Annotated in this window: 61 protein-coding genes; 31 read left to right on the top strand and 30 right to left on the bottom strand. The window is 59.0% G+C overall.

The genetic code is table 11. From position 1 onward, the window contains the following. The coding region (locus B2P82_RS10425; protein ID WP_290496971.1) for a cell division ATP-binding protein FtsE at positions 1-468 on the bottom strand (468 nt) is incomplete at its 3' end. Between the two features lie 62 nt (positions 469-530). On the opposite strand from B2P82_RS10425, the gene B2P82_RS10430 reads away from it, so the two are divergent. Together B2P82_RS10430 and B2P82_RS10435 are read left to right on the top strand one after the other, a co-directional pair. After that, positions 531-1,247: an MJ0042-type zinc finger domain-containing protein gene (locus tag B2P82_RS10430; RefSeq protein WP_290496972.1), complete on the top strand. Its 717-nt coding sequence runs from the start codon at positions 531-533 to the stop codon at positions 1,245-1,247. Continuing rightward, positions 1,244-1,774 carry a phosphoribosyltransferase gene (locus B2P82_RS10435; RefSeq protein WP_290496973.1) on the top strand — a complete coding sequence of 177 codons (531 nt, stop codon included), beginning with the start codon at positions 1,244-1,246 and terminating at the stop codon, positions 1,772-1,774. Before B2P82_RS10430 ends, B2P82_RS10435 begins: the two co-directional genes overlap by 4 nt. A gap of 7 nt (positions 1,775-1,781) precedes the next feature. On the opposite strand, the gene B2P82_RS10440 is transcribed toward B2P82_RS10435, so the two are convergent. Then, a complete protein-coding gene (locus B2P82_RS10440; protein WP_034814504.1) occupies positions 1,782-2,768 on the bottom strand; it encodes a 2-hydroxyacid dehydrogenase in 987 nt (328 codons plus the stop codon). Between the two features lie 133 nt (positions 2,769-2,901). On the opposite strand from B2P82_RS10440, the gene B2P82_RS10445 reads away from it, so the two are divergent. The 7 genes from B2P82_RS10445 to B2P82_RS10475 all read left to right on the top strand — a co-directional run bounded on the left by B2P82_RS10445 (position 2,902) and on the right by B2P82_RS10475 (position 7,611). Continuing rightward, the gene (locus tag B2P82_RS10445; RefSeq protein ID WP_290496974.1) at positions 2,902-3,405 is read left to right on the top strand and encodes an SH3 domain-containing protein; all 504 of its coding nucleotides are present in this window, start codon (positions 2,902-2,904) and stop codon (positions 3,403-3,405) included. A 91-nt stretch (positions 3,406-3,496) separates the two neighbouring features. After that, positions 3,497-4,024 (top strand): bifunctional 3-hydroxydecanoyl-ACP dehydratase/trans-2-decenoyl-ACP isomerase, encoded by a 528-nt coding sequence (gene fabA, locus B2P82_RS10450; protein WP_206991689.1) that lies wholly within the window; start codon positions 3,497-3,499, stop codon positions 4,022-4,024. Positions 4,025-4,103: 79 nt separating this feature from the next. Further along, entirely contained in the window at positions 4,104-4,919 is an 816-nt protein-coding gene (locus B2P82_RS10455) for an enoyl-ACP reductase FabI (protein ID WP_034814497.1), read from the top strand. Positions 4,920-5,006: 87 nt separating this feature from the next. Continuing rightward, complete coding sequence (locus B2P82_RS10460; protein WP_156947876.1) at positions 5,007-5,447, top strand: hypothetical protein; 441 nt, start codon at positions 5,007-5,009, stop codon at positions 5,445-5,447. Positions 5,448-5,528: 81 nt separating this feature from the next. Next, the gene (locus B2P82_RS10465) at positions 5,529-6,185 is read left to right on the top strand and encodes an SDR family oxidoreductase (RefSeq protein WP_290496975.1); all 657 of its coding nucleotides are present in this window, start codon (positions 5,529-5,531) and stop codon (positions 6,183-6,185) included. Positions 6,186-6,295: 110 nt separating this feature from the next. Continuing rightward, a complete protein-coding gene (locus B2P82_RS10470; RefSeq protein ID WP_290496976.1) occupies positions 6,296-6,889 on the top strand; it encodes an NAD(P)H-dependent oxidoreductase in 594 nt (197 codons plus the stop codon). A gap of 41 nt (positions 6,890-6,930) precedes the next feature. Next, positions 6,931-7,611 carry a nitroreductase family protein gene (locus B2P82_RS10475; RefSeq protein ID WP_290496977.1) on the top strand — a complete coding sequence of 227 codons (681 nt, stop codon included), beginning with the start codon at positions 6,931-6,933 and terminating at the stop codon, positions 7,609-7,611. 15 nt (positions 7,612-7,626) lie between these two features. On the opposite strand, the gene B2P82_RS10480 is transcribed toward B2P82_RS10475, so the two are convergent. The 6 genes from B2P82_RS10480 to udk form a co-directional block, all read right to left on the bottom strand. Beyond that, positions 7,627-7,854, bottom strand: coding sequence for a hypothetical protein (locus B2P82_RS10480; protein WP_206991694.1), 228 nt, complete (start codon positions 7,852-7,854; stop codon positions 7,627-7,629). Positions 7,855-7,919: 65 nt separating this feature from the next. Next, positions 7,920-8,405: a hypothetical protein gene (locus tag B2P82_RS10485; RefSeq protein ID WP_290496978.1), complete on the bottom strand. Its 486-nt coding sequence runs from the start codon at positions 8,403-8,405 to the stop codon at positions 7,920-7,922. Between the two features lie 4 nt (positions 8,406-8,409). Beyond that, positions 8,410-8,721, bottom strand: coding sequence for a hypothetical protein (locus B2P82_RS10490; RefSeq protein WP_206991696.1), 312 nt, complete (start codon positions 8,719-8,721; stop codon positions 8,410-8,412). 74 nt (positions 8,722-8,795) lie between these two features. After that, positions 8,796-9,632: a CAP domain-containing protein gene (locus B2P82_RS10495; protein ID WP_290496979.1), complete on the bottom strand. Its 837-nt coding sequence runs from the start codon at positions 9,630-9,632 to the stop codon at positions 8,796-8,798. A 39-nt stretch (positions 9,633-9,671) separates the two neighbouring features. Then, positions 9,672-10,580, bottom strand: a complete 909-nt coding sequence (locus B2P82_RS10500) for an HAD family acid phosphatase (RefSeq protein ID WP_290496980.1) — start codon at positions 10,578-10,580, stop codon at positions 9,672-9,674. Between the two features lie 60 nt (positions 10,581-10,640). Further along, entirely contained in the window at positions 10,641-11,330 is a 690-nt protein-coding gene (gene udk, locus B2P82_RS10505) for a uridine kinase (protein WP_290480250.1), read from the bottom strand. A 108-nt stretch (positions 11,331-11,438) separates the two neighbouring features. Here udk and B2P82_RS10510 point away from each other — a divergent pair, with 108 nt between their 5' ends. Further along, positions 11,439-12,830 (top strand): pyridoxal phosphate-dependent decarboxylase family protein, encoded by a 1,392-nt coding sequence (locus B2P82_RS10510; RefSeq protein ID WP_290496981.1) that lies wholly within the window; start codon positions 11,439-11,441, stop codon positions 12,828-12,830. Positions 12,831-12,841: 11 nt separating this feature from the next. Here B2P82_RS10510 and B2P82_RS10515 read toward each other — a convergent pair whose 3' ends face one another. Continuing rightward, positions 12,842-13,519 (bottom strand): TetR/AcrR family transcriptional regulator, encoded by a 678-nt coding sequence (locus B2P82_RS10515; RefSeq protein ID WP_290496982.1) that lies wholly within the window; start codon positions 13,517-13,519, stop codon positions 12,842-12,844. 115 nt (positions 13,520-13,634) lie between these two features. Here B2P82_RS10515 and B2P82_RS10520 point away from each other — a divergent pair, with 115 nt between their 5' ends. After that, positions 13,635-14,321, top strand: a complete 687-nt coding sequence (locus B2P82_RS10520; protein ID WP_290496983.1) for a DUF4386 domain-containing protein — start codon at positions 13,635-13,637, stop codon at positions 14,319-14,321. A gap of 54 nt (positions 14,322-14,375) precedes the next feature. On the opposite strand, the gene pnp is transcribed toward B2P82_RS10520, so the two are convergent. From pnp to B2P82_RS10550, 6 genes are all read right to left on the bottom strand, one after another. Then, entirely contained in the window at positions 14,376-16,511 is a 2,136-nt protein-coding gene (pnp, locus tag B2P82_RS10525; RefSeq protein WP_034814482.1) for a polyribonucleotide nucleotidyltransferase, read from the bottom strand. A gap of 71 nt (positions 16,512-16,582) precedes the next feature. Further along, complete coding sequence (rpsO, locus tag B2P82_RS10530) at positions 16,583-16,852, bottom strand: 30S ribosomal protein S15 (RefSeq protein WP_034814480.1); 270 nt, start codon at positions 16,850-16,852, stop codon at positions 16,583-16,585. A 213-nt stretch (positions 16,853-17,065) separates the two neighbouring features. Next, the gene (locus B2P82_RS10535; protein WP_290496984.1) at positions 17,066-19,318 is read right to left on the bottom strand and encodes a TonB-dependent receptor family protein; all 2,253 of its coding nucleotides are present in this window, start codon (positions 19,316-19,318) and stop codon (positions 17,066-17,068) included. A 1,174-nt stretch (positions 19,319-20,492) separates the two neighbouring features. Further along, positions 20,493-21,056: a Smr/MutS family protein gene (locus tag B2P82_RS10540; RefSeq protein ID WP_290496985.1), complete on the bottom strand. Its 564-nt coding sequence runs from the start codon at positions 21,054-21,056 to the stop codon at positions 20,493-20,495. 10 nt (positions 21,057-21,066) lie between these two features. Next, complete coding sequence (gene mltA / locus B2P82_RS10545; protein ID WP_290496986.1) at positions 21,067-22,290, bottom strand: murein transglycosylase A; 1,224 nt, start codon at positions 22,288-22,290, stop codon at positions 21,067-21,069. Positions 22,291-22,360: 70 nt separating this feature from the next. Further along, on the bottom strand, positions 22,361-22,972 hold the full coding sequence (locus B2P82_RS10550) for a Tim44/TimA family putative adaptor protein (RefSeq protein ID WP_290496987.1): 612 nt from the start codon (positions 22,970-22,972) through the stop codon (positions 22,361-22,363). A 131-nt stretch (positions 22,973-23,103) separates the two neighbouring features. On the opposite strand from B2P82_RS10550, the gene secB reads away from it, so the two are divergent. Continuing rightward, positions 23,104-23,616 (top strand): protein-export chaperone SecB, encoded by a 513-nt coding sequence (gene secB, locus B2P82_RS10555; RefSeq protein ID WP_034813037.1) that lies wholly within the window; start codon positions 23,104-23,106, stop codon positions 23,614-23,616. Here secB and dnaQ read toward each other — a convergent pair whose 3' ends face one another. The 5 genes from dnaQ to B2P82_RS10580 are packed head-to-tail and all read right to left on the bottom strand — an operon-like array spanning position 23,617 to position 27,170. Next, a complete protein-coding gene (gene dnaQ, locus B2P82_RS10560) occupies positions 23,617-24,318 on the bottom strand; it encodes a DNA polymerase III subunit epsilon (RefSeq protein ID WP_290496988.1) in 702 nt (233 codons plus the stop codon). Next, complete coding sequence (coaE, locus tag B2P82_RS10565; RefSeq protein ID WP_206991708.1) at positions 24,315-24,923, bottom strand: dephospho-CoA kinase; 609 nt, start codon at positions 24,921-24,923, stop codon at positions 24,315-24,317. Before coaE ends, dnaQ begins: the two co-directional genes overlap by 4 nt. Beyond that, positions 24,920-25,735 carry a shikimate dehydrogenase gene (gene aroE, locus B2P82_RS10570; protein WP_290496989.1) on the bottom strand — a complete coding sequence of 272 codons (816 nt, stop codon included), beginning with the start codon at positions 25,733-25,735 and terminating at the stop codon, positions 24,920-24,922. The genes coaE and aroE overlap by 4 nt, the downstream gene beginning before the upstream one ends. Next, positions 25,732-26,328: a Maf family protein gene (locus B2P82_RS10575; protein ID WP_290496990.1), complete on the bottom strand. Its 597-nt coding sequence runs from the start codon at positions 26,326-26,328 to the stop codon at positions 25,732-25,734. The genes aroE and B2P82_RS10575 overlap by 4 nt, the downstream gene beginning before the upstream one ends. After that, the gene (locus tag B2P82_RS10580) at positions 26,325-27,170 is read right to left on the bottom strand and encodes a pyruvate, water dikinase regulatory protein (RefSeq protein WP_034813100.1); all 846 of its coding nucleotides are present in this window, start codon (positions 27,168-27,170) and stop codon (positions 26,325-26,327) included. Before B2P82_RS10580 ends, B2P82_RS10575 begins: the two co-directional genes overlap by 4 nt. Before the next feature lie 348 nt (positions 27,171-27,518). On the opposite strand from B2P82_RS10580, the gene hemE reads away from it, so the two are divergent. The 9 genes from hemE to B2P82_RS10625 all read left to right on the top strand — a co-directional run bounded on the left by hemE (position 27,519) and on the right by B2P82_RS10625 (position 37,146). Further along, positions 27,519-28,550, top strand: a complete 1,032-nt coding sequence (gene hemE / locus B2P82_RS10585) for a uroporphyrinogen decarboxylase (RefSeq protein ID WP_290496991.1) — start codon at positions 27,519-27,521, stop codon at positions 28,548-28,550. Between the two features lie 6 nt (positions 28,551-28,556). Continuing rightward, complete coding sequence (hemH, locus tag B2P82_RS10590) at positions 28,557-29,639, top strand: ferrochelatase (RefSeq protein ID WP_290496992.1); 1,083 nt, start codon at positions 28,557-28,559, stop codon at positions 29,637-29,639. Further along, positions 29,639-30,067, top strand: coding sequence for a CopD family protein (locus tag B2P82_RS10595; protein WP_290496993.1), 429 nt, complete (start codon positions 29,639-29,641; stop codon positions 30,065-30,067). The genes hemH and B2P82_RS10595 overlap by 1 nt, the downstream gene beginning before the upstream one ends. Positions 30,068-30,221: 154 nt before the next feature. After that, positions 30,222-31,511, top strand: a complete 1,290-nt coding sequence (rho, locus tag B2P82_RS10600; RefSeq protein ID WP_369794153.1) for a transcription termination factor Rho — start codon at positions 30,222-30,224, stop codon at positions 31,509-31,511. A gap of 16 nt (positions 31,512-31,527) precedes the next feature. Beyond that, complete coding sequence (gene mnmE, locus B2P82_RS10605; protein ID WP_290496994.1) at positions 31,528-32,862, top strand: tRNA uridine-5-carboxymethylaminomethyl(34) synthesis GTPase MnmE; 1,335 nt, start codon at positions 31,528-31,530, stop codon at positions 32,860-32,862. Between the two features lie 67 nt (positions 32,863-32,929). Next, positions 32,930-34,795, top strand: coding sequence for a tRNA uridine-5-carboxymethylaminomethyl(34) synthesis enzyme MnmG (gene mnmG, locus B2P82_RS10610; RefSeq protein ID WP_290496995.1), 1,866 nt, complete (start codon positions 32,930-32,932; stop codon positions 34,793-34,795). Between the two features lie 5 nt (positions 34,796-34,800). After that, positions 34,801-35,424 (top strand): 16S rRNA (guanine(527)-N(7))-methyltransferase RsmG, encoded by a 624-nt coding sequence (rsmG, locus tag B2P82_RS10615; protein ID WP_290496996.1) that lies wholly within the window; start codon positions 34,801-34,803, stop codon positions 35,422-35,424. Beyond that, entirely contained in the window at positions 35,411-36,223 is an 813-nt protein-coding gene (locus B2P82_RS10620) for a ParA family protein (protein ID WP_034813061.1), read from the top strand. Before rsmG ends, B2P82_RS10620 begins: the two co-directional genes overlap by 14 nt. Positions 36,224-36,228: 5 nt before the next feature. Further along, positions 36,229-37,146 (top strand): ParB/RepB/Spo0J family partition protein, encoded by a 918-nt coding sequence (locus B2P82_RS10625; protein WP_206991718.1) that lies wholly within the window; start codon positions 36,229-36,231, stop codon positions 37,144-37,146. 3 nt (positions 37,147-37,149) lie between these two features. Here B2P82_RS10625 and holA read toward each other — a convergent pair whose 3' ends face one another. From holA to B2P82_RS10645, 4 genes are read right to left on the bottom strand one after another with little or no spacing between them, the layout of a single operon-like run. Continuing rightward, a complete protein-coding gene (gene holA, locus B2P82_RS10630) occupies positions 37,150-38,184 on the bottom strand; it encodes a DNA polymerase III subunit delta (protein ID WP_290496997.1) in 1,035 nt (344 codons plus the stop codon). Further along, on the bottom strand, positions 38,184-38,657 hold the full coding sequence (gene lptE / locus B2P82_RS10635; RefSeq protein ID WP_290496998.1) for an LPS assembly lipoprotein LptE: 474 nt from the start codon (positions 38,655-38,657) through the stop codon (positions 38,184-38,186). Before lptE ends, holA begins: the two co-directional genes overlap by 1 nt. Further along, positions 38,654-41,221, bottom strand: a complete 2,568-nt coding sequence (leuS, locus tag B2P82_RS10640) for a leucine--tRNA ligase (RefSeq protein ID WP_290496999.1) — start codon at positions 41,219-41,221, stop codon at positions 38,654-38,656. The genes lptE and leuS overlap by 4 nt, the downstream gene beginning before the upstream one ends. Positions 41,222-41,258: 37 nt before the next feature. After that, positions 41,259-41,687 (bottom strand): DUF3576 domain-containing protein, encoded by a 429-nt coding sequence (locus B2P82_RS10645; protein WP_034813069.1) that lies wholly within the window; start codon positions 41,685-41,687, stop codon positions 41,259-41,261. 105 nt (positions 41,688-41,792) lie between these two features. Between B2P82_RS10645 and B2P82_RS10650 the strand changes: the two genes are divergently transcribed. Together B2P82_RS10650 and B2P82_RS10655 are read left to right on the top strand one after the other, a co-directional pair. Then, positions 41,793-42,974, top strand: coding sequence for a porin (locus tag B2P82_RS10650; RefSeq protein WP_290497000.1), 1,182 nt, complete (start codon positions 41,793-41,795; stop codon positions 42,972-42,974). Between the two features lie 76 nt (positions 42,975-43,050). Further along, positions 43,051-43,500 carry an NtrZ family periplasmic regulatory protein gene (locus B2P82_RS10655; protein WP_206991723.1) on the top strand — a complete coding sequence of 150 codons (450 nt, stop codon included), beginning with the start codon at positions 43,051-43,053 and terminating at the stop codon, positions 43,498-43,500. Here B2P82_RS10655 and B2P82_RS10660 read toward each other — a convergent pair. Beyond that, positions 43,497-44,120, bottom strand: coding sequence for a thiamine phosphate synthase (locus tag B2P82_RS10660; RefSeq protein ID WP_206991724.1), 624 nt, complete (start codon positions 44,118-44,120; stop codon positions 43,497-43,499). The genes B2P82_RS10655 and B2P82_RS10660 overlap by 4 nt on opposite strands. A 4-nt stretch (positions 44,121-44,124) precedes the next feature. Here B2P82_RS10660 and B2P82_RS10665 point away from each other — a divergent pair, with 4 nt between their 5' ends. Next, the gene (locus B2P82_RS10665; protein WP_290497001.1) at positions 44,125-44,793 is read left to right on the top strand and encodes a YggS family pyridoxal phosphate-dependent enzyme; all 669 of its coding nucleotides are present in this window, start codon (positions 44,125-44,127) and stop codon (positions 44,791-44,793) included. On the opposite strand, the gene B2P82_RS10670 is transcribed toward B2P82_RS10665, so the two are convergent. Beyond that, positions 44,790-45,293 (bottom strand): L,D-transpeptidase family protein, encoded by a 504-nt coding sequence (locus B2P82_RS10670; protein WP_290497021.1) that lies wholly within the window; start codon positions 45,291-45,293, stop codon positions 44,790-44,792. The genes B2P82_RS10665 and B2P82_RS10670 overlap by 4 nt on opposite strands. Before the next feature lie 103 nt (positions 45,294-45,396). Here B2P82_RS10670 and B2P82_RS10675 point away from each other — a divergent pair, with 103 nt between their 5' ends. Next, positions 45,397-46,083, top strand: a complete 687-nt coding sequence (locus B2P82_RS10675; protein WP_290497002.1) for a response regulator transcription factor — start codon at positions 45,397-45,399, stop codon at positions 46,081-46,083. On the opposite strand, the gene B2P82_RS10680 is transcribed toward B2P82_RS10675, so the two are convergent. Continuing rightward, positions 46,080-46,883 (bottom strand): exodeoxyribonuclease III, encoded by an 804-nt coding sequence (locus tag B2P82_RS10680; RefSeq protein WP_290497003.1) that lies wholly within the window; start codon positions 46,881-46,883, stop codon positions 46,080-46,082. The two genes, B2P82_RS10675 and B2P82_RS10680, sit on opposite strands and share 4 nt — an antisense overlap. Before the next feature lie 281 nt (positions 46,884-47,164). Continuing rightward, positions 47,165-47,824 (bottom strand): LolA family protein, encoded by a 660-nt coding sequence (locus B2P82_RS10685; protein ID WP_290497004.1) that lies wholly within the window; start codon positions 47,822-47,824, stop codon positions 47,165-47,167. 242 nt (positions 47,825-48,066) lie between these two features. On the opposite strand from B2P82_RS10685, the gene trxA reads away from it, so the two are divergent. The 5 genes from trxA to B2P82_RS10710 are packed head-to-tail and all read left to right on the top strand — an operon-like array spanning position 48,067 to position 50,211. Further along, the gene (gene trxA, locus B2P82_RS10690) at positions 48,067-48,624 is read left to right on the top strand and encodes a thioredoxin (RefSeq protein WP_290497005.1); all 558 of its coding nucleotides are present in this window, start codon (positions 48,067-48,069) and stop codon (positions 48,622-48,624) included. Next, the gene (locus tag B2P82_RS10695; RefSeq protein WP_290497006.1) at positions 48,599-48,946 is read left to right on the top strand and encodes a tetratricopeptide repeat protein; all 348 of its coding nucleotides are present in this window, start codon (positions 48,599-48,601) and stop codon (positions 48,944-48,946) included. The genes trxA and B2P82_RS10695 overlap by 26 nt, the downstream gene beginning before the upstream one ends. A 55-nt stretch (positions 48,947-49,001) precedes the next feature. Next, the gene (locus tag B2P82_RS10700) at positions 49,002-49,652 is read left to right on the top strand and encodes an LON peptidase substrate-binding domain-containing protein (RefSeq protein WP_034813092.1); all 651 of its coding nucleotides are present in this window, start codon (positions 49,002-49,004) and stop codon (positions 49,650-49,652) included. An 8-nt stretch (positions 49,653-49,660) separates the two neighbouring features. After that, positions 49,661-49,909 carry a Trm112 family protein gene (locus B2P82_RS10705; protein ID WP_206991730.1) on the top strand — a complete coding sequence of 83 codons (249 nt, stop codon included), beginning with the start codon at positions 49,661-49,663 and terminating at the stop codon, positions 49,907-49,909. Next, a complete protein-coding gene (locus tag B2P82_RS10710; RefSeq protein ID WP_290497007.1) occupies positions 49,906-50,211 on the top strand; it encodes a gamma-butyrobetaine hydroxylase family protein in 306 nt (101 codons plus the stop codon). Before B2P82_RS10705 ends, B2P82_RS10710 begins: the two co-directional genes overlap by 4 nt. Here the strand turns inward: B2P82_RS10710 and B2P82_RS10715 are convergent. Then, entirely contained in the window at positions 50,208-51,446 is a 1,239-nt protein-coding gene (locus tag B2P82_RS10715; RefSeq protein ID WP_290497008.1) for an FAD-dependent monooxygenase, read from the bottom strand. The genes B2P82_RS10710 and B2P82_RS10715 overlap by 4 nt on opposite strands. 214 nt (positions 51,447-51,660) lie before the next feature. On the opposite strand from B2P82_RS10715, the gene amtB reads away from it, so the two are divergent. Further along, entirely contained in the window at positions 51,661-53,040 is a 1,380-nt protein-coding gene (amtB, locus tag B2P82_RS10720) for an ammonium transporter AmtB (protein ID WP_290480276.1), read from the top strand. Between the two features lie 83 nt (positions 53,041-53,123). Here the strand turns inward: amtB and B2P82_RS10725 are convergent, their stop codons facing one another. After that, the gene (locus B2P82_RS10725) at positions 53,124-54,131 is read right to left on the bottom strand and encodes a fasciclin domain-containing protein (protein ID WP_290497009.1); all 1,008 of its coding nucleotides are present in this window, start codon (positions 54,129-54,131) and stop codon (positions 53,124-53,126) included. Positions 54,132-54,370: the final 239 nt, after the last annotated feature.

Consider the following 54,370-nt stretch of genomic DNA (forward strand, 5'->3'; position numbering starts at 1 on the left):
CTGCTGTTCGCCGCCCGAAAGCGTGGTTGGGCGCGCATGCATCCGCTCACCTAGCCCGACCCAGGCCAGCAATTCTTCGACATCGCTGCGATAGGTCGACTCTTTCCGGCCCAATACCCGCAGTGGCAATGCAACATTCTCATATGCGGTCAAATGGTCCAGCAGGCGAAACTCCTGGAAGACAACACCAACCCGGCGACGCAATGCCGACAGCTGGTCCCGCGTCAAACGGCTCGTCGGTCGGCCAAACAGGGAAACTTCTCCCCGGGACGGTTTCAGGGCCAGATAAAGCAACTTCAGCAAGCTGGTCTTGCCTGCGCCAGAGGCGCCCGTCAGAAAGCTGAATGATCCGGGTTTCAGGACCAGATCAATCCCGCTAAGGATATCCTCTGACGTGTCATAGCGCAGCGAAACACCATCGAGGCGTACGGCAACATCGTCAAACAGATCGTGGCGGGAAAGAGTCATAGGCTCCTGTCCTGTGCGCGGGCGAATGGATTATTGGGGCGAATTGCGGGAAACACCAAGACATGATCCTCACCTGTCCCAATTGTGAAACCCAGTATTTCGCCGATGACTCAACAATCGGTGAAAGCGGACGCACTGTTAAGTGCGCGGCCTGTGGCGGATCCTGGTTTGTTGAACCAAAATATCTGGACGAAACGGTCCGGCGCACCCCCGCCGCGGCCCACGAGATTTATCGCGAAAAAGTCCGCGAGCAACGCCGTCGCAAGAGCCGTACGGCCGCCTTGCTCTCCTGGTTGGTCACCGCAGGCCTGTTCTTCTCCCTCGGTGTTGGGGCCATCATGTACCGCAACGAAGTGGTGAAGCTCTGGCCGCAGGCGGGCAGCATCTACAAACAGATCGGGTTCAATGTGAACCGGTTCGGGCTCGACTTCGAAGATATCCAGCGCAGCCGCACCTTCAATGACACGGTCCCGGTCGTCACAGTGGCAGGCAAGGCCCTCAACATTTCGCGCTCTACCGTCGACACGCCAGCGGTGCGCGTCGACCTGAAAGACGAAATCGGCGCCGTGGTTGCCACCAAGTACGGCCGCATCCGGCCTGACCAACTGGCGGCAGGCGAATCGGGAACGTTTCAGGTTGTCGTCGAACAGGCGCCGATGGAAAGCTTCGAGATCGAACTCAAATTCGTCGATCTTTCCGATATGCCCCCGCGGGACGATACCCCGGATCCTACCACTGAAGACCTCATGGCCACCGAAACGGAAACGCCTGCCGAATGACCGACCTGCCCAAAATCGAAGTAATCGTGCCTGAAGACGAACTGTTGGCCGAGATCGACAAGCTGGCCGACACGCTGGCCCCTCGCCTGACGGGAGAATGGACCATCGTGTCCATTCTGATCGGTGCGACGCCCTTCACGACAGACCTGATGAAGGCGCTCGCCCGGCGCGACATCCACCCGACCCTCGACGTGATCTGGCTGGAATCCTATCGCGACGCGCGCGAAAGCTCGGGCCGCGTTGTCGTGCGTGCAGACCTTGCCCGGTCCGTGAAGGACAAGGGCGTGATCATTCTGGATGATGTCTACGATACGGGCCGCACGCTCGCCTTTGCCAAGACTCATTTGCTGTCCAAGGGTGCGCGGGAAGTCATCACCTGCGCCCTAACCCAAAAGCCCTGGGCCCCACGCGGCGCAGACGGTGTCGACTATTGCGCCATCGATGCACCGGGCCGCTACCTGGTCGGCTATGGCATGGACGATGCCGGCAAATATCGCGGCCTGCCCTATATCGGCGCGCTGGACTGAGCCCGCTTTACAGAATTGCGGGAATTACGCGGTCTGGTGGGCGGTGGCCGTCGGCGAAGGTCTTGATGTTGATGATGACCTTCTCGCCCATCTCGGTACGGCCCTCGATCGTGGCCGAGCCCATATGCGGCAGCAGAACGACATTCGGCAGGCCGAACAATTCCTCATTCACCGTAGGCTCCCGCTCGAACACGTCGAGCCCCGCCCCGGCAATCTTGCCCGCCTTCAACGCGCGGGCCAGTGCAGCTTCGTCGATCACCTCGCCGCGGGCCGTATTCACGATATAGGATTCCGGCTTCATCAGCTCGATCCGGCGGGCATTCATCAGGTGGAATGTTGCGGGCGTGTGCGGGCAGTTTACCGAGACGATGTCCATGCGCGCGAGCATCTGGTCGAGGCTGTCCCAATAGGTCGCCTCCAGCAATTCCTCGATGCGCGGGCTGACCGGTTTGCGGTTATGATAATGGATCTGCAAGCCGAAGGCTTTCGCACGGCGCGCAACCGCCTGGCCGATACGACCCATGCCGATGATGCCCAGCCGCTTGCCGGCGAGTCGGCGGCCCATCATCCAGGTCGGCGTCCAGCCGTCAAAGCCGCCCGTATTCATGATCTGCGCACCTTCGAACAGGCGGCGCGGCACTGACAGGATCAGTGCCATGGCGACATCCGCCGTATCATCGGTGAGCACGCCGGGCGTGTTGGTCACGGTGATGCCGCGCTGTACGGCACTCTGCACGTCAATATTGTCCACACCCGCGCCGAACTGGGCAATCAGGCGCAACTGGTCCCCTGCCCGGGCCATGATCCGGCCATCCAATTTGTCAGTTACCGTGGGTACCAGCACGTCGGCGGTCTGCATCGCCTCGACCAGTTCCTCCTGCGTGAAGGGGTGATCATCATTGTTCAGCCTCGCATCGAACAATTCCTTGAGGCGCAATTCGACCGGCGCCGGGAGTTTTCGGGTGACAACGACTTTCAACTTCTTCGCGGACATAGGAACTCTTTTTGCAAATATTCTCATTCGGGCCTTAGCAGAGGGATTAGACCACGCCAACGCTTCATATTTTACACAAGATTCATTCGGCTATGGAATTCTATCCCCTCGCAGACATGGGAAAAGACTGCACATGAAGTGGGCAGCCATTATTTTAACCGGGCTCGTCTTTGCTTGCGCTTCGGCACTGGCTGAGGGTCCGACCTATGTGCGCGTGAGCAAATTTTCCGGAAAGGAAGTCCCGCGCTTCGAGACCCTGAAATACAATGCCGTGAATGGTCGGGCCGGCCCCAGCCGCGATCATCCGATCCTCTGGCGCTACGAACGCCAGGGCTTGCCCCTGCTGATTATCAAGGAGAGCCAGAACTGGCGCCGTGTTCGGGATCCGTCCGGCTCAGAAGTCTGGGTCCATGCCCGCATGCTGGAACCGGAAGCCAAGGCCATGGTGCAGACCGACACGATCCTGCACTACGCGCCGGATCCGGAAAGCGCAGAGGTGGCCCGCATAGAGGCGACCGTCCTGGTCGAGCTTGGCAAATGCGCGGACAATTGGTGCCGCATCGAAGCCGGAAACTATAAAGGCTTCGTCCCGGCTGCCGCCCTCTGGGGCGTAACGACCAGCGAAGCCACCCTGTAAGCAAGGGCAGTCTGGACACCCTCTCCCTGTTGACAAGCCGCGCGGCACAGGCTCGTAAAGCCTCTTGCGCTGATTGAACAAGGGAACCGCCATGTCCGGACCGCACGATTACCACACGCCCCAATCCTCCTACTCCAAGGAAGACCTGCTGAAGTCAGGTGCGGGCGGCTATTTTGGCCCGGGCAATGCGCAATTGCCGATCCCGCCCATGCTGATGATGGACCGGATCACAGAGATCACCATGGATGGCGGCCAGTTCGGCAAGGGCAGCGTGATCGGCGAACTCGACATCACGCCAGACCTCTGGTTCTTCGAATGCCACTTCCCCGGTGACCCGGTCATGCCCGGCTGTCTTGGCCTTGATGCCATGTGGCAGGCCGTCGGCTACTGGCTCGGCTGGTCCGGTAGCCCCGGAAAGGGCCGTGCGCTCGGCGTCGGCGAAGTGAAATTCACCGGCGAGATCACGCCCGACAAGAAGCTCGTCCGCTATGTCATCGACATCAAGCGCGTGCGCCGCGGCAAGCTCAATCTCGGCATCGCCGATGGCCGCGTCTATGTCGATGATGAGCATGTCTACACCGCGCTCGACATGAAGGTCGGCCTGAAGAACGTCCTCTAGCGCTGCGCCTGCTTGACGTGGGCAAGCGGGCTGCCTAGCCCTGATGACACGATGATATTTGAACAAGGGAGATGCCGCGATGGCTGATGACTGGACCCCGCCGGCAGGCGACCTGATGAAAGGCAAGCGCGGCATCGTGATGGGCGTCGCCAACCAGAACTCCATCGCCTGGGGCATTGCGCGCCAGCTGGCCGCCCAGGGCGCCGAGATCGCGTTCACCTATCAGGGTGACAGTTTGGAGCGCCGCGTGCGCCCGCTGGTCGAATCCATCGGCATGGACACGATGATCCCGGCCGACGTCACCGATGATGCGTCCATGGATGCCGCGTTCGACGCCATCAAGGCCAAATGGGGCAAGATCGATTTCCTCGTCCACTCCATCGCCTTTGCCGGCAAGGACGAGCTGCAGGGCTCTATGGTCGCCAACACGACCCGCGAGGGCTTCCGCCGCGCGATGGACATCTCCGTCTACAGCTTCATCGACTGCGCCCGCCGCGCCAGCGAGATCATGCCGGATGGGGGCGCGATGATCTGCATGACCTATCTCGGCGCCGAGCGCACCGTGCCCTCCTACAATGTGATGGGCGTCGCCAAGGCCGCGCTTGAAGCCGCGACCCGCTATGCGGCGCGCGACCTCGGCCCACAGGGCATCCGCGTCAACGCCATCTCGGCGGGTGCCATGCGCACGCTGTCCCTCGCAGGTATTCGCGGCGGCAAGAGCCTGATGGGGACCGGCCGCGACTGGTCTCTGCTGAAGGAAGACACGCGCATGGAAGGCGTCGCCGGCGCGGCGCTCTACCTGCTCTCCGAACTCGGCCACTCGGTCGCCGGCGAAGTCCATCATGTCGATGCCGGCTTCCACGTCGTCGGCGTCCCGGATTTGCCAGAGGATTAGTACGCGTTCGCCCAATCTTGGCGAGCGGACTCCTAAACCTCTGCGTGTTGTGCTATGCTTCTCCTTCAAGCTGGGAGGGAGATAACCATGTTACGTATCGCGTGTTCAGCCATGACAGCAGTGCTGCTTTTGGCAGGGTGTGGAGAGACTGCCGCAGAGAACCCCGAACCTGATGTCACGGCGGAGGAAAGTCGGACGTGTCCAGCCTATGATCCGCGCGACGGAAGCGCTGTGATCGATTTCATGCCAGGCATCGTCAAACCTCCGGTGCTGAAGATCCGGTTTCTGGTAGATGCACCGAATGACGGCGACGCGTACGAACTTGAATTTGAGAGCATCCAGGAGTCAGCGCCCCCAAGTTATGTTTTCGATCTTAGGCGCACTGCAACAGGCATGCTCCATGTCATCACCGAAACGTCCGTTGAATACACCCAGTCGGACTTTCCCGAGCCGGAACTCCGCTCGATCGTGATCAATTGCGAAGGCAGTTCGTTCTTTGAAATCGAACCGGTGGAAGTTGTACAGTAGCGATCACGCTTCTGTAATCGCCCGGAACTCCTGCCCGTCTGTCCTGTTGGTCTGGCGAACCCATTCTGACAGGAGACTTCCATGTCCAATATCTTCCTCATCGGCGCCACGGGCGGCGTCGGCAGCCGCCTGAGCCCGAAACTCGTCGAGGCCGGCCACACGGTCAAAGGCCTGCACCGCAAATCTGAACAGGCAGATGATCTGCGCAAGCAGGGCGTCGAGCCCGTTCTCGGCAATATCATCGACATGAGTGCAGACGATCTTGCCAGCGCCATGAACGGCTGTGATACGGCCGTCTTCTCCGCAGGCGCCGCCGGCAGCGGCCGGGACAAGACGACCGCGATTGATGGAGAGGGCCCGGAAAAGCTGATCGAGGCGGCGCGCGCCACAGGCGTGAACCGCATCTATCTCGTCTCAGTCATCATGGATGCTGGCCGCGACCGCGACACGAGTGACGACTTCGAACATTACATGGCCATGAAGCGCCGCGCCGATGCGGCCCTCGCCCAGAGCGGAATCGACTATGTCATCCTGCGCCCTGGCACGCTGAAAGATGATGACGGCGATGGCAAAGTGATGGCGGGCCGCGCGATCACCTATGGGGACGTCGCGCGCGGCAATGTCGCCGCCACGCTCGCGGAACTGATCGACGTGCCGGAAATCACCAATGAGATCATCGAACTCACAAATGGCGAAACACCCGTCTCCGATGCCGTTGCCCGTCTGAAACGCGGCTGACACGCAGGGCGAACCCCATGCTGGCAAATTGCACCCTACACCGTTTGGGCTTGCCATCAGATCCGAGTTGAACAATAAACGTTTTGTTCAATCGTATTTGGGGGACTTTCATGCCAGCACGCATCTTTCTCTGGGTCGGCCATCCACGCGCTACATCGCTCAGCCACGGCATGGCGGACGCCTACCAGCGCGGCGCAGAAGCAAACGGTGCCGAAATTCGGCGCATGAATTTGTCGGACATGGTCTTCGACCCGGATCTCACCGAAGGCTATCACGCCCGCAAGGCCCTTGAGCCATGCCTTGAAGCGTGGCGGGAGAACTTGCTCTGGGCCAATCATGTCTGTTGGGCCTATCCGCAATGGTGGGGCGGGATGCCCGCCAGGATGAAAGGCGTGATCGACCGCAGTTTCCTGCCAGGCTTCGCCATGAAATATCACGAGAAGGACCCCTTCTGGGATCGCCTGCTGGCCGGACGACGGGGCGATGTGCTGATGACGTCCGACGCGCCGGTCTGGTTTGACCGGCTCTCCAATGGTCGCGCCGCCAAGTTACAGGTGCAGAAGCCCGTCATGAAATTTGTCGGCATACATCCCGCACGCATCCTGCAGGTCGGACCGGTGAAGACGGCCAAGGAGGCGACGCTCTCAAAATGGATGAAGCGGGCCGAAAGGCGCGGCGCTGATGCCGCCCGCCGGTCCCGCTGATGTGAATTGCGTCCGCCCGTCATCCTGCTAACACGGGCATCATGAAAACCAGTACCGAGACCCATGTCCCGCTCAGCGGCTTCCCGTCTTATCCCGAAGACGAGATGCGAATCCGCGCCCGCGCCTTTCACGACTCTCTGGCGACGCGCCGTTCCGTCCGCGCCTTCTCCGACAAGCCCGTCCCACGCGAAATCATTGAGGCCTGTGTCGCCGCCGCCGGGTCGGCCCCATCCGGCGCCAATCACCAGCCCTGGTTCTTTGCCTGTGTGAACAGCGCGGAGAAAAAGCGCGAAATTCGTCAGGCTGCCGAAGCTGAAGAGCGTGAGTTCTATTCAGGGCGCGCCGGGGAAGACTGGCTCGACGCGCTCGCGCCGATCGGCACCGATGCCGACAAGCCCTATATGGAAATCGCCCCCTGGCTGATCTGTATCTTCGCCCAGCGCCGCAGCGGCGTGCAAGCGGGAGAAACCCGCAAGAACTACTACATCAACGAAAGCGTCGGCATCGCCACGGGTATGCTGATGACCGCCTGTCATCAGGCCGGCTTCGCCACCCTTGTCCACACGCCCAACCCGATGAAGTTCCTGAACCGGATCTGTGATCGTCCGGAAACGGAAAAGCCCTTCCTGATCCTGGTTGCGGGCTATCCAGCCAACGATGCCATGGTGCCCAAACACGCTCTGGTGAAAAAGCCACTGGATCAGATCATGCGCGTGTTCTAGCGAGCGAACGCCAGCTCAGTGTGGAACGATCATGCATTTTCCGGTGATGATGGCACCGCTGGAAATCGAAACGCCCGGATACACGATGACGTCTGGGCCCAGTGTAACGTTCACGGCCTGAAAATCAGGAGCCACCCATCCCCCAGCGCTTCCGTCAGGGTTGGTGTATCGGACAGCTTCAATTTTGCGTCCGTCGCTCTCGGTAAAGACAACTGTTCGGCGGCTTGCGGTTTTGGCAGGCATTCGAATCACTCCGATGTCTATCGAAGAGAATCACGATTTGGGAGTTTTGTGAATCCCGGACCGGTTTAATCTTCGCACAAACGGAATTCTGCGCCTGGAAAGCTTTCTACAATCTTGCATAGATCCGGAAAGCTCCACAGCATGGCAAGAATACCTACACACATGGGAAGAAGCAGGTGGAAAATATTGTACAGCAACTTTGCGGATGCCGCCTTGCGCTGCACACTTTCCCTGAGGCGCGCATAGACCGGGTTTTTGAAAAGACCCTCACCATCTTGAGATGACGTCGCCTCTTGAAAGGCCTTCTCCATCCCCGCCTTGTCCATTACGAACAGCGCAAATATCAAGCTGAAAACAGCTTGGGCGATTGCAAGAAATGCCCCCGCTTGAATAATCCCAAGCGTTAGGCCCTCCACTTCCAAATCGAATATGGATACGGGCGTGGAATGGTTTCCTGACAGTTCCGCTACAAAAACGATCGCAGAAAATGTGTAGATGCGATTGGTCAGATCCCGGAACAGACTTGCGAAATACTCGGACGTGAGGTTCATGCAACTACTTGCTGTGGTCAATCACATCTATGCGTTTTCGTGGCTGTCCGGGCTTACAGATAAAGCTGGTTTGCACGAGCTTCCTGCCATTTCGGCGATGCTTCGATTTAGATGCCTCGAACTGATGGAGGAAGTGCCCCTCCCGGAGTTCGTGGGCAATAGCCCCTTTTTTTGGAAGTTCCTCAAAATCATGCGGTGGACAGTCACATGTCTGCCCTTTCGCGATGTAATCGCGGACGACTTGCTTTTTCTCCGTTTGCATATCGCCGGTATCCACATCCGACGAGAATTCCTTTTTCACAAACACATCAACCATGGTTAACCCTCCTGCCTCCGGACATGAATCCAGAAATAGAACGATAATTCAACCCTACAAAATTCGGTAGTGTTCTAGCCGCCCACGGTCACAGCGGGACCGGGCAGGTGGATTGTGTAATAGCTGCGCGGCTTCTCTCCCGGTTTGCGGCCTTCGGCGGCAATGTGGATATCGCCCGATATACCCGCCGGAATACCCTGCCCCATTGGCAGCACGTCGCCGCTTGGCAATTCGGCCGCGAACTCGCGGAACTTCCAGCCGTTGAGCACGGGCATCTGCCGCAACCGGTCCCCGGTACGCATCCGCACGGGCACGTCCCGCGCAAGGCTGCCCGACAGGTTCAGGAAGTTCTGCGTCACCCAGACACCCGTCTCGGTCCGCACCACGCCCATCGATACATGCGTGGCCTGTTCGCTGAGAATGTTTGCGCGATGGCCGGGGCTGTCCATGAGGTTCTGGTGCAGACGTTCCACGGCCTGCCGTTCCAGATTCCAGCGCCCCCGAACAATCTCGATCATGGCAACATTTTCAGCTGAATACTGAATGATTGCCCGCCGGTCGAAGGCCGCGATGCGGTCCTGCGGTTCGCGTCCGTCCGGTCCGACATGGCCGAAGAAACCATTATACGCCATGTCGAGACTGTGAAAGCGCGCCGTATTGCGTAGCGCCGCGCGATTGACCAGCGGCGGCAATCCCGCCTCCTTGCGGGCGATATTGGTCAGCTTCAGGAACTCGCCTTCCATGCGTGCGTCGAAGGCATAGCCCTCCGGCAGATTCCCGAAGCAGGGCCGCACCTGCTCGACATAATCGGCCACTGCGACGCCCCGCCCCGTGAGGGCAAGGTCACAGGCAAAGGCGGGCAGCCCAGCGGCAAGCGCCGCAAGGCCGACGAAAAGAGTGCGCAGGATCATGTCTTGCGCACCATATCCGCGCCAACATGAACAGAAGTGTTACGGCCGTTCAGGCCATGGCTGCAGCTGGTCGCGTTTCATCTGCAACCGCTGGTCTTCAGGCAGACTGTAATCATGACCGAATGGCGCGCTTTCCCAGCTGCCATAACCCGGATTCGGCAGGGCGATCCATTCCCGGCCCCACTTGTCCGCATTCGCCTCATATACGGCCTGCCGTTCTGCCGGGCTGCCTTTATAGGAATCGGTGAAGTCGCCCAGATTGTCGCCCAGCATGAGCAGGATCCGATAATCCTTTGCCACCACGGCCCAGCGCGTTGCCTTGGCCGAGCCCCAATCGTCCTGCTCGCCCTTGGTCAGCAACGTGTCGACATTGCCGCCCATTGGGAAACCGAGTGCCCGCAGATTCTGCGCGGTCCCCTCTTTCGTCACTGCGTCGCGATTGGTGACGTAGAATACTTTCACACCCTTGGCCGCAGCCGCGCGGGTGAAATCCACCGCGCCCGGCACGCCCTTCGCCACACCCGCGCTGGCCCAGGCATTCCAGCGGTCGGGGCTGAAAGGCTCACCCGCCAGCACATCCGCCGCCGCATAGGGCGTATTGTCCAATACGGTCTCATCGGCATCAAGGATGATCGCCGGGGGAAGATCCTGATAAGCTCCGCCCTGCAGGTCTGGCGCGGCGGTCCATTCCGGATCAGCCAGCGCCTCGTCCAATCGGATCGCCGCCAGCCCATAGATGCCGTCAGTCGTGGCCTTGTACTCTACCGACTGCTGCGCCCAGAGCGTTGCGTTCAGCCGATCATCCTGTGCCGGACCCGTTTCAACAATGACTTCGCGCTCGACCACCACTTTGCGGACAGGTTCGGAGCCTTCATCAACATAGATACAGGCAGACAGGACAAATGGCGCCGCCAGCCCTGCAACAAGAAATGAAAGCCTATGGGTCATGACGGTCTCCTGTTCCGATGCAGGCTGGTCATACCAGACTGGCCCCGAACCGGAAACGGGTCAGATCGCGCCGCAATTCTGCAGACGCGCCAGCACCGGTGCGATCATGCGTTCGATGGCTTCTTCGGTCGGGCGCACATTGCCATAGGCCGGCAGGCCTTCATCGGCAATCACGAGGTCGGCCTCGAATTTGGCCGGATAGGTCCATTGGTAATGCGCCGCGCGCACCGTGCCGAGATATTGCTGAAGTACACTTTCCAGCGAGCGACCGCGCTCGGTCACGTCGCGGCGAATTCGCCGTGCGAGGCGTAGGTCGTCTGGCGTGTCCACATAGACCGACAGATCAATCAGGGAACTGATTTTCGGGAAAGACAGCGCGTGGATGCCCTCCAGGATCAGGATCGGCGCAGACTTGATCTCGCGTGTCTTCTCGCTGCGGTCATGGCGCTCATAATCATAGATTGGCTGCTGGATCGTCTCGCCGGCTTTCAGCGCGCGCAAATCCTTGACCAGCCGGTCGGCTTCTTTCGAGCGAGGTGCATCATAGTTGATGCCCGCGACAAGTGCCGTCCATTCTTCCTTGTTCCCGGGTTCGCCATAATGGCTCATCGGATAGTAATACGCATCCTCACCAAACAGGACCGCCTGCCCCTCAGGCAAATGTTCCAGCAGGGCTTCGGCCAGCGTTGACTTGCCAGATCCGGAGCCACCGGACATGGCGACGAGGAATTGCTTGCGCTTTGTCATCATGGCTCTGGGTGTAACGGCAAACCCCGGCTGGCTTCAACGAAAAAAGGCCGCCGCCGCACTTCCTTTGCCACGCACAGTCCCGTTAGATGCACGCTGGAGAAACTCGCCATGACTGATCCACTCGACCGCGCCACATTCCATGCCCGCCGCTGGCTGGACAGCCTGCCTGACCGGCCCGTAGGCGCCACGGCCACCGCGCGCGACCTTCGCGCCGCCCTGTCTGGCCCGCTACCGGAAACCGGGCGAGACGCCGCCGCCATTATCGACGACCTTGCCACGCACGCCGAGCCCGGCCTGCATGCCAATGCCGGGGGACGATTCTTTGGTTGGGTGATGGCAGGATCACTTCCTTCGGCACTTGCTGCCGACTGGCTGGTGTCGGCCTGGGACCAGAATGCGGGTATGTTCACCGTGGCACCCGCCGCAAGCATGATTGAAGAGATTGCTGGTGAGTGGCTGAAGCAACTGTTCGACCTGCCGCAGACATCCTCCTTCGCGTTCACCACCGGGTGCCAGATGGCGCACGTCACCGCGCTGGCAGCGGCACGGCATGGCGTGTTGCAAAAGGCCGGATGGAATGCAGAAAACGACGGCTTGTTCGGCGCACCGCGTATCCGCATCCTGACCAGTGAAAACAGGCACCGCTCCCTCGACAGCGCTATTCGCCACCTCGGTCTTGGACAGGCATCCATGACAGATGTCGCCATCAACCCCATGGGCGACATGCGCGCAGATGACCTTGCCGGCCATCTTGCCGAATGGGAGGGGCCAAAAATTGTATGCCTGAACGCGGCAGACCTGAATGTCGGCACATTCGATGATTTCCGTACATTGATTCCGATGGCCCAGGCCGCTGGCGCATGGGTGCATGTCGACGGCGCGTTCGGCCTGTTCGCCCGCACGAGCGACCGCCTCAAACACCTCACAGACGGCATCGACTTCGCTGACAGCTGGGCAACCGACGGTCACAAGTGGCTGAACGTACCTTATGATTGCGGCTTTGCCATTGTCCGCGATTCTGAGGCGCACCGCGCCGCCCTGTCACTCAGTGCGGCTTATCTCTCCCCCAGTCAGGACGTGCGTGATCCAACGGATTGGAACCTCGAACTCTCCCGCCGGGCACGCTCCGTGCCTGTTTACGCCGCACTTCAGGAACTTGGCCGTCAGGGCGTCGCCGACCTTGTTGACCGCTCATGTGCGTATTGCGCCGAAATTGTGAATGGGATCGGCGCCCTGCCGAACGCTCGCGCCCTGAATGACCCGATACTCAATCAGGGCCTTGTGCGGTTTGAACACGAAGGTGCGAGTGCGGAAGAGAATGATGCGTTTACCGACGAGATCATTCGCCGGGTGAACGAAAAAGGTAAAGCCTTTTTCTCCGGCACGACATGGCAGGGTCAACGCGTTATGCGCGTTAGCGTCGTCAGCTGGCGGACGAATGAAGGGGATGTCGCGCGAACAATTGCGGCTGTACGCAAGGCGCTGACGGAAGATGGGTAGTTTGTGCGACCCTAGTCACGGAGGCGCTCAAGTCCATCCAGCAACAGATCAAGGGTGAATTCGAACTCTGTCTGGCTGTCGCACCACCCCATGGCCGGCTCGTCGGATTGATGCATCTCGGACGCTACCATGGCCGAGAGGTAGGGCAGATTATCTGCCATCTCCTCAAACTCCGCCTGCGTCTTTTGTGTGTCCAGGTTACCACCCGACACCGGCGGACTGAACAATTCCTGCGCAAAGCCAAACATCAGACTTCCGAGCGCGTGCAATGCACGATGGGCCGTTTGATAGCTGAAGCCATTGTCCACAAACAATGCAATCACCTGATCCACATAGAGGTACATGGACGGTGGTATGGACTGCCGCGCCGCAAAAAGCGCAGGCGTCCATGGGTGACGCACCACCACCGTGCGAGCGGCCAGACATCTGCTGCGCAGGTCCGATTTCCAGTCTGCCATACATGATGCCGGACGCTCATCAACGGCGGACGTGATCTCATTTGCCAGCGCCTCGGCGAGTCCATCAAGCAGGCCTTCCTTGCCTGGAAGATGGTGATACAGGGACATCGCTTCGACGCCCAACTCTTTGCCGAGGCGCCGCATGCTCAGACTTTGCAGGCCTTCGCGATCAACCAATGTCATCGCGGCATCAAGCACGCGCGTGTGCGTCAAAGGCTTCCGTTTACTCATTGCCAGCCATGTCTCCTTTCGGGATCCATTTGCCTTTGTGGCGATGGCACTTGCAAGACTCTTGCACTGCATGGTAGCACTTGGCGTAGACTTACATTGTAAGGTTTAAACGAATATGTCCGCCTTGCACCCCTCCCTTCGACGCGATGCATGCCTCACTGGCCTGTTTTACCTGGGCCTCGGTTTGACCGGCGGCGCCGTTTTCATGGCGGTTCGACCTCAGCTTTTTGCGGAAGATGATCCTGTTCAAACGCTCGCCAATCTGACCGGGCAGGAAGGCCTTGCCCGCGTCGGGATCGCGCTGGAGCTTGGGTCCGCCATCTTCCAGGCGTTGACGGCGGTATGGTTCGCCAAACTGTTCAGTCACATCGACCGGCATGCCGCGAGCGTTGTGGCACTCTTCGGCATGGTCAATGCGATCGCGACGCTCGCCAGCTCGGTGATGTTGCGCGCGGCGCTCGACACAGCCTTGGGACACAGCAGCGCCGATCCGGCAATCAGCCATCTGTTTGTTCTGACCAGTCACCACTTCTGGGCCGCAGGCGCCATCTTCTTTGGGCTCTGGTTGATCCCAATGGGTGGGATCGTCCTGAAGGGGCGCTTCGGCCCTCGCCCGCTCGGCTGGATACTTATCCTTGGCGGAATTGGCTATGTCGCGAGCGTGTTTATCGCAGTGCTCGCACCGCACGCAGGCGTATGGATCGGATTACTCACGATTCCACCAACAATTGGCGAATTCTGGATGATCGGACTGTTGTTCTGGAAAGGCCTGCGCAGAACATCCAAGTATGATCAAAAATAAAAAAGGCCGCTCCGGAGAGCGGCCTTTCGTATCCTGTTGCAGGAAAAGGAAATCCTATTCCTCTTCGCCGCCCTCGTCCTTGGCAAGTTCCTTGCCGGTGGTCTGGTCGACCACTTTCATGGACAGGCGCACTTTGCCGCGATCATCGAAGCCCATCAGCTTGACCCAGACCGTGTCGCCTTCTTTGACGAGGTCTTTCGGATGGTTCACGCGCTCGTTTGCCATTTGCGACACGTGCACAAGGCCGTCCTTCGGACCAAAGAAGTTCACGAAGATACCGAAGTCTTTCAGGCCAACGACCTTGCCTTCGTAGATCTCGCCGATTTCCGGCTCTGCGACGATCTCCTTGATCATCTTCAGCGCCTTGTTGATGGATTCCTTGTCCAGCGCAGAGACCTGCACCGTACCATCATCATCAATGTTCACCTTGGCGCCGGACTCTTCCACGATGCCGCGGATGACCTTGCCGCCAGACCCGATCACGTCACGGATCTTGTCGGTTGGCACTTTGACGATTTCCATCTGTGGAGCGTTTTCCGACAGGCTGTCGCGGGACGTATCCAGCGCTTTGCCCATCTCACCCAGGATGTGCATGCGCCCACCCTTGGCCTGCTCCAGAGCCGTGTGCATGATTTCCTTGGTGATACCGGCGATCTTGATGTCCATTTGCAGGGACGTCAGGCCTTTTTCGGTACCGGCCACTTTGAAATCCATGTCGCCGAGATGATCTTCGTCGCCGAGAATGTCGGAGAGAACCGCCACGCCGTCAGCTTCCTTGATCAGGCCCATTGCGATGCCCGACACAGGACGGGTCACCGGCACGCCGGCATCCATCATGGCGAGGGAACAACCGCAAACCGTTGCCATCGAGGACGAGCCGTTGGACTCGGTGATCTCGGAAACGAGGCGGATCGTGTACGGAAACTCTTCATGCTTTGGCAGGACAGCCTGCAGCGCGCGCCAGGCGAGCTTGCCGTGGCCGGTCTCGCGGCGGTTGGTACCGCCCATGCGACCGGTCTCGCCCACCGAATATGGCGGGAAGTTGTAGTGCAGCATGAATTTGGACTTCGACGTGCCATCAAGGCCGTCGATGAACTGCTCATCATCGCTGGTGCCGAGCGTGGCCACACAGATCGCCTGCGTTTCACCACGGGTAAACAGCGAGGAACCATGCGTGCGCGGCAGGAAGCTGGCGATTGCCTCGATCGGGCGAACCTGATCCAGCGAACGGCCATCGATGCGCTTGCCGGTTTTCAGGATGTCGCCGCGAACAACGCTCGCTTCGGCTTCCTTGAAGGCAGACTTGAACGTCTCGCCAGACATTTCGCCCGGCTCTTCTTCGGTGCCGACGAGCGCAGCCTTGGCCTTTTCGCGGGCTTCGCCCACAGCGGCCTGACGCTCCAGCTTCTCGGTCATCGAGTAGGCGGCGGAAAGATCTGCACCGACCAGTTTCTGGATTTTTTCCAGTTCGGCCGAGTGATCTTCGGCTTCGAAGTCGAACGGTTCCTTGGCGGCCTGTTCGGCCAGGTCGATGATCGCATCGATCACAGGCTGGATCGATTCATGACCCGCCATGACAGCGCCGAGCATGACTTCTTCGGACAGTTCATAAGCTTCCGATTCCACCATCATCACGGCGTCGGCGGTGCCGGCCATGACGAGGTCCAGTTCGGACTCTTCGAGTTCTTCGATCGTCGGGTTGATGATGTACTCACCATCCTTGTAGCCCACGCGCGCTGCGCCGATCGGGCCCATGAAGGGCGCACCGGACAGGACAAGCGCCGCAGAGGCACCGATCATGCCGATCACGTCCGGATCGTTTTCGAGGTCATAGGACATCGCGGTCAGCACGACCTGGACTTCGTTCTTGAAGCCTTTGACGAAAAGCGGGCGGATCGGGCGGTCGATCAGGCGAGACGTCAGCGTCTCTTTCTCGGTCGGGCGGCCTTCACGCTTGAAGAAGCCACCTGGGATGCGGCCCGATGCGTAGTATTTTTCCATGTAGTTGACGGTCAGGGGGAAGAAGTCCTGGCCCGGCTTCGCGCTTTTCGCAAAACATGCGGTCGCGAGCACTTTTGTATCGCCATAGGTCACCATGACGGCGCCATCGGCTTGGCGGGCCACCTGGCCCGTTTCGATCGTCAGCGTGCGGCCGGCCCATTCCAGCGACACAGATTTCTTGTCAAACATCAAAATGTCTTTCTTTTTCACATACGAAAAGCCCGCCGCGGCCCTATTGCCCGGCGGGCTTGATTTTGTGCCTAGCGGCGAATGCCGAGGGCTTCGATGAGTTTGGCGTAGCGCGCCTCATCCTTGCGCTTGGTGTAGTCAAGCAGCTTCCGGCGGGTTGCGACCATGGCCAGCAGGCCCCGGCGGGAGTGGTTGTCTTTCTTGTTCGTCTTGAAGTGGTCGGTCAGGTTGTTGATCCGTTCGGTCAGGATCGCGACCTGCACTTCTGGGGAACCGGTATCGCCAGGCTTTGTGGCGAATTTTTCGATCAGTTCCTGCTTCTTCTCAGCGGTAATCGACATCGTGTATCTTTCTTGTAATCGCCTTGCGGCGGGTTTCGTCTAAGCGCCTGAATTGGCGGGGGTTTTGGGTGAGTATCTGAGGCCTCAGGCCACGGCCGGGATGTCGTCCAGCCGGGTCAGGACCCGATATCCCACCACAAGGGGCGGCTTATGGCTCATTTTCCCCCGAAATGAAAGGCCCTCAGGTGAGGTTTGGCGCAAAAGCGCCGGTGCTTAGAATCTCACCTCAAGCCCGACCAGAATCTCCTGCGGCTTGCCGGGGCGCAGGCCGGCCGGGTCGATGGAGGCGACATAGGTTTCGTCGAACAGGTTTTCCGCTTTCACGCGCAGGCGCAGCGTGTCGGTCAGGTCGACCCAGGCCGCGGCATCGACCAGCCAGCGTGCATCGATCCGCTCGCCTGCCGGAATGGCGCCCTGCCCCGCCCGCGCACGCGCTTCGGAGACGTGATTGGCAGAGAAATCCATGCCCCAGCGGCTGGCTTCGATGCCCGCCATCAGGGTGATCTGCTGGTCCGAGACATAAGGCAGCTCGTCGCCCGCCTCGACATCGCCCCACGGCTCATAGCTGCTCTCGAAGCCAGACTGGAATTCGGCATCTGTCCACGTATAGACGAGGCCGACCGGCAGCGAGAGCGAGGTGTCGAACAGCGCCGCCGCGTCCCAGCTCGCCGTCAGCTCAAGGCCCATCACGTCCACATCGCCGCCATCGAACTGGTCGCCAATCGTGCAATTGCCACCGGACGAGGCCGTGCAGGTGCCGAGCAGGTTTGAATAGTCATTGAAGAAGGCAATCGCCTCGACATCAACGCCCTCTTTCGAGAAGCGTCCGCCGGCTTCCCAGTTCACGCTCTCTTCGGCATCGGCCTCGGTTGCGCCGGGGCTGGCAATCGCAAAGCCGCGATGCACACCGGCCAGCAGGGTCACGTCCTCGTTGAGTTCGTAAAGCGTACTTAGACCCGGCACAACGACCTGGTCATCCAGGGTCCGCACGCGCGTCGGCCCCGCCGCACGGGTCGGGTCTGCCGTTGAATAGTCCTCGCGCGTCAGCTCATAGTCCTCAAAGCGCGCGCCGCCGGTCACGGTCAGCTTGCCGATGCTGACCCGGTCCTGCAGGAACAGGGCAACCGCTTCGCCGCTGGAGATGCGGTTGGCATTGCTGCCCGCCGCGCCCGCACTGGTCAGGATCAGACGTCCGCCCTCAAGCCGGTACGCATCCTCTTCCTGGAACCGGTCTTCCTCGTCCTCATGCACGCGGATACCAACAGTGACATCATGGTCGAGGCCGCCAAACGCGGTCTGCCAGTTGAGCGTGGTTTGCAGGCCTTCGCTGTAATAAGCGCGGCGGTTGGCGCGGTAGACGATGGAATCGTCGAGACTGGTTGCGCCAGTCGCCAGACTGTACTCGGCCGCATAGGTCACCGGGTCGGCCAGCACGGAGGAAATGCCCGTATCGCCGCTGGCGCCCGTGCCGTCTGCACTGATGCCCTGCAGCTTGTACCAGTTGCGGGCAAAATCATGATGATAGGCAATTGTCGTCAGGTTCAGCGTTGGCGAGAATTCAATCTTGTGGGTCAGCTGGAACAGCTCATTCTCGCCCCGGAACTCATCATCCGCGCTCGCATCATAGCGGCGATAGGGGTTGGCCTCGAAATCTTCCAGCGTCAGACCGAAATAGGTCTCGTTGGAGGTTTCTTCGCGCGTCTGGTATTTCAGCTCGACGCTTTGCGGCATCGGGCCGTCATCCTTGTAGGCCCCGACTTTCAGCATCAGATCATCAGCGTCGAACCCAGTTGGGCCGCCATTGTCCAGCTCCTTGAACCCGTCAGTCTCGTCGGTGAATACTTCGATCAGGCCGCCCAGTTTCCAGCCTGCGCCGACCTCCGCACGTCCGCCCGTCCAGGCGTGGACCCGCTGGCGATCATTGGTGCCAAAGAATGCCTGCGCAAATCCGGACGTCTCTTCCGGCACTGGCGTCGAGAACAGGTTCAGTGCGCCGCCCGTCGTGCGCGGACCATACAGGATCGCGGCGGGCCCCTTGGTCACTTCCACGGCGCTCATCCGCGCTGTGGTCGGGAAATAATAGGCGGACGGCGAGGCGTAGGGCGCTGGCGAGATCGGCACGCCATCTTCCATCAGCACGATACGGGACGAGCGATCCGAACCTGACCCGCGCAGGCCGATATTCGGCCGCAGGCCATAGCCGTCTTCTTCCTGGATGTTCACGCCCGGCACGACGCGCAGCACGCGTTGGATATCGCTCTGGGCCTGCGCCGACAGGTCAGCATCCGTCAGGAAGGAGACAGACCCGGCCACTTCGTCCACTGCATCCGTCGAGCCTGTCACGACAATCGTCGACAACATCCGGTACGGGTTCTGCTCACCCGGCTCGGTGGCATTGTCAGCATAAGATGACAGGGATACGAGCGCGCTGGAGGCCAGCAGAACGGAAAGACGGGAAAACGGCATGAGGGATACCTGTTGATATTGAGAATGAGTTGCGGGTCTTTAAGAGGATGCCACCCCCCAAAACAACCTGCATTTGACATTCACTCGCACAAACCTGTCCCCTATGTGCTTTCCATGCCACGCTTGGACTCATGAGAAGCAGGATCTGCTGCGCGCTCCGCTCGTCCCCTCCCCCGTCTCTCAGGCGCATGTCAGAGTCTCGTCCGGCAGGCTTCAGCAGGAGACCCCGGCATGCGCCGAGGATACGGTTCGTCGCAGAGAGACCACTCCTCCCCCGATGACCCCTGCGCAGCTGCCGAGGACAAGAAATCGTGCCAGTGGCACGATTTCCCGAGGCAGGGGTCCATCTCGGAACGCCTCCCCATGTGCATGAGGGAGCAGCATGAGATGGATACCTGCCTTCGCAGGTATCTTCGGAGCTGGGAATTTGCGCTCCCTATCCGTCTGAGAACTCCCTGCCGCATACTAAGCCTCTGCTCTCACAGGAGCCGGATCAGGTGCCGTTCTGGTTGTGGGGTCAGGGACAGGATGGGCTTTGCGGGAGATAGTACGGTCCTCGCACGGCCCTAGGCAGGTCAGGCCAGGGTGAGCCGAGGAAGCTCGGTTGGGAAACCGCCTCGTCCGGTCGCACGGAGCATTATGCTCCCGGATGGGCCATGCGTGGGAAAGCACGGTGGAATCGTTCGCGCGGCACCGGTAACGAAGACCCGGGACCATGGGCCCCCATGAGGGTGCTCGCCGAAATTCCTGTCCGGCGCGGCGGGCGGTAACGCTCCATTCCGTAGCCATTCCAAATCATCAGGCGGAGCGCCACGGCACCCGCTGCGCCGACGGCTCTGTGAGGGGCCGGCTACGAGATACCCGGATGGCGAGCGCCAGGCCGGCTTTGAGTGCTGAAACGAGAATCCACTCGGAGGAGACCTGTCGATGCCAAGACGTAAAGCCCGCCACCGCAACACGTTCCGTCGGAAATTCCAGCCGACCTATAATTTGCAAAGTCACCGGACCATCGTGAAGTATCTGCGGCGCATCACGAAAGACCGGGACTATCTGCACGCTGACGTGAATGCCTTCGAACAACGTCCTTTGGACAATCTCTATGGCCCCATACAGATCATGCACGCCCTCAGCCCTGAAGTGCTGGCAGCGCAAGAGGCGGAAACCATGCGGAGGCTCAACGCCCTGTCCGAGGAGTTCCGGGCGCGCCGGCCCGCCGGAGAAACAGGTAAAACGCCCCCGAGCCCCCATGACGCGCATGCGCCTCTGAATAGCCCGACACAAGATGACTGGCCGACGGTCCCTGAACCCAATCCAGGAAATTCCGACGCAGAACCCCCTCGCCCCCGCGCCCTTTACCTGTAATCACCAACACACAGCGTGCACCCTCTGCCCGGCTGCGCTGCAGGAAACTTCCCAGCATCGCTTCGGCAGACGCCTGAGTATGGCCGTGCAGGTCGATTTTTCCGGCAAGTTCCAGCCGCCCGCGTTTGACGCGCTTCTCGCCTTTTCGGTCGGCAGCCCGCGCCGTGACCTTGGGTTTCTCGGGGGCCCGGCCCGCCGCAGCGATCAATCCGGCAGCGGAAGACTTGCGGGCGCGGTTTGGCGATACCGGCTCGCCGGCTTCCAGTGCGCGCTCGAACTCTTCAAGATTGTCTTTTGCCGGGCCGATCGGCTTGATCGTGCTGGCCACGCGCGACCATGCACGGGATTCTTCCGGGGTCAGGCGGCGTTTCGTCATGACCGCACTCTTACGGCGCGCCCGCATGGAACCCAAGCGTTGCCATGTCAGACATGTGGATTCGCGCTGCCACGCCTTTGGGCAGGAACACCCACAACCGGCCCGGCGCATTCATCGTGCCGGCGCGCTCGCCCGCCTCCGGGCCCGTGCCGAAATAGAGGTCGCCGCGCACTGCGCCCTTGATCGCGCCGCCCGTATCCTGCGCAACCAGCATGCCTGCCCAGTCTCCGCCAAGGCCCGGCGCGGTTGTCTGCACATACATCGGCACGCCCAGCGGATGGATATCGGTATCCACAGCCATCGACGACAAAGGCGTCAGCGGCACGGCTTGCGCCCCTTCCGGTCCGAGCGCCGCATCCCCTTCCGGCAGGGCGCGGAAGAACACGAAGCGCGGATTCTGGTTCATCGCCATACGTGTCTCAACCGGCCCGGCCCGGTCCATCCAGGCACGTATGCCCTGCATGCTGGCCTCGCCCGCCGTGATCCGGCCGGTTTCCATCAGCCAGTTGGCTGTCGACCGGAACGGGTGGCCATTATGCGCCGCATAGGCTGCGCGCACGGTACGCCCGTCAGGGAACTGCAACCGGCCCGAGCCCTGGATCTGCAGGAAGAACACATCGGCCGGGTGGGCATAGGCAATCGCGCTGACGCCCGACGTCGTGATTTCAGCGCGGGAAGGATACGGCCTCAGCGCGCCATTGCGCAGGCGCTGTTTTGGACTTGCGCCATTCGGCACGAGATCGGCGGGCAGCGCGGGCACAGGCTCGGTGAAGGGCGGCGTCGGCGTGTAGCGCGCCTCGTAAAGCGGCTCGAAATAGCCCGTGAAGCGGCTCTTGCCGGACGGATCGGAAATTTCGACAGGGGTAAACAGGGATTCCAGAATGCGCCTTGCACTCTCATCATCCTGCGCATCATTCACTGCATCACAGGCCGGCAGCCACTCGGCAACGTATCCGGCCCAGGGGGCGACATTGGCCATGAAGTCCCCGGCCGACCGGTCCTGCAGCTTCACGCACGACCGTTTGAACGCACTCAGCGGCAATTCGATGGGTGCCACATCCCAGTTCGGCAACTCCCGGAAGCTCGCCGGACGCTCAATCGCAGCTGGCGGCAACGGGCCAACATCCACAGGCCGGGTCGGCGACGGCTTGGGCGACGGAGCCGGCGGTGGGGGCGCAGACTGGCACGAGGCCAGAACAAGCGCGCTGGCAAATAGAAGGATACGGCGAAGCATGGCGCCATTTATGGAATGCTTTCGGGCGGGCTGTCACGCCCCGGATGCGCGCTTTGTGGTGGAAGACTGCCTATTTGGCTTCTTCGACATCATCGAGGATCCAATTGGGATCGTTTGCGGTCACATCATGCATGTAAGCCCACAGCTCACGCGCCGTGCGGGTCGTCTCACCATCGCCAAGTTCGGCTTCATAGCGCACCCAGATGCGCGCCATATCACCGTCCATCTCGGCGCTTTCGATTTCAGCTCGACGAATGCGCAGGAGGTCAAACGCCGAGGCGCCGGTCGTTTCGCGTTCCGCAATCGCGTGGTCCCAGGCCTCATAGACGTCATCATCCAGCAGAGGCCGCAGCGTATCTCGGTCACCTGCCGCAAAAGCGGTCACGATCATCGTGTAGGCCGCCTTCGCGCCACGCATGAACGTTGCCTCATTGAAGCTGTTGTCAGCATTGTAGATGTCTTCCAACCCGCCTGCTGCCGGGCCGGTAAAGATCGGACGGTCATTGTCGGCATTAGGCAATGGCAAGTCATTTGCGCCAGGATCAACCTGGCGTGGCTTGGCCGGCTGAGTGCGTTGCACAGGAGAATTGTCCTCACCGCGTCCGAGCACCGTATAGAGGCGGAACAGGACAAACAGCGCGATGGCCGCAAGGATCACAACTTGGATCACAGGATCAAACATGGACGCGTAACTTCCTCCGATGGATTGCGTAACACCATAAATAGGGCGAACAGCCCAATGATGCCAGTGATACGTTGCGCCTTAGGGGGCCACATGCTAGGCGCGCGGCTTCAGATTCAGGGAGGATCAGCATGACAGATGCCAGCGCACCGCAAAACCCCCAACCGCAGGGCACGCCGCCTCAGGCGCCCGCCATGCGCGTTCTTGGACAGTACATCAAGGACCTGTCATTCGAGAATCCCGGCGTCGGCCCGGTGCAAGCCCAGCCAAATATAGACCTCGGCATTGATGTCGGCGCGACCCCGCACGCAGATGGCAATGGCCTTTACGAAGTCTCGCTGAAGCTCTCTGCCAAGGCGACCGCCGAACAGGCTGTCCTGTTCATTTGCGAACTCGATTATGCCGGCCTCTTCCAGATCCAGAACGCCCAGCAGGGCCAGATGGAACCGATGCTGCTGATCGAGTGCCCACGCCTGCTCTTCCCATTCGCGCGGCGCATCATTGCTGAAATCACCCGCGAAGGTGGTTTCCCACCGCTCCTGATCGATCCGGTCGACTTTGTGCAACTCTACCAGTCGCAATACCAGCGCGCCGCAGCCGAAGGCGGTCAGACGCCGCCTGCTGCGCCGACCAGCCAGGCCTGATCAGCCAAACTTTTTCCAGATGGCGTCTTCGCCCAGACTGTCGACAAAGGCAGAATGGGCGGCGCGCTCTTCGCCGGAGATGAAAGATTCCAGCGGCACCGGCCGTTGCCGGGCGGCACGTTTGCGATCACCGCGCGTGAGCTCTTCTTCGCTCTCGAACGTAAAGGCATGCGCCCGCCCGCCAAGCAGCTCCAGATAGACACTGGCCAGCAATTGGCTATCCAGCAGCGCGCCGTGAAAGGTCCGGCTCTCCAGCGAGATTTCAAACCGGCGACATAGCGCATCCAGATTTGCCGGCGCGCCCGGATACTTCTTCCTGGCCATCTGCGCCGTATCGATCCAGCGAGGTTCAGGGATTGGTGGACGTCCGCATTTTTCCAGTTCCATGTTCAGGAAGTTCCGGTCAAATCCGGCATTGTGCGCCACTAGCGTGGCGTCGCCCAAGAATTCAAGGAACGCGTCTACAACCGACGGATGCTCAAAGAACGGGGCATCTCTCAGATCGTCATCCGTGATGCCTGTAATGCGCACCGTATCCTCTGATACAGAACGTTTTGGATTGATCAGGGTCCGGAACGTGCGACCTGTCGGGATGTGATTGATCATCTCGACTGCCCCGATCTCGATCACCCTGTCCCCTTCAAGGTGGTGCAAGCCGGTCGTCTCAGTATCGAATGCCAGTTCGCGAATGTCTTCACTCATGAATTTGCCTCTTCAACCAAACGATTCATCAGGGATACTATGGCGCGAACACAATCGGCAGCAAATTCGAAACCATGCGCTGTGGAGATGATGAAATCCGCCTTTGCACGCTTTTCTGCATCGGGCATCTGACGTGCCAGGATGGACTCGAATGTTTCCTCCGTCATGCCCGGTCGCGACAATACCCGTTCGCGCTGGACTTCCGCAGGCGCAGTCACCACCGCAACATAGTCGCAATACGCATAGCCGCCAGCCTCATACAGAAGAGGAATATCCAGCACGACGAAACGTGCGCCATCCTCGCGCGCCTTGTCCCGAAATTGCTTCTGGGCATCACCAGCAAGGGGGTGCACAATGGCCTCAAGCTTCCGCATCGCCTCGGCATCATCCAGCACATGCGTGCGCAAAGCCATCCGGTCGATCGCACCGTCGACCATCACCCCCGGAAAAGCCGCCTCGACCGGTGCAACGGCAGCCCCACCCTTGGCATAAAGTGCGTGAACAGCCGCGTCGGCATCGTAGACCGGAACACCCTCCTCACGAAACAAATCCGCTGTTGCAGACTTACCCATGCCGATAGACCCTGTCAGCCCAAGGACGATCATGTGGTTGCCTCCACCAGTTTACGACAGCGAGCCATCGCAGACTCCATATCCGGCAGAACTCCGAACCAGAGTTCGAAACTGAATGCCGCTTGCGCGACCAGCATGCTCAGCCCATCCATTGGCTTCCACCCGGCCGTATCTGCCTGCGCCAATATCGCCTTGGCAGGCTTGCCATAAGAAATATCGTAAAACGTCCGAAGCTTACCTTCCGGTAGGTCAAGAGACTGGCCCGTCTGGCCAAGACTCAGCGTGTTGATTACCACGTCTGCCTTGCCCATCTCTGCTTCGGCATGCTCCAGATCTCGGATATCAGCATCAATGTTCAAATGTTTCACAAGATCCTCTGCGCGGGACCGCGTTCGATTACAGATCGTCAAGGTTGCCCGCATGTCTGACAATGCCAGCGCAACCGCTCGAGCGGCGCCCCCTGCTCCCAGCAGGCAGACATTCTGATCAGCTATTTCAATGTTCGCCTGGGCGAGGGATTCAGTAAAACCAGGGGCATCGGTGTTCTCCGCTAGCCAGCCACCAGACTTCAGCCGAACCAGAGTGTTCGCTGCTCCAATGCGGCGCGCGACGTCGCTTGTGCCTTCTGCCCGCGCTATGGCATCTTCCTTGTGAGGAGAGGTCACGTTCAAACCCATCGCCATCCGTTCTTCCAGAGACGACAGGCCATCCGTAAACCCACCCTTCGGAATATGCATCGCCTCATAGGTCGCATCGATACCGTGCTCGCGTATCCACGCATTATGAATCACAGGTGACAGGGAATGACTGACTGGGTCGCCGACGACCCCATAGAGTTTGGTCATGACAACAACACTCCACGTGTCCGCAAATAGTCCAACAACGGAAGAAGAGGCAATCCCAGGATTGAGAAGTAATCACCTTCGATCCGGGTGAACAATTGCGCGCCAAGCCCTTCAAGCTGGTAGGCACCAACCGTCGACAAGAGCGGTTCTCCGACCGTTTCAACATAGGTGTCGATGAAGGCACCACTCAGTGGGCGAACAGTCAATTTCGGTCTCGCCAGATGACGCCAGACAGGTTTCCCTTCTTCGCTGATAACAATCGCCGTTTCCAATGTGTGCGCCTTGCCGGACAGCTTCACCAGATGGTTCCGGGCATCGGCAAGGTCAACCGGCTTGTCGAACGCCTCTCCATCGAGTGAGAGCATCTGGTCACAACCGATCACCAGGCCCGGTTCGCGCATTGAAATCTTCACCGATTTCAGTTCGGCAAGTTGCATCGCCTGATCGCGCACTTTCATGTCGCTCGCGCGGAAAGAGGCTTTGGCTGCGTCTTCGTCCACATTCGGCTTGATCGTGTCTGCCTCGATGCCGGCAGCGGTCAGCACGGCTCGCCGACTTTGACTGCCGGATGCTAGAATGATGCGCTGGCTCATGGTTGGGCGTTCCGCTCATTCAGAAGGTTCAGGATAGCGGCAGCAGTTTCCTCGACCGACCGGCGGGACACATCGATCGTCTTCCATTTGTTGCGCTGGAACAGACGATTGGCTTGGGTCACCTCGTCACGCACGGCCGCTTCATCCGCATAGATTGTGTGTTCGTCTTCCTGCAGGGAAATCAATCTCTGGCGCCGGATCTGGACGAGCCGCTCAGCGCTGATTTTCAGGCCGACGATCAGTGGGCCTTTCGGACCAAGTTCTTCCACGAATCCTGGAAGCGGAACACCGGGAACCAGCGGAATATTACCGGCCTTTACCTTGCGGTTCGCAAGATAGACACTGGTCGGCGTCTTAGACGTACGACTGACACCAAGCAGGATCACATCAGCATTCCGTAGCCCATCGACATTCTGGCCATCATCATGCGCGAGCGTGAAATTGATCGCTTCCATCCGCTCGAAATAGTCATCATCCAAAGCGTGCTGTCCCGCGACGATCCGATTCGCCGACACACCGAGATGTCGGCCCAGCATGGCAACGGAGGCATCCAATACGGGCAAAGTGGATACGCCCTTTTCGCGGCAGAAGGCTTCGAGTTTTGATCGCAGAGTCTCGTCGGAGATTGTGTACCAGACCACACCCGGTGCAGCTTCGATCTCCCTCATCACGCGCTCTAACTGGCGTTCTGAGCGGACCAAATAATAATTGTGCTCAAGGGGCTGAACATTCTTGAACTGCGCACAGGCAGCGCGCTGGATGGCATTCAGGGTTTCACCGGTACTGTCAGAGACCAGGTGAACATTGAAGTATATGCTTAGGCGGGCGAGTGGCTTGTTCATCGCCCCTGTGTTGCCGAGGTTGGCAAAACACACAAGACCTGTGAGTCCTCTGTGGATAGAGGATCTTCCCCAAATGGATTCACAATCGAGTCACAGCCAGCGAATTCGACTCCGGCAGAATCCCCTTTCGTTCGCACCTGTGACTCCAACTGGGGTGTTAACCCATCGTTAACCTCGGTAAAATCGACAGTTAACGAAACCTTACCGGGGTGCGACACCCTGTGACTCGCCTGTGGATTTAGCTGGACAATTCCTGTGTGTGGCCTTTCTCCACGAATTACACGGTCTAATAGTTATAAGCGCCCTGACGGGCTTTGTTTGATTTTGGGATGGAAGGGGGCCTGAGGCATGAACACCAAGCCTAAGCTGATTCAGGTACTTGAGGGACAGGTGGTCTCCCCGCCTCCGGTATGGATGATGCGACAGGCTGGTCGTCACCTTCCTGAGTATCTCGAGCTGAGGGCGCGCGCGAAGAACTTTCTCGATTTCTGCTACACGCCTTCAATGGCAGCGGAAGCGACGCTTCAGCCAGTACGTCGTTATGGCATGGATGCCGCCATCCTGTTTGCTGACATTTTGCTGATCCTCGACACGATGGGTCTGAGTGTGCGGTTCGAAAAAGGTGTTGGACCTATTGTTCAGCAAATCGATACAGCAGCTGATTTGGCAAAAGTCACACCCCAGAAAGCGGCTGATCGATTGTCTCCGGTTTATGAGACGGTTGCTCGTGTGAAATCTGCCTTGCCCGACGATACAGCCTTGATTGGTTTTGCCGGATCACCCTGGACGGTCGGGCTCTACGCTATCGAAGGTCGCGGCAAGACAGACAAGTCGCTCGCCTGGCGATGGGCACACGGTAAGCCAGACGAATTGGCGAACGTGTTGGATCTCATCAGCGAAGCAACAGCCCACTATATGGCCGCGCAGGTGGAAGCCGGCGCGGATGCATTGATGTTGTTCGACAGCTGGGCCGAGGGTCTGCCCAATAATATCTTCCGAGAAGTCATTATCGCGCCAACGAAGAAACTGGTCGCACGGCTGAGGGAAATGGGTGTCACGGTTCCCATCATCGGATTTCCGCGCGGCGCGTCTGCCATGCTGCCGGAATACGTTCAGGAGACGGGTATCACGGCCGTTGGGCTTGATACGGCAGCGGTACCAACCTTTGTGAACGCCGCCATGCCCGCCGGATTTCCGGTACAGGGACATCTTGACCCACTTCTGCTGATTGAAGGCGGTCAGCGACTCGACGATCGGGTGCGCGAGCTTATCTCTGCCTATGAAGGTCGACCGCATGTCTTCAACCTTGGACACGGAATCCGGCCGGAAACGCCGATCGCGCATGTTGAGCGCGTGCTGGAAATCATTCGGAAGGGTTAGGAAATCATGAGCCGAAAGATCGCCGTAGTTCTGTTCAATCTGGGAGGACCGGATTCGGACAAGACCGTGAAACCCTTTTTGAAAAACCTGTTCCGAGATCCAGCCATTATTGGTGCGCCGTTGCCCATTCGCTGGTTTCTCGCTCGGCTGATCTCCACGAGCCGCGCGCCATCAGTGATCAAGAATTACGCCATGATGGATGCTGGCGGTGGGTCACCGCTTTTGCCCGAGACCCAGAAACAGGCAGATGCGCTTACGGCATCGCTGCAGGAAAAAATGCCTGAGGATGAGGTCAGGTGTTTTATTGCGATGCGCTATTGGCACCCTTTCACTGAAGAAGCCGCGACTGATGTAAAAGCCTGGGGCGCAGATGAAGTCATCTTGTTGCCGCTCTATCCGCAGTTTTCCACAACGACGACAGGCTCGTCCCTCACGGCCTGGAACAAGGCTTACAAGGGTGTCGCCAAGACAATCTGCTGCTATCCCTTCGCCGAAGGCCTGATCTCCTCGCATGTCGACCAGATCATGAAGGCACACAAAGCTGCGGGTGAACCCGGCAATGTTCGTCTTCTCCTGTCAGCGCACGGCTTGCCGGAAAAAATCGTGAAGGATGGAGATCCCTACCAATGGCAGTGCGAGGCCATGGCAGAGATGATCGCCGGGCGGGTGCCGACCGACTGGGAGATTGTGCCATGCTACCAGTCGCGCGTGGGACCGCTGAAATGGATTGGCCCGCCGACCGAGGACGAAATCGAAAAAGCGGCCAAGGAAGGCAAGAACATCCTGATTGCACCCATTGCCTTTGTCTCCGAACATATCGAGACACTGGTGGAACTTGGCGAAGAGTACCGACTTGTGGCCGAAGAGCACGGCGCCGCGAGCTATACCCGCGTGGAAGCGCTGGGCGTACATGAGGAATTTATCTCCATGCTGCGCGATGAAGTGCTGAAGACAATGGGACAAGATTTGCCGATCCGATCATGCGCAGACTCCCGGCTTTGCCCTGGCGACTGGAAGAATTGCCCGAACCGCACACCCCATCCGAAAGTCGGCCAACGCGCCAATCCCATTCGCACGGACGTCGCCTGATGCTGTATCTCTGGGTGAAGGCAGCGCATGTTGTGTTCGTGATTGCGCTGATGGGCGGCTTGCTCGTTTATCCCCGCTACAAAATTCATCAACTTTCCAGCCAGCCGGGCGAGCCTCTTTTCGAGACGATGAAAGAAGCATCGAACAAGTTGCGCATGATCATCTTGAATCCCAGCCTTATCCTCGTCTGGGTGCTTGGCGTTGCCATGCTTGTCATGAATCAAGGCTTGCTGAGCATGCCTTGGATGCATGTAAAACTCCTGCTCGTGCTGATCCTGTCCGGTCTGCACGGTTATTTCATCGGTGTCGGAAAGAAGATTGACCGAGGAGGCGACGGGATTCCCGCCAAGCGTCTACGGATGTTGAATGAAGTGCCCTTCCTGCTGATGATCGGCGTCGTTATCATGGTGATCGTCAGGCCGTTTTAGGCGGGCCCCGTGCCCAACCCCTTGACGATTTGACCATTCTGGCCCCATAAGCGGCAAAACCGCTGCGCAGTCCTTGCGCGGGCGAAGAACTCCCAATTTACCAAAATCCGGTTGCCGACACACATGACGGTGGCCCCTCATCCGGAATTCATCCATGGCCTCTTCCATGCTCGACGACATCACCAGTGTAAAACTCAGCGATCTCAAGGCAAAATCGCCAGAGGAATTGCTCTCCTACGCTGAAGAGCTGGAGGTCGAGAATGCCTCGTCCATGCGGACACAGGACATGCTGTTCGCAATCCTCAAGGAATTGGCGGATAGCGAAGTAGAAATCACGGGTCAGGGCGTGCTGGAAGTTCTGACTGATGGCTTCGGCTTCCTGCGCTCACCGGAATCCAACTATTTGCCCGGACCAGACGATATCTATGTCAGTCCGGAAGTTCTGAAGAAGGGTAACATCCGGACTGGTGATACTGTCGAGGGGCCGATCGTCGCGCCGCAGGACAATGAACGCTACTTCGCGCTGACGGATGTTTCGCGCATCAATTTCGAGGAACCGGACAAGGCCAACAAGAAGGTTCACTTCGACAACCTCACACCGCTTTATCCCGAAGAGCGTCTGCGCATGGAAAGCCAGGATCCAACTCGTAAGGATCGTTCAGGACGTGTCATCGACATTGTCGCGCCCATCGGTAAGGGTCAGCGCGCGCTGATCGTTGCGCCTCCGCGGACCGGTAAGACGGTGTTGCTCCAGAACATCGCCTCGGCCATCGAGGAAAACCATCCTGAATGCTATTTGATCGTCCTGTTGATCGATGAGCGTCCCGAAGAAGTTACTGACATGCGACGTACGGTGAAGGGCGAAGTCGTGGCTTCGACATTTGATGAGCCGTCCACACGTCACGTCCAGGTCGCCGAAATGGTAATCGAAAAAGCCAAGCGCCTCGTTGAGCACAAGCGTGACGTCGTCATCCTGCTCGATTCGATCACGCGTCTTGGCCGTGCTTACAACACGACCGTTCCAAGCTCTGGTAAAGTGTTGACCGGTGGTGTGGATGCCAACGCGTTGCAGCGCCCCAAACGTTTCTTCGGTGCGGCGCGGAATGTCGAGAATGGTGGCTCGCTGACCATTGTTGCCACTGCCCTGATCGATACCGGTAGCCGCATGGATGAAGTCATCTTCGAGGAATTCAAAGGTACTGGTAACTCCGAAGTCGTGCTGGATCGCAAGATCGCCGACAAGCGGACCTTCCCGGCCATCGACATCATGAAATCTGGCACGCGAAAAGAAGAACTGATCACGCCAGCTGCCCAGCTGTCCAAGATCTACATTCTGCGTCGCATCCTTGGCCCAATGGGCACGAATGATGCAATCGACTTCCTTCTGGATAAATTGCGCCAGACGAAGAACAATGATGAGTTCTTCGAAGCCATGAAGAACTAGCGGAGCGAGCCTGGCCATGAGCGAGCGCGACACGATCTGCGCCCTCGCCTCGGGCCAGCCCCCAGCAGCTATCTGTATTATCCGGTTATCAGGAGACCGGATCTGGAAACTGGCAGGTGCCCTGCTCGATTGTGGCCTGCCGGAACCCCGTCATGCCACTCTGACGAAATTTCGCGACGAGGACGGAAATCTCATTGATGAGGGACTCGTCGTCTTCATGCCCGGGCCGCATTCCTATACCGGTGAAGACACGCTGGAGCTTTACCTGCATGGCGGTCCAGCCGTCATAACCCATGCAATCAGTACACTGACGAGTGAGCCTGGAGTGCGCTTGGCTGAGCCGGGTGAGTTTACGCGACGCGCCTTTGAAGCGGGCAAGATCGATTTGACCGAGGCCGAAGGCGTCGCTGACATTATCGAAGCAGAGACCAATGTGCAGAAAGCCCAGGCTCTTCGGCAACTGACGGGCGGTCTGACCGAGAAGTACGACCAATGGCGGGCTGACCTGACGGGCATACTTGCCTTGATTGAAGTGGTTGTGGACTTTCCGGACGAAGAAGATGCACCCGAGGAAACCACGGCACCGGTCATCCGGAAGCTGACCCGACTGATTCACGAAATCGAGGAAGCGCTTGGGGATCGCGGAATCGGCGAGAAGATCCGGGATGGATTTCGCATCGCCATTATAGGCGCGCCGAATGCGGGCAAGTCGACCCTGCTCAACCGCCTTGCCGGACGCGACGCGGCGATTGTGACATCAACCCCAGGCACAACCCGCGATGTGATTGAGGTACGGCGCGTGATGGGCGGACAGGTTGTCTGGCTATCCGACACAGCCGGTTTGCGAGAGACCCAAGATGAGATTGAAGCCGAGGGCGTTCGGCGAGCAGAACGCGTAGCTGCTGAGGCCGACTTGCGCCTGTTTATGGTTGACGGGGGCGCACCGGAGCTGGGTGTGTTGAACTCGTTGTTCCGCCAATCGACAGATATAGTCGTGGTAAACAAGGCTGATACCGAGTTGGCCGCCGGGCTCCCACAATACGACTACAAGATTTCCGCGAAAGATGGCGATGGCGTGCCCGAACTCGAAGCCGCACTGGCGGACTTCATTTTCAACAAGGCTGCATCTGTTGAAGCGCCGGTCATAACACGCGCGCGGCATCGCGCCCGATTGGTCGATGGACTCGCTTGCCTCGTTGCTGCGCGGGATGCGCTGGCGCATGGCACTGGTCCCGAGCTTGCAGCGGAAGACGTGCGCCTGGCTATCCGGCATCTTGGAGCGGTCGTGGGCTCGGTTGGTGTGGAAGATGTGCTCGGTGCGGTGTTCTCCCAGTTCTGCATCGGCAAATGACCCCTAGGGTTTGAGGCAACGAGCCGCTATATAGCGGCTTTCTGAAATCCGGATCCCAAGTAGCGCCATGAGCGAGATGAAACAGTTTGATGTGATAGTGGTAGGCGGCGGTCATGCCGGCTGCGAAGCGGCCGCGGCTGCGGCGCGGACGGGCGCACGCACCGCTCTGGTCACACACAAGCGCGCAACCATCGGAGAGATGAGCTGTAATCCGGCAATTGGCGGCCTCGGCAAGGGTCACCTCGTGAGAGAGATCGATGCGCTGGACGGCCTCATGGGACGGCTGGCAGACAAGGCCGGTATCCAGTTCCGTATGCTCAACCGGTCCAAGGGTCCGGCTGTCTGGGGCCCCCGCGCCCAGATCGACCGAAAGCTTTACCGCGATGCCATGCAGGCGGAACTTGCGGACTATCCAAACCTGACCATCATTGAGGATGGCGCCGAAGACCTGATCGTGGAGGACAATCACGTCGCGGGCGTGATTGGTCTGAAGGGCGAGATTTATCGTGCGGCTTCTGTCGTGATCACCACAGGCACCTTCCTGAAAGGCATCATCCATATAGGTGCGAAACGTGTCCCTGCCGGTCGTGTCGGCGAGGTCCCTGCGATTGGCCTGTCGGACCGGCTCTATGGGCTTGGTCTCCCGATGGGGCGTTTGAAGACTGGTACGCCGGCACGGCTGGATGGCCGGACGATCGCCTGGGATCGTCTTGAAATGCAGCCCGCCGATGAGCAGCCGATTCCGTTTTCGTATCTGACCGATGAGATTACGGTGCCGCAGGTCAAATGCGGCATCACCTGGACGACGCCGGAAACCCACGCGATCATTGCCGAGAATATTGAGCAATCGGCCGTCTATTCCGGCGCGATTGCTGGCCGCGGTCCGCGTTATTGCCCGTCTATCGAGGACAAGGTTCACCGGTTCGCCGACAAGGATAGTCATCAGATCTTCCTGGAACCGGAAGGTCTCGACGATCACACCGTTTATCCAAATGGCATTTCGACATCGCTTCCAGAGGATATTCAGGAGCGTTTCCTTCGAACCATTCCCGGGCTCGAGAATGCCAAGATCATCCAACATGCCTATGCAATCGAATACGATTACGTCGATCCACGTGCGCTTTCGTCCGCACTTGAGGTGCATGCGCTTCCAGGCCTGTATCTCGCCGGGCAGATCAATGGCACAACCGGATATGAAGAAGCCGGCGCGCAAGGTCTCGTTGCGGGCTTGAATGCGGCGCGCGCCACGGGCGGAAAAGATCCGATTATATTTGATCGCGCGGAGGCATATATTGGCGTCCTCATCGATGACCTCGTGACGCGCGGCGTGACGGAACCCTATCGGATGTTTACATCGCGCGCCGAATATCGGTTGGCACTACGCGCCGATAATGCCGACCAGCGTCTCACCGAAAAGGGTATTGCCGCCGGATGCGTCGGGTCAGACCGGGCAGACGTGTTTCACGTGAAACACCGAGCGCTTGAATCTGCCCGCCAACTTCTGAAGACACTGACCTTGTCGCCCGCAAAAGCGGCTCAAGCCGGATGGGCGGTCAATCAGGATGGCCGCGTCAGGACGGCATGGGAATATCTCTCCTACAAGGAGATCGATCTCAATGCACTGTCCGCCATTTGGCCGGAAGTATCAGACATCTCCGACGAGATCGGGACACAGGTCGAGATTGAAGCCCTTTACTCTTCCTATTTGGAACGCCAGGCAGAAGATGTCGCCGCTTTGCGTCGCGACGAAGATCTGATGATCCCGGCAGATCTCGATTATTCGGGAATTGGCGGTCTCTCGAATGAGGTTCGCCAGAAACTGGAATCGGTCCGTCCTTCCACTTTGGGTCAGGCCGGACGTATCGAAGGCGTGACACCGGGCGCTCTAACGGCCCTTTTGGGATATGTTAAGCGCCGGAAGAAAGCTGGTTAACACTCATGATGAATTCCGAAGATCGCGCGGCCTTTCTGGCCGAATTCGATGTTTCACGTGAAACATCGGAAAGATTGGACGCCGTGATCTTAACTCTCGACGCGTGGCGGCAACGCTCCAATCTGATTGGACCGCGTGAGTGGCCGCAGATATGGAGTCGCCATGTAGCCGATTCCTATCAGATTTTGCCATTTATTCCGGAAACAACGCGGATCGTCGATCTGGGTTCCGGCGCGGGATTTCCCGGACTGATCATTTCTGCGGCCCGGCCACAGAGTCATGTGACCATGATGGAAAGCGTCGGGAAGAAATGCGCCTTTCTCCGCGCAGCTATCGACGATGCTGGTCTCAATGCGTCGGTTTATCAGGGACGGATTGAGGCTGCGCCGAATTCCACCGCGGATATTATCACTGCGCGGGCGTTTGCGCCCCTTCCAAAACTGCTCGACTACGCCGCTCCCTGGATGGAAAACGGTGCAACAGGGGTTTTTCTAAAGGGCGAACGCTGGAAAGAAGAATTGACGGACGCCCAACAAAGATGGAACTTCGCCTATGAGGCGATTCCAAGTCGCACTGGTGGGTCAGGCGTGATTTTGATCGTGAGGGAGCTCAAGCGTGGTCAGCGGTAAACCTAGAATCTTTGCAGTCGTGAACCAAAAGGGCGGGGTCGGGAAGACAACGACGTCCATAAATCTCGGTACGGCGTTGGCGGCTGTGGGCCGGCGCGTCCTGATTGTCGATTTCGATGCGCAGGGCAACGCCTCCACAGGGCTGGGTATTGAGCGCCAGGACCGGCATCAGACATCCTATGATGTTGTCGTGGACCGGATCCCGCTGGAAGAAGCGGTTCTGTCAACGATTGTGCCGCGTCTTGACATTGTTCCGGGCGATGAAAACCTCTCTGGTGTAGAAACCGAACTGGCCAATGACTCTCACCGGTCCTACAAATTGCGCGACGCGCTGCATGATTATGTTCAGCGGTCTGTCCAGGGCGGACTGGTCCAGTATGACTATATTCTGATTGATTGCCCGCCATCGCTGTCCTCGCTCACTTTGAACGCGATGACAGCCGCCGACGCACTTCTGGTTCCGCTACAGTGTGAGTTCCTGGCGCTGGAGGGCCTTAGCCAATTGCTTCGCACGGTGGAAGTTGTGCGCTCTGGCCTCAATCCCAATCTCGAAATCCAGGGCGTCGTCCTGACCATGTATGACCGGCGAAACAATCTGTCCGACCAGGTCGCCGACGAAGTGCGAGCCTTCTTTGGCGCCAAGGTCTACAATACGGTCATACCGCGAAATGTGCGCCTCTCCGAAGCGCCATCTTTCGGCAAGCCGGCCTTGTTGTATGACTATCGCTGTCCAGGTAGCGAGGCCTATATCCGTCTCGCATCCGAAGTCCTTCAAAGAGAGAAAGCCCGCGCGGCCTGACCCATATGAGTGACGATACCAAGAGCAAACCTTCCCGTCTTGGACGCGGCCTGTCTTCCCTGATTGGGGAAGTGGAGGCTGTCTCTCCGCCTGAAGCACGCACTGCAGGTGGGAGTAAGGGCAGCTCCAACGAAATCGCGATCGACAAGATTCGCCGAAATCCGAAACAGCCTCGTCGGACCTTCGACGAGGCCGCCCTTCAGGAACTCGCGGAATCCCTGAAATCCAAAGGCGTTCTCCAGCCTATTCTGGTCCGTCCGGATCCCAAGGAAAAGAACGAGTATCAGATCATAGCGGGGGAGCGTCGGTGGCGCGCCGCCAAGCTGGCCGGTCTGACCAGTATTCCCGCTGTTGTACGGGATACCGACGAGTTGGAACTACTCGAGATCGGCATCATCGAGAATGTTCAGCGCGCAGACCTCAACCCAATTGAAGAAGCTGAAGCCTATGAGGCGCTGATGAAGCGCTTCGGTCGAACTCAGGACAGTCTTGCCACAAGCGTCGGCAAAAGTCGGGTTCACATCACAAACACCCTGCGCTTGCTGCAATTGCCAGAAGGCGCTCGAGAGTATGTTCGTGATGGCAAGGTCACGGCGGGACACGCGCGCGCGGCGCTGGGTGCGCCCGATCCGGAAGCGCTGGTGGAGCTTGCTGTTGAGAAAGGCCTAACGGTTCGCGAAGTCGAAGCGCATGCCAAGGCTGCTCGCGAAGACACGCCCGTTGAAACCAAATCCGCCCGACTCAAGTCAGAGGAAAAGGATGTCGACACCGAAGCCCTCGAGGCGGATCTCTCCCGGTCCATCGGACTGGATGTAGACATCCGCCACGGCAAGAATGGCGGCGAGCTTCGCATCAAGTATCGCGACCTGGAACAACTTGACGACGTCTGCAGACGTCTGACTGCCAAGCGCAACATTCTCTGAACGTCAGCTTGCAATTTCGGCGGCGCGGGCGATTTCATTCATCAGTACACGGATTACTGGGTCCGCACTGCCTGACCCGGACTTGGCTTGCTGTTCTGCTTCATAGATTCGTTCCATCACCCGCATCAGCCGCTTGGTCGGCCACTTCCTGAGGCGCGCGCTGAACAGGCCCCATTCGCTTTGCCAAACGGGCGGCCGGAGTTTCATGCCGGGATTCGATTGGCCGGATGCAAGCCGAGACTGAGCGTCCAGCATGCGCATGGTTTCGAACTGAAGTGAACGCAGGATGGAAATCCCACTCGTGCCCGCAACAGCCAGTCGGTCGAGTGTGGTGTGGACGAGCGCCGGTTTGCCATCGAGCGCTGCGCGAATGGCGGCTGAAAGATTGTGATCCACATCGGTAGCGGACAAGGACCGGATATCATCCACATCAAGCGGTCGGCCCAGACCGCGCGCATAGAGGGCGAGCTTCTCGATCTCCGAGTTGGCCAGATTGCGATGGCCCGGCAGGTCGCCCACAAACAGTGCGAGCGCCTCGGGTGTGATCTGGACACTTTCGGACTTCAGCGCATCCTGAACCCGTTTTTCAATATCGCCCGCTTCGTCGGCGAACAGTTGCAGGCAGGCGGTCAGTTGGGCGGTTTCTGCGGCGGCGCGCAATTTCGAGCGCTTCTGCAGGCTACCAGCTTCGATTATCAGGCGGGCGGAATAATAGCCCTCCTGCGATTCACCTTTCTGAATGGCTTCTATCAACAGGGCGGCAATCTTGTCGCCGCTTGTCCGAACGCGGATGACGCGAGGGTCTCCCAGGAGGGATACCGCCTCGAGTCCGTCGAACAGGAGTGATGGGTCCTTCTTTATGGAGTCATCATCCAGTGTGGTGACATCCATATTGGCGCCTTTCGGCGTCCAGGCTTTGATCAGGGAAATCGCGGCATCGGAGGCAAGGCCGGAATCTTCACCGAAGGCCAGCACAGCCCAAACGGATAGTTTGGGCTTGCGGGCAAAATCACTCGCCTGTTTGCCCTTGAACAACATTATTCAACCGACAATTTGCGCCGCAGGTCGTCCACGATATTCTTCGCCAAGATGCCGGCCGCTCTCTCCGAGGCGCTCTTTTGGGCTGCTATGTCTCCATAAGTGCTGCTCGGTACCGCAAAACTGACTTCGCCAACAGCGTAGCCGGTCAACCGTTGTTCTTGGCCTTGAGACAAAGCGTAACGGCCCGACAAGGTAACATTTGATCTCGCCGCTGCGCCGTCTTGCTGGAATGCCAACCGAGTCAGATTTTCTTTCACCGTAATCTGGAGCGAGGCAGCCTCTGTCACGTTTGGCAATCCGATCGCCAACTCTTCCTGCAAGGCCCGGCGCAAGATGTATCCCGATCGGCCATCGATGGGTTCGACCGTGATGGCGCCGCCATAAGTGGCGCCCGCGCCCGTCGCATAGACCGGTTTGAATCCGCACCCGGCTATGAGGGCGAAGGCGACAAGAGCGAAGAACTGTTTCATGCCACCACGATATTCACGATGCGGCCGGGCACGACAATGGTTTTCTTCACGGACTTGCCCTCAATGAAGCTGGCTACATCCGCATGGGCTTTCGCAACGGCTTCGACGGAATCCTTGTCCATGCTCTTCGGCACGGTGATTTCCGCGCGGCGCTTCCCATTCACTTGAACCGCCATTGTGACCTCATCATCCGCCAGCAGGGCGGGGTCCGCCACGGGCCAGGGCGCTGAGGATACGAAGGCAGGTTGGCCCAGTCGTTCCCAACAGGCCTCGGCCAGGTGCGGTATGAACGGTGTCACACAGCGGGCCAGCATGGAGGCGCCTTCAATACGCGCGCCCAACACGGTGTCGCCAGCCGATTCAGCCTTTTTCAAAGTGGTGACCCATTCATGGATGGTGGCTACGGCAGAGTTGAACCGGAATTCCTCGATTGCCTTGTCGATGGCTGCTACGGCCTTGTGGTTCGCTTTCCGCAGCGCTGTGGAGTCGGCATCCTCGCCAGCGGCAGTGCTGGTATCCTCTGGCAGGGCATCGAACACGCTCCACAGGCGCTGGGCAAACCGCGACGCGCCTTCAACGCCGGACTGGGTCCACTCGACATCTCGTTCCGGCGGGGAATCTGACAGGACGAACCAGCGCGCGACATCCGCGCCGAACTGGCTGATGATGGCATCCGGGTCGACCGTATTCTTCTTGGACTTCGACATTTTCTCAATCGGACCTGCCGTCGCAATCGCGCCGGTGGCGGTCTCGATCCAGGTATCGCCATCGCGAGTGACTTCATTCGGCTCCAGCCACTTTCCGGCCGCAGACTTGTAGGTCTCGTGCGTCACCATGCCTTGCGTGAAAAGACCGGCAAACGGCTCGCCATTCGGCAAGTCCAGCAGGCCGACATCGCGCATCGCCTTGGCGATGAAGCGCGCATAGAGCAGGTGAAGCACCGCATGCTCGACGCCGCCAACATATTGGTCGACCGGCATCCAATAGGCGCGCTCTTCCAGATCGTTTGTGCTTGCAAAGCGGGAATAGTACCAGGAGCTGTCGACGAAAGTGTCCAGCGTGTCTGTCTCGCGGCGGGCGGCCTTGCCGCATTTCGGGCAATCGACATGTTTCCAGCTTGGGTGGCGCTCCAGCGGATTGCCGGGCTGGTCGAAGGAAACCTCGTCCGGCAGTTTCACCGGCAGATCGGCTTCCGGCACTGGCACGATGCCACAGTTTTCACAATGGATGACCGGGATCGGGCAGCCCCAGTAGCGCTGGCGCGAGACGCCCCAGTCACGCAGGCGATAGTTCACCTTGCCTTCACCGAGCCCCATGGATTCGATTTTTTCAATGGCGGCGCGCTTGGCGTCATCAATCGCCATCCCGTCAAGGAAGCCGGAATTGAAGATGCTGCCGGGGCCGGTATAGGCCTCGTTTTCAACATCGAACGTGGCAGCGTCAGCGTCGGCCGGCAGCACAACGGGCGTGACGCTCAGGCCGTATTTCCGGGCAAAATCGATATCGCGCTGGTCATGCGCCGGGCAGCCAAAAATCGCGCCGGTGCCGTACCCCATCAGCACGAAGTTCGCGACCCATACGGGCAGGGCCTTCGTGTCGTCGAAAGGGTGTTTGACGGTCAGGCCGGTATCGAAGCCAAGCTTTTCGGCCTTTTCGATGGCTTCTTCGCTGGTGCCGATCTGTGCGCATCTTGCGCGGAACGCTTTCAGCTCATCCGATTGCTCCGCCATTTGGACGGTCAGCGGGTGATCTGGCGACAGGGCAATGAAACTCGCGCCGAACAACGTGTCCGGACGGGTTGTGAAGATCTCGATGCCTTCGCCAAATCCGGATGGCGCGGTGCCATCGAATTCGAACCGCATCTGGAGCCCTTCCGACCGGCCGATCCAGTTCGCCTGCATGGTGCGCACCTTTTCAGGCCAGCGCTCCAGCTTTTGCACTTCGGTCAGCAGGTCTTCGGCATAGTCGGTAATGCGGAAGAACCATTGCGTGAGCTCGCGCTGTTCCACCAGCGCGCCCGAGCGCCATCCGCGCCCGTCGATGACCTGTTCATTGGCCAGCACCGTATTGTCGACCGGGTCCCAATTCACTTTCGAGGCCTTGCGATAGACGAGGCCCTTTTCCAAGAATTTCAGGAACAGACCCTGCTGGGCGCCGTAATATTCCGGGTCGCAGGTCGCGAATTCCCGGCTCCAGTCGAGCGACAGGCCGAGCTTCGAGAACTGGGCCTTCATCGAGGCGATATTCTGATAGGTCCATTCGCCCGGATGAACATTGCGCTCCATGGCGGCGTTCTCGGCCGGCATCCCGAACGCGTCCCATCCCATTGGATGGAGCACATTGTAGCCCTTGGCGCGCTTGTGACGCGCAACGACATCGCCCATCGCATAATTGCGCACATGGCCCATATGCAGCCGTCCGGATGGGTATGGGAACATCTCCAGCACATAGGCCTTGGGCGCATCACCCGCCTCGGCTGGAGATTTTGCGTGAAAGAGTGCGGCCTTTTCCCAAGCTGCACGCCATTTCTGTTCCGCGATTTGCGGATCGTAACGGGTCGCCATGCCCCTGACCTTTCCGGATTATTGGTTCAGCCGGAGCTTAGCCCAGCTGGGAATTCTTCAGCAGTCGTGCCCGATCCAGAATCTTGTTCTCAAGCTGGAGTGCGGTTTCCGGATCAACGACAGCATCGGTCCACTCGCCGGCTTCGCTCTTTTCCTGACGGAACACGGAAACTTTCACGCCATCTGCACGCAAACGCGTATCAAGGATGTAGACCGTGACTTTGACGCGTTCGTTTGGCGCGGCGGCATATGCCTTCCAGTCATACGTGATCAGGCCACCGATAGGGTCGGCCGTTGCCACCGGAAGATCATCGAACGTGTCGAGCGAGGCGCGCCAGAGATATGGATTCACGCTGCCGATATTTTGCTGGATCACGCGGGCTTCGGCGTTGCCGCCCGATTTGGACTGGCAGCCTGAAACCATCAGCATGCCGGCAATCGCCGCAGAGAAAACATATTTGACCATGAAGAAAGTTCCTGAGTGCAAGACCTTGTTGACGGCGGTTTGTATAACAAGGGGTTTACGGGCTCGCCAGTGCTGATCTGCGTGTCGCCCCCATGGAGGACCGGTATGAAATTCGCCCAAATCTCCGTTCTCGCTTTGGCGCTTGCCGGCCCCGCCGCGCATGCGCAATGGGAGGACGACTGGAATCCGTGGGAAACCGAAACCGATCTGGGTGCCAGTCTGGTAATGATGCCGGAGGCTGACGAGCAAATTCTGGCGCGTACCTGGGCTGGCGTATCGACCAATCGAATCCTGGATAGCGGCCTCGAAATCGGCGCTGCCGGTCGGGCTGAACTTCAGAAGGACCACTCCCAACGGGCCGGATTCAGCGGTGTACCGGTCGGTATGGAGGGGAACGGTCTGGGGTTGCAGGGCGCGTTCACTGGGCTGGCAGTCGGCGTTCCGCCAAATGACACCGAAACCCGAGCCGAAATTGAAACGGCTTACATATATGTCGAAGGTGGCTATGGGCAGCTCCGGTTGGGGCGGGACCTGGGCGTTGCGGCGCGTTTTCAGGAAGGCGCACCCTCCGTTTTTGATACGCTTGCCAGCGGTCGTCAGGTGTTGGACCCAACAGGGTTGGACATGGTTACGACACGGCATGACCTGACGGGGCCGTCGGTGAAGCTTTCTTACGCGACACCTCGCCTGGTGGGAGTGCGCGCGGGTGTCAGCATCACGCCCAAGGCGGATGTCCGCGGCCTCGACCGGGATGCTGACCGTAATCTGCCTGGCGCTGCACCCCTAACAATCACCAATGCGGTTGAAGGGTCCATCAATGCCTCCCGCCTTTTGCGCAGCGCGGGCGTAAGGCTGAGCGGTGCCCTTGCAGCAAGTACCGCAGAGATTGAGACGCCGCCCTACGCATCGAATTTGTATGACCGTGTCACGACCTGGTCAGCGGGGACAAAGGCGGAATTTGACACGATATCCATCGGTGCAACGTGGCTCGTCTCCGACAATGGCATCAAGACGGGGGGTGACTATGAAGCGTGGACTGTGGGCCTGACCAAGTCGGTGGGCGATTACCTGATAGGGGCCGAATACGGATTCGCGGAAGATGATCTGACAGGCTTGGAGCGAGATGCATGGAAATTGGGCGTCTCGCGAAATGTCACAAAACATGCAAGATTCACCCTTGGATATGCGGACAACGGCCTGAACCTGTCGCCAACTAACGCTTTTGGCGTTTCGGCGGGTAAAAATTCCCCTGAGGGGATTGTGATAGAAATCACACTATCGGACTAGAATAGCGGGTCTTTCAGATTCTTAATCTTCTCTTTACCTGCCCCTCCGACTATTTCTTGGAGCAGAGGTAAATTCGATGAAGCTGGGCTTTGCAACTTTCGTGATCGCGCTAACCGCGCTGGCTTTGCCAGCCGCGGCGCAAGATGACGTGTCTGCACCCGCCATGGAAATGGCAACGCCTAGTATATCTGAAACCTCGGCCGCGCAGTCCGAATGGTATCGTCAATTCGCTCAGGCCAAACCCGCTAGCACCGAATCTGTCTGGCAGGCCCAACCTGACCGCGAATTCTCAATGCAGTTTGGCGGCAATGCCCGTTGGCAACTGAACCTCGACAAGGTCTCCCGTACAGACCTTTCTCCGCTACCGCGTGAGGAAATGCAGGCGGGTGCGACCTTCAAGATTACCCCGCGATTCTCGGTTGGCGGTGAAGTCAGTGTTGGCACGGACGAGTTGAATGACACGTCCACATGGGAGTCTCGCGAAGTCGAAGCGGGTATCCGGCTGAAGTCTGCCTTCAAATTCTAGGATCTGAACGGGTCCCTTATTCCTTCAATCGCTGCCAGGCCTGCTGCATCGCTTATGCTGGCGGCATTGCGCGAATTGATTCCGCCCAACCCGTAGATTGGTAACGCGCTTTGCCGCGACAGGCAGCGTAACGTGTGTGGCCCCATGGGCGCCGCGGCGGAGGGGCTATTGGATGGGAACACTGTAGACACCAGTGCCGCATCGAACACGCGTGCATCAATCTTTTGCAATTCGGCGCGGCCATGAGCGCTTATGCTCATCAGATCGAACCGGTCGCGCCATTTGCGGGCCTCGTGTCGCCGGGCATACGGCCAATGCACGCCCGCTGCGCCAACTTCAATTGCCAGGTCGGGATCGGCCGAAACCAGCAAGGCAAGTCCGCGCTTGTTTGCAATGTCAGCAAGTTGGCGCGCCTGCCATACACTGTGCCGTGCCCCGAAGTGACGGTAAAGAATGCCCCAGCCTGCGGGAAGGTTTTCTGCAACTGAGACCGGGTCCGGTGTCCGTTGCGGATCGGTCAGGAAAAGGGCGGGTGGCAACCAGGATGGCAAATGCCGCCGCGAGCGTCTCGCCGCAGAGATCAGCTTGCGTCTCGGCTCGTCTTGGGGTTTCTGCGCCATCAAGATGACTGATACGGACTTCCCCGGAATTGCCAAGCGCCGCGCCGAGATCCTCGGCGATCTTGCTGCTATTGCTGAAACACCGCCCATGCTTGTGGCTGTGACGAAAACCCAATCCGATGCGGCACTGGAAGAGATCCTCGCGGCAGGGCACCGCGTCTTCGGAGAAAACCGCGTACAGGAAGCATTCCAGCATTGGGAAACACGGCGGGCGGATTATCCGGATCTGGAATTGCGGCTGATTGGCCCTTTGCAATCGAACAAGTCCGAGGACGCAGTAAACCTGTTTCATGTCATCGAGACGCTCGACCGACCAAAGCTTTGCCGCGAACTTGCCAAGGCCGAACAGAAGTCTGGTTTGAAACGGACTTATCTGATCCAGGTGAATACCGGCGAAGAGCCGCAGAAGGCTGGGGTTGCCCCAAGAGACGTCGAAGCGCTGCTCCGCGTGGCGCGGGAGCAAGGACTGGATGTGACTGGTCTGATGTGCATCCCCCCGGTTGATGAGCCGGCTGGTCCCCACTTTGCCCTGCTGGCCAAGATCGCCAAGCGTCTCGAACTCCCCCAGCTCTCCATGGGCATGAGCGCAGATTATGACATCGCTACGCGCTTTGGAGCGACGCATGTGCGGGTTGGGTCTGCTCTGTTTGGCCCGCGTGACTCTTCTGCCTAGAACGAGATTTCGATCTCGGCACCCGGCACCATCAATTCCAGCAAGGTGAGCAAGTCATTCTGCTCGAGCGCAATACAGCCTTCGGTCGGCCCGAAATTCGGCCGGGCCAGATGCATGAAGATCGCGCTGCCAAGGCCCGGCGTCACCGGATCATCATTGTAGCCAAGTTCGACAATCACATCATAGACATGATCGTCGCGCCATAATTTTTCATGGCTTGCCGAAAATGGCAGGGATACAGGCCGGTTGTAGAGGCGGTGATCCGGCGCATCGCACCACCCATCATAAGGTTTCAACGGCACTAGGGGGAGGCTGGTGACGGGCGGGTCCAGACGGTCCGGCCTGAAGAAGACATTCCGCACCGGCCACGTGCCAGCCGGAGAGGCCCCGTCGCCCTCGCGCTTTTGCGATGCCTTCACCACGCCGCCTTTGCCCAGGACGCAACGGGCCGTAAAGCCCGGCCCGGAAAACTTGCCGGTTTGCGTTGCGGTGAATTTCATGCTCACGGACTGCTCCCACACTTGTGATTGCGCGTTAGGCAAAGTCATATGGCATTTGACAGCAGCCGCAATACACAGCGACGACCGAAATTAGGAGACGCCCGTGACAGGTAACAAGACGATCCTGCTGGTTGACGATGATCAGGACCTGCGCGAAGCGCTCGCCGAGCAATTCGACTTGCACGATGGCTTCACCACATTGCAGGCCGCCAATGCGAACGAGGGCATCACTCACGCGCTAGCCGAACGAATCGACCTGATCCTGCTCGATGTCGATATGCCGGACATGGATGGCCGCGAAGCCTGCAAGCAAATGCGCCAAAAGGGCGTGCGTGCACCGATCATCATGCTGACGGGACAGGATGGCGATGCAGATACGATACTCGGCCTCGAATCCGGCGCGAATGACTATGTCACCAAGCCCTTCAAATTCTCTGTTCTGCTGGCGCGGGTACGTGCGCACCTGCGCAGTTTCGAACAGTCTGAAGACGCGACCTTCCAGGTCGGGCCTTACGAGTTCCGCCCGTCGATGAAGTTGCTGGTGACCGAAGATGGTCGCAAGGTGCGACTGACGGAGAAAGAAACCAACATCCTGAAGTATCTCTACCGCGCACAGGGCAAGCCGGTCGCGCGGGATGAGTTATTGTCAGAAGTCTGGGGCTACAATGCGACGGTCACCACGCACACGCTGGAAACCCATATCTACCGCCTGCGCCAAAAGGTCGAGCCTGATCCGGCCAATGCGCGCCTGTTGCTGACAGATGCCGGCGGTTACCGCCTGCAGCCCTAGACTTTCATCTCAACGCTGATGGGCGCGTGATCTGAGGGTTTCCAGCCGCCGCGCCAGGCAAGGTGGACGCGGTATGTGTCCAGCCGGGTGTCCGGCAGGGCAGCCGGGTTCATCCAGATATGATCCAGCCTGCGGCCCCGATTGCTCTTGGCCCAGTCTTTCGCGCGATAGCTCCACCAGGAATACAGTTTCTGATGGTCTTCAACGGCCAGTCGGCCGATGTCAGCGAACCTCGCCTGACTGCGCGAATCTTCCAGGCGTTCTGTCTCGCCCGGCGTGTGCGAGATGATCTTCAACATCTGCTTGTGTGACCAGACGTCATTCTCGTGCGGCGCGACATTGAGATCGCCGACAAGAACGCGCGGTGTTGTGGTCTGCTTCTTATAGCCAGGTCCAAGCCGCTCAAGGAAATCCAGCTTGTGCGCGAACTTGTCGTTCGTGTCGGCGTTCGGTTCGTCGCCGCCAGCCGGCAGGTAGATATTGTGGATTTCGACGCCTGCCACTTTTGCTGCGATCACACGGGAATGCCCGTGGCGGCACAGATCTGGGGCCTCGATACGTTCGATCGGCAGGCGCGAAGCAATGGCCACGCCGTGATGACCGCCTTTCTGACCGTTCAGGACCAGATGTGGCAGACCCATTTCCCGAAAAGCCTTTTCAGGAAATTCCCCGTCCTGGCATTTGGTTTCCTGCAGACAGATTACGTCCGGCTGCTCAGCGGCGACGAAGGCTTCCACATTGGGGGCGCGCAGGCGGACCGAATTGATGTTCCAGCTGACGATCTTGAGTGAATTTGACATTCGGGCTGCGTAACAGTGTTTCCAGAAACGTCAACGCGCCCGAGCGCGGGGAAGCTCGGACGCGTCAGACGCTTGCTTTGCACGTCTCGTCGGGAGGGGAAGGCTCCGACGGTGACAACGCATCTGGTCGCAGCGGGGGGTCAATTGCTGCGCGGGGTAGCTGCGTCGTCCACAGTTGCAAAGATGTCACTCTCACAATTAAATTCAAGTGAAAATTGTGTTATATGCTTGGCTGTGTCGTCAGGGGTCCAGTTTTCCGGCGCCAGCGGTCAAGTTCGACCTCAATTCTCGTCAAAATCCTTCATTACGAAGAGGCGCGGGTTCAGGCGCTTGCCGGATTCGACATTCGTCAGTTGTACGGAGGTGAGGCTTCCGCCGCTATCCATCGTGCGCCATCCGGTCAGCGACATATCACTTTCCATCAACAGCAGGGTCAGCGTGCCGTCCATTTCACCGGACTTGTCCCGCAGTGTGATTTCGACCCGACCATTGCGGTTTTGCACGTCGAGCACGTCGGCTTCGGTGGCAAAATCGATGTCGTCATCCAGCAACAGTGCGAGCGGGGTCGTGCCGAGGGGGACGCGATCCGTGGTTTCCAGTTCGGAATCCTGAATCGCCACAGTTGTACCGTCGCTCACGACGAGAAGCGGGCTTGGGGCGTCATATTCAAACCGCACCTTGCCAGGTCGCGAAAGGGCGAACCGCCCAGTCGATTCAGTATAGTCAGGCGCAAGTTGCTCAAACGTACCGCTCGCGGTCTCCACGGCGGCCAGCGCGGCCGAAGCGCGTTCCAGCAGGTCGGCGCGTTGTTTGTCTGTCAGGCCAGCAGGCTGAGCGACTTGCGGAGCAGGGGCTGCGGTATCGGTGACCTGCAGGCCCATTGCGAAGGGGGACGTGGCGATCGCGGTGATTGCGCCAAGGCTTGCCAGGAAATTCAACATTGTGCGGTCTCCTCAATTCGTTGACCAATGGACCTACACTTAAGCGCGACAGGCTTGCAGAAACAGGGCGCGAAAAAGGTATTTTCGTCGCTTTTCGTTGCACCGCATTCAGCTTCACCCAATCGCATGTCCAGATTGACTGCCAGATGAACGCGCACAGCCCGTTTGGTGTCAGGACCGCGCCTTGCGAAATGCGGGTCTCCAGCCCATGTTCCCTGCAGATATCCAAGGAACACGCTCACATGACTGAAATGGCTTCGCTTCATACCAAAGACACAACCGACCAGGATTTCATGGCCGATGTTGTGGAGGCGTCCGAGCAACAGCCCGTAATCGTGGATTTCTGGGCGCCGTGGTGCGGACCGTGCCGGACGCTTGGGCCGATCATTGAAAAGGCGGTCGAGTCCCGCAATGGCCAAGTCAAGCTGGTCAAGATCAATATCGATGAAAACCCGGCCTATGCCGGGCAGCTTGGCGTACGTTCCATTCCGGCCGTCTATGCGTTCGACAAGGGCCGCCCCGTCGATGCCTTCATGGGCGCACTGCCGGAAAGCCAGATCAATGCATTCGTCGAGAAGCTGCTGAGCGGAACCGATGCCGGCAAGATGATTGCCGGGGCATTGGAACAGGCTGAAGCTGCTAGCCAGGCGGGAGACATTGGCACAGCGGCGCAGATCTATGCGGCTGTCGTTCAGCAGGAGCCAGAAAACGTCACAGCGATCGCCGGGCTCGCTCGCCAATGGCGACAAGGAACGCGCCACGGCGACGCTCGACATGATCCCCGAGGACAAACAAAATGACAGCGCCGTCAAAGGCGTCCGCACTGCCATTGAAATGATGGGTGATTCGGCGGCCGAACCAGACGAGTTCGAAGCCGCGCTTTCAGCCGTCCTTGCCAATCCCGATGATCACGACACGCGGTTCGAGTTGGCAGAGAAGTATGGCGCGGCTGGCCGGTTCGGGGATGCGATTGATCATTTGCTGATCATTCTCGGACACAAGCTCGACTGGAGCGAAGGCAAGGCCAAGGAAAAGCTGCTACAGATGTTCGAGGCGGCAGGGGCGACAGACCCGGCAACCGTCAGCGGTCGTCGCCGTCTTGCATCGCTGATGTTTGCCTGAGGGAGCATTCGCTCCACATCTCTTTTCAGGCCGATCCAGAAAGAGACGCAATCCGATGACCCAGCCGAGCTTCACGCGTATTTCCGAACTGCCGGAACAGCTGGCGATCTTCCCCCTGCCCGGCGCGCTCCTGTTTCCGCGCTGGCAGTTGCCGCTGAACATTTTCGAACCGCGTTACCTCAACATGATTGATGATGTCATTCAGGGCGACCGCATGATCGGCATGGTCCAGACTATCGGGGGCACACGAGCCAAGCCGGATATTGCGCAAACCGGGTGCGCGGGACGTATTACGGCCTGGTCTGAAACAGGGGATGGTCGCTATCTGATCACGCTGTCGGGAATTGCGCGGTTTGATGTCTCCAATGAGCTTTCGGTGATGACGCCCTATCGGCAGGTGACGCCCGATTGGACGCCCTATGCCGAAGACCTGAAAGATGTCCCGCCTGCGCGCTTGCCGGACCGCAAGCGTCTCGTCGGTGCGTTGCACGACTATACCGAGACACACGATATGGCGACGGACTGGTCTGCAGTGGAAGAAGCCCCGCTCGAAACCCTGGTGAATGCACTTTGCTCGGGATGTCCATTCTCCGTGATGGAGAAGCAGGCGCTCGTTGAGGCGCCCACCTTGAAAGATCGCGCGGAAACGCTCATCACCCTTCTGGAAATGGATGTGTCCGGCCAGGATGGCGGCACGCTGCAATAGGGGCGTTCATGTCTGAAGATACCGGGAAAGAAATTGGCGCGCCGCGCAAGGGCCCGTCCGGGGTTGATCCTCGCTTGCTGGAAATCCTGATTTGCCCGGTCAGCCGCCAGCCGTTGAGCTATGACCGCGCCGCCGACGAGCTGGTCTCGCCAAAGGCGCGGCTGGCCTATCCGATCCGCAATGGCATTCCGATCATGCTGGCGGATGAGGCGCGCGATCTGGACGAAACCGCTCCTCACGATGAGCCCGGCGCATGAGCGATCCATCCTGGCCTGCTCGTCTGGCTTTCCGGAAATCCGCACAGGAATTATTTATCGAATTCGACGACGGCGTATCTGGAGTCATCGGCTACAAACGCCTGCGCGAGGAAAGCCCGTCAGCGGAGGTCCGCGGTCATGGCAGCGGTCCACGTCCTCCCCAGCCGCCGGTGCCGGAGAATATCTCCGTGCTCGGCGCCGAACCGGTCGGGCGCTATGCCGTGCGCATCCGATTCTCTGACGGACATGATTCCGGGCTGTATACGTGGAAATTCCTGCGGGAACTGGTCGTGCCAGCCTAACGCATCAGGCTTGGCAGGTGATCCTGATCCGCGCTGGCCTGGCGGGCCATGGCTCGCCTGAGTGGGGTCACCCGTTGCGCCAGTGTCAGGGCCAAGCCCCGCAGAGGCTTCAGCAGATTACTGTCATTGGTAAAGGCCCGGTCAATCCCATCCATGAACATCGCCGCGGCCGTTGCATCAAACCGGCGCCATTTTTCATAGCGCTCTAGGCTGACATCCGATCCCGGATCAAGGCCGACGTCGCGAGCGTCGCACATAACATCAATCAGCGCGCCGACATCCTTGAAGCCGAGATTCAGTCCCTGCCCGGCGAGCGGATTGATCCGGTGCGCGGCATCGCCCACGAGCGCTGTACGCGGGCCAACCATGCGCGTTGCCAGCTGCATGACGAGTGGATAGGCCGAATACGGTCCGTCGATCTCCATGGGGCCCGCAAAATCTGCAAAGCGCGCATTCAGTTCGGCATTGATGTCCTCGACAGACATGGCCGCGATGGCTTCGGCCGCGCCGCGTTTCATGTACCAGGCGAGGTTCGCTCGATTGTCCGGCATCGGCAGGGTCGCAAAAGGCCCTTCCGGTGTGAACAGCTGGCGCGCAATGCCTCCATGAGGGCGGTCCAGCTTCACATTGGCGGCGAAGACGGACTGATTGTAATCATGCCCTTCGGTCTGGATCCCGACGGCGCTTCGCACGGATGATTTCATCCCGTCACACGCGGCAACCAGCCGGGCGTGGATTTTGCGCCCATCAGAGAGAGTCAGGCTGGCACTAGCGGGACCGATCTCCATCGACTCGAACAGCTTGCCCTGCACCCACTCTATTTCACCCGCCTTCTCGCAGGCATCGTCCAAGGCGGCCTGAAGGTCAGCGGCCGGAACCATCTGTCCAAGGGGCTGGCCATCGGGATCATCCGGCAGGTCGTCATTGCCAAACAGCACTCCGGGCACGCCGAACCAGTGGGTTCCGCCGTCGATCGCTTCCAGTCCGTTCAAAGGCTCGGTTGATCCGCGCAACGCGTTGGTCACACCTGCCGCGTCCAGCAGCCGCCAGCTGCCGCGTACGATGGCAAAGGTCCGGGTGTCCTTGCGTACCGGAGCATTCGGGTCCCGAGCGTCAACAAGTATTACAGAAAAGCCCCGTTGCGCGGCCAGAATGGCCAGTGTGGTGCCGACCGGTCCGGCCCCCACTATGGCAAGGTCATACACGCGGTCAGACTGAGCAGCTGTTTTGGTCATGGTCTTTAGCTAAGTGCCCTCCTGCCAATCGTCCAGCGATGATGGAGATTTAGGCGATTCGCCGCATCACTGCCCATGCTTTGACCATGCCTTACCTGAAAAACCGGTCTGCCCCCATGGTGGTGCGACATTCCCTCAAGCTCACAATCATATCGGTTCTGGGAGAGCACGGGGGGTCCCGAGCTCTGCAGTCTCGTGACGAAGGAGGGGCCAGATGGGCCAACTACTAAAAAATACCATACGCGGAGCAGCGCTGCTGCCAGCCGCACTATTGGCGGGGGCAGCCGCCTACGCTCAGGATGCAGACATCGAGGCGCGGCTTGCCGCGCTGGAAGAGGGCGTAGCGGGAAGCGCCAGCGCCTATGTCGACAACAGCTACCTGTTTCTGATCGGCGGTATCATCGTGATGCTGATGGCAGCAGGTTTCTGCATGCTCGAAGCAGGGCTTGTGCGTTCCAAGAACGCCGCCATGCAGTCCACCAAGAACGTCGCTCTCTATTCCATTGCCGGTCTCATGTTCTGGGTCGTCGGCTACAACATGGCCTATCCGGCTGAATCGATTGGCGGCCTGCTCGGCACCACACCCGGACCTTGGGATGGTGGCGATCTGAGCGTCGAAAGCGACGCAGGCTATGCCCCGGCCTCCGACTGGTTCTTCCAGATGGTGTTTGTCGCAACAGCTGCGTCCATCGTATCCGGTACAGTGGCAGAGCGCGTGAAGCTCTGGCCTTTCCTGATCTTCACCGCAATTCTTACCGCTTTCATCTATCCGGTCGTCGTGTCTTGGGAATGGGGTGCAGGCTACCTCGACTCCGCATGGGGCTTCTCTGACTTCGCTGGTTCTACGCTGGTCCACTCGACCGGTGGCTGGGCGGCGCTCGCAGGTGCCATCATCATCGGGCCTCGCATCGGCAAGTATTTCGGCAAGCAGGTCAATCCGATGCCGGGCAACAACATCCCGCTCGCCGCACTGGGTACATTCATCCTGTGGTTCGGTTGGTTCGGCTTCAACGGTGCGTCCCAACTGGCAGCCGGTACGGCCGCAGACATCAACTCCGTGTCGCAGATCTTTGCGAACACAAACCTCGCAGCTGCGGGCGGCGTGATGGCGGCGATGTTCACGACTGCCATCCTCTACAAGGGCAAGGTCGACGCGACCATGGTGTTCAACGGTGCTATCGGTGGGCTTGTGTCCATTACGGCAGAACCGCTTGCACCAAGCATGCTGGCTTCGGTCCTGATCGGTGGTGTGGGCGGCGTCCTGGTCGTGATCTTCGTGCCACTGCTCGACAAGCTGAAAATCGATGATGTGGTCGGCGCTATTCCGGCTCACCTCGTTTGCGGCATCTGGGGCACGATGATCGTCCCATTCTCCTACACGAACGCCATCGCGCCGAATGAAGCGGGTGACCCAAGCTATCTTGGCCAGCTGGTTGGTGTGGTTCTGACCGGTGTCTTCGTGATGATCGCCTCTTCGATTGTCTGGTACATCCTGAAACTCACCATCGGCGTGCGTCCGACGGCCGAGGAAGAAGAGATGGGCCTCGACAAGGCAGAAATCGGCCTCGAAGCCTATCCGGAATTTGCGAACTAGGTTCATAAGATTACCCAACGAAAAGCCCCGGCAGAGCAATCTGTCGGGGCTTTTTATTGGTCTTTGCGGGGTAGGATCAGTCCTTAGGACTCATCGTCCGGCATGATCACTGTATCGACGGCATGAATAACACCGTTCGAAGCCTGGATATCAGCCGCCACAACCGTGGCATTGTCGATCATCACGCTGTCGTCCGTCTTCGTGACGGCGACGTCAGAGCCAGCCAGCGTAGCGACATTCATTTCGCCATTGGTGATATCGCTGCTCAGAGTTTCGCCTTCGACCACGTGTGCTTTGAGGATTGCGGTCAGTTTGTCATTTGCTTCACCGGATTTCAGCTTTGAAACCAGATCGGGGTCGAGCTTTTCAAAAGCCGCATTGGTCGGCGCAAACACTGTGTATTTGGTGTCGCTATCCAGTTCACCGGTCAGGCCAGCCTGCTCTACAAGAGCGACCAGGGTTGTGAAGCGAGGATCTTCCGAGGCGATATCGGAAATCGTGCCCTTCATGGCGAGATCAGCCATGGCCTCGGTCTCTGACGCATAGTCCGGGCCGCCCATACCGATTTCGGGCTCTACTTCCATATCAGTTTCTGCGGTTACCGAAGCGTCCATATTTGCTTCAGCGGAGCCATCAGCCGTCACGTCAGCAGATTGCGTCTCGTCCCACTCATAGGATTTCGTGTCGCCTGCCGGGCCTGTCTGTTCCGGATTGGTAATAGCGGGATCATATGTTTCTGTGGCACCGGTCGTCTGCTCAGCCTCCATTTCCGCGTTCGTGGTCGTGTCAGCCTGTGCCATCACCATTGTGTCGTCGGATTCAGCAGAAGCCTGTTCAGGTACATCCATATCGGACTGGACAGTGAAGAGGACATCGCTGGTGGCGTCGGATGCCGCCGGATCTTTCAGAACCTTCAGTTGAAGTGCGTTCAATTCGTCAATCGACAGCTCGTCAATGTTTTGAACATCAGAACTTTCTTCCATTTCGGCGGAGGCGTTAACGTCCATGTCGGTTGTGTTAGGTTCCTGCGCGGTTGCGGCCATACCCGTTAACAGGGCGATGGTTGCGGGGATAATCAGTGTGCGTTTCATATCGAGCTCTCCTTTGGTGTTGGTCTCACGCAATCAATGAGGCCGTGGAGGCTCTGGTTCCTTATATTACGGAGAATACATACGCGTGCAGATACGGGATCAGCCTGGCTGATTCAGATCAAATCGCGACGGTTTGCTCGTTTTGAGCCCGTTTTCGCGAGGTCCAAAAGATTAACAGCCTTCCTGCAGAAGTTTTACCGGCATTTGCCGGGCGTTAAGCGTATTGGGTCAAAGTGATG

The sequence above is a fragment of the Hyphomonas sp. UBA4494 genome (assembly GCF_002388935.1).
In the GTDB taxonomy this organism is placed as follows: domain Bacteria; phylum Pseudomonadota; class Alphaproteobacteria; order Caulobacterales; family Hyphomonadaceae; genus Hyphomonas.

What these genes read in the sequence shown, in the direction of transcription:
- B2P82_RS10430 (WP_290496972.1), top strand. Translation starts at nt 531, where the DNA reads ATGATCCTCACCTGTCCCAATTGTGAAACCCAGTATTTCGCCGATGAC.
- B2P82_RS10435 (WP_290496973.1), top strand. Translation starts at nt 1,244, where the DNA reads ATGACCGACCTGCCCAAAATCGAAGTAATCGTGCCTGAAGACGAACTG.
- B2P82_RS10440 (WP_034814504.1), bottom strand. Translation starts at nt 2,768, where the DNA reads ATGTCCGCGAAGAAGTTGAAAGTCGTTGTCACCCGAAAACTCCCGGCG.
- B2P82_RS10445 (WP_290496974.1), top strand. Translation starts at nt 2,902, where the DNA reads ATGAAGTGGGCAGCCATTATTTTAACCGGGCTCGTCTTTGCTTGCGCT.
- fabA (WP_206991689.1), top strand. Translation starts at nt 3,497, where the DNA reads ATGTCCGGACCGCACGATTACCACACGCCCCAATCCTCCTACTCCAAG.
- B2P82_RS10455 (WP_034814497.1), top strand. Translation starts at nt 4,104, where the DNA reads ATGGCTGATGACTGGACCCCGCCGGCAGGCGACCTGATGAAAGGCAAG.
- B2P82_RS10460 (WP_156947876.1), top strand. Translation starts at nt 5,007, where the DNA reads ATGTTACGTATCGCGTGTTCAGCCATGACAGCAGTGCTGCTTTTGGCA.
- B2P82_RS10465 (WP_290496975.1), top strand. Translation starts at nt 5,529, where the DNA reads ATGTCCAATATCTTCCTCATCGGCGCCACGGGCGGCGTCGGCAGCCGC.
- B2P82_RS10470 (WP_290496976.1), top strand. Translation starts at nt 6,296, where the DNA reads ATGCCAGCACGCATCTTTCTCTGGGTCGGCCATCCACGCGCTACATCG.
- B2P82_RS10475 (WP_290496977.1), top strand. Translation starts at nt 6,931, where the DNA reads ATGAAAACCAGTACCGAGACCCATGTCCCGCTCAGCGGCTTCCCGTCT.
- B2P82_RS10480 (WP_206991694.1), bottom strand. Translation starts at nt 7,854, where the DNA reads ATGCCTGCCAAAACCGCAAGCCGCCGAACAGTTGTCTTTACCGAGAGC.
- B2P82_RS10485 (WP_290496978.1), bottom strand. Translation starts at nt 8,405, where the DNA reads ATGAACCTCACGTCCGAGTATTTCGCAAGTCTGTTCCGGGATCTGACC.
- B2P82_RS10490 (WP_206991696.1), bottom strand. Translation starts at nt 8,721, where the DNA reads ATGGTTGATGTGTTTGTGAAAAAGGAATTCTCGTCGGATGTGGATACC.
- B2P82_RS10495 (WP_290496979.1), bottom strand. Translation starts at nt 9,632, where the DNA reads ATGATCCTGCGCACTCTTTTCGTCGGCCTTGCGGCGCTTGCCGCTGGG.
- B2P82_RS10500 (WP_290496980.1), bottom strand. Translation starts at nt 10,580, where the DNA reads ATGACCCATAGGCTTTCATTTCTTGTTGCAGGGCTGGCGGCGCCATTT.
- udk (WP_290480250.1), bottom strand. Translation starts at nt 11,330, where the DNA reads ATGATGACAAAGCGCAAGCAATTCCTCGTCGCCATGTCCGGTGGCTCC.
- B2P82_RS10510 (WP_290496981.1), top strand. Translation starts at nt 11,439, where the DNA reads ATGACTGATCCACTCGACCGCGCCACATTCCATGCCCGCCGCTGGCTG.
- B2P82_RS10515 (WP_290496982.1), bottom strand. Translation starts at nt 13,519, where the DNA reads ATGAGTAAACGGAAGCCTTTGACGCACACGCGCGTGCTTGATGCCGCG.
- B2P82_RS10520 (WP_290496983.1), top strand. Translation starts at nt 13,635, where the DNA reads ATGTCCGCCTTGCACCCCTCCCTTCGACGCGATGCATGCCTCACTGGC.
- pnp (WP_034814482.1), bottom strand. Translation starts at nt 16,511, where the DNA reads ATGTTTGACAAGAAATCTGTGTCGCTGGAATGGGCCGGCCGCACGCTG.
- rpsO (WP_034814480.1), bottom strand. Translation starts at nt 16,852, where the DNA reads ATGTCGATTACCGCTGAGAAGAAGCAGGAACTGATCGAAAAATTCGCC.
- B2P82_RS10535 (WP_290496984.1), bottom strand. Translation starts at nt 19,318, where the DNA reads ATGCCGTTTTCCCGTCTTTCCGTTCTGCTGGCCTCCAGCGCGCTCGTA.
- B2P82_RS10540 (WP_290496985.1), bottom strand. Translation starts at nt 21,056, where the DNA reads ATGACGAAACGCCGCCTGACCCCGGAAGAATCCCGTGCATGGTCGCGC.
- mltA (WP_290496986.1), bottom strand. Translation starts at nt 22,290, where the DNA reads ATGCTTCGCCGTATCCTTCTATTTGCCAGCGCGCTTGTTCTGGCCTCG.
- B2P82_RS10550 (WP_290496987.1), bottom strand. Translation starts at nt 22,972, where the DNA reads ATGTTTGATCCTGTGATCCAAGTTGTGATCCTTGCGGCCATCGCGCTG.
- secB (WP_034813037.1), top strand. Translation starts at nt 23,104, where the DNA reads ATGACAGATGCCAGCGCACCGCAAAACCCCCAACCGCAGGGCACGCCG.
- dnaQ (WP_290496988.1), bottom strand. Translation starts at nt 24,318, where the DNA reads ATGAGTGAAGACATTCGCGAACTGGCATTCGATACTGAGACGACCGGC.
- coaE (WP_206991708.1), bottom strand. Translation starts at nt 24,923, where the DNA reads ATGATCGTCCTTGGGCTGACAGGGTCTATCGGCATGGGTAAGTCTGCA.
- aroE (WP_290496989.1), bottom strand. Translation starts at nt 25,735, where the DNA reads ATGACCAAACTCTATGGGGTCGTCGGCGACCCAGTCAGTCATTCCCTG.
- B2P82_RS10575 (WP_290496990.1), bottom strand. Translation starts at nt 26,328, where the DNA reads ATGAGCCAGCGCATCATTCTAGCATCCGGCAGTCAAAGTCGGCGAGCC.
- B2P82_RS10580 (WP_034813100.1), bottom strand. Translation starts at nt 27,170, where the DNA reads ATGAACAAGCCACTCGCCCGCCTAAGCATATACTTCAATGTTCACCTG.
- hemE (WP_290496991.1), top strand. Translation starts at nt 27,519, where the DNA reads ATGAACACCAAGCCTAAGCTGATTCAGGTACTTGAGGGACAGGTGGTC.
- hemH (WP_290496992.1), top strand. Translation starts at nt 28,557, where the DNA reads ATGAGCCGAAAGATCGCCGTAGTTCTGTTCAATCTGGGAGGACCGGAT.
- B2P82_RS10595 (WP_290496993.1), top strand. Translation starts at nt 29,639, where the DNA reads ATGCTGTATCTCTGGGTGAAGGCAGCGCATGTTGTGTTCGTGATTGCG.
- rho (WP_369794153.1), top strand. Translation starts at nt 30,222, where the DNA reads ATGGCCTCTTCCATGCTCGACGACATCACCAGTGTAAAACTCAGCGAT.
- mnmE (WP_290496994.1), top strand. Translation starts at nt 31,528, where the DNA reads ATGAGCGAGCGCGACACGATCTGCGCCCTCGCCTCGGGCCAGCCCCCA.
- mnmG (WP_290496995.1), top strand. Translation starts at nt 32,930, where the DNA reads ATGAGCGAGATGAAACAGTTTGATGTGATAGTGGTAGGCGGCGGTCAT.
- rsmG (WP_290496996.1), top strand. Translation starts at nt 34,801, where the DNA reads ATGATGAATTCCGAAGATCGCGCGGCCTTTCTGGCCGAATTCGATGTT.
- B2P82_RS10625 (WP_206991718.1), top strand. Translation starts at nt 36,229, where the DNA reads ATGAGTGACGATACCAAGAGCAAACCTTCCCGTCTTGGACGCGGCCTG.
- holA (WP_290496997.1), bottom strand. Translation starts at nt 38,184, where the DNA reads ATGTTGTTCAAGGGCAAACAGGCGAGTGATTTTGCCCGCAAGCCCAAA.
- lptE (WP_290496998.1), bottom strand. Translation starts at nt 38,657, where the DNA reads ATGAAACAGTTCTTCGCTCTTGTCGCCTTCGCCCTCATAGCCGGGTGC.
- leuS (WP_290496999.1), bottom strand. Translation starts at nt 41,221, where the DNA reads ATGGCGACCCGTTACGATCCGCAAATCGCGGAACAGAAATGGCGTGCA.
- B2P82_RS10645 (WP_034813069.1), bottom strand. Translation starts at nt 41,687, where the DNA reads ATGGTCAAATATGTTTTCTCTGCGGCGATTGCCGGCATGCTGATGGTT.
- B2P82_RS10650 (WP_290497000.1), top strand. Translation starts at nt 41,793, where the DNA reads ATGAAATTCGCCCAAATCTCCGTTCTCGCTTTGGCGCTTGCCGGCCCC.
- B2P82_RS10655 (WP_206991723.1), top strand. Translation starts at nt 43,051, where the DNA reads ATGAAGCTGGGCTTTGCAACTTTCGTGATCGCGCTAACCGCGCTGGCT.
- B2P82_RS10660 (WP_206991724.1), bottom strand. Translation starts at nt 44,120, where the DNA reads ATGGCGCAGAAACCCCAAGACGAGCCGAGACGCAAGCTGATCTCTGCG.
- B2P82_RS10665 (WP_290497001.1), top strand. Translation starts at nt 44,125, where the DNA reads ATGACTGATACGGACTTCCCCGGAATTGCCAAGCGCCGCGCCGAGATC.
- B2P82_RS10670 (WP_290497021.1), bottom strand. Translation starts at nt 45,293, where the DNA reads ATGAAATTCACCGCAACGCAAACCGGCAAGTTTTCCGGGCCGGGCTTT.
- B2P82_RS10680 (WP_290497003.1), bottom strand. Translation starts at nt 46,883, where the DNA reads ATGTCAAATTCACTCAAGATCGTCAGCTGGAACATCAATTCGGTCCGC.
- B2P82_RS10685 (WP_290497004.1), bottom strand. Translation starts at nt 47,824, where the DNA reads ATGTTGAATTTCCTGGCAAGCCTTGGCGCAATCACCGCGATCGCCACG.
- trxA (WP_290497005.1), top strand. Translation starts at nt 48,067, where the DNA reads ATGACTGAAATGGCTTCGCTTCATACCAAAGACACAACCGACCAGGAT.
- B2P82_RS10695 (WP_290497006.1), top strand. Translation starts at nt 48,599, where the DNA reads ATGATCCCCGAGGACAAACAAAATGACAGCGCCGTCAAAGGCGTCCGC.
- B2P82_RS10700 (WP_034813092.1), top strand. Translation starts at nt 49,002, where the DNA reads ATGACCCAGCCGAGCTTCACGCGTATTTCCGAACTGCCGGAACAGCTG.
- B2P82_RS10705 (WP_206991730.1), top strand. Translation starts at nt 49,661, where the DNA reads ATGTCTGAAGATACCGGGAAAGAAATTGGCGCGCCGCGCAAGGGCCCG.
- B2P82_RS10710 (WP_290497007.1), top strand. Translation starts at nt 49,906, where the DNA reads ATGAGCGATCCATCCTGGCCTGCTCGTCTGGCTTTCCGGAAATCCGCA.
- B2P82_RS10715 (WP_290497008.1), bottom strand. Translation starts at nt 51,446, where the DNA reads ATGACCAAAACAGCTGCTCAGTCTGACCGCGTGTATGACCTTGCCATA.
- amtB (WP_290480276.1), top strand. Translation starts at nt 51,661, where the DNA reads ATGGGCCAACTACTAAAAAATACCATACGCGGAGCAGCGCTGCTGCCA.
- B2P82_RS10725 (WP_290497009.1), bottom strand. Translation starts at nt 54,131, where the DNA reads ATGAAACGCACACTGATTATCCCCGCAACCATCGCCCTGTTAACGGGT.